At 63.6% G+C, this 55597-nt stretch carries 55 protein-coding genes (2 of these 55 only partly in view); 27 read left to right on the top strand and 28 right to left on the bottom strand.

Going from position 1 to position 55597, the window contains the following annotated elements:
- Positions 1 to 112: the 5' portion of a precorrin-6A/cobalt-precorrin-6A reductase gene (locus ACXIQ9_RS02040; protein ID WP_459015299.1), read on the bottom strand. Its footprint begins 731 nt before the window's first position; the window shows 112 of its 843 coding nt (coding positions 1-112); its start codon is at positions 110 to 112; its stop codon lies off the left edge, out of view.
- Between the two features lie 11 nt (positions 113 to 123).
- On the opposite strand from ACXIQ9_RS02040, the gene ACXIQ9_RS02035 reads away from it, so the two are divergent.
- On the top strand, positions 124 to 606 hold the full coding sequence (locus ACXIQ9_RS02035; RefSeq protein WP_459015297.1) for a single-stranded DNA-binding protein: 483 nt from the start codon (positions 124 to 126) through the stop codon (positions 604 to 606).
- Between the two features lie 4 nt (positions 607 to 610).
- On the opposite strand, the gene ACXIQ9_RS02030 is transcribed toward ACXIQ9_RS02035, so the two are convergent.
- Positions 611 to 832, bottom strand: coding sequence for a hypothetical protein (locus ACXIQ9_RS02030; protein WP_247477948.1), 222 nt, complete (start codon positions 830 to 832; stop codon positions 611 to 613).
- Here ACXIQ9_RS02030 and ACXIQ9_RS02025 point away from each other — a divergent pair.
- From ACXIQ9_RS02025 to ACXIQ9_RS02015, 3 genes are read left to right on the top strand one after another with little or no spacing between them, the layout of a single operon-like run.
- A complete protein-coding gene (locus tag ACXIQ9_RS02025) occupies positions 831 to 1373 on the top strand; it encodes a DUF2854 domain-containing protein (protein WP_459015295.1) in 543 nt (180 codons plus the stop codon). The genes ACXIQ9_RS02030 and ACXIQ9_RS02025 overlap by 2 nt on opposite strands.
- A 44-nt stretch (positions 1374 to 1417) precedes the next feature.
- Complete coding sequence (argB, locus tag ACXIQ9_RS02020; protein WP_459015293.1) at positions 1418 to 2302, top strand: acetylglutamate kinase; 885 nt, start codon at positions 1418 to 1420, stop codon at positions 2300 to 2302.
- 6 nt (positions 2303 to 2308) lie between these two features.
- Positions 2309 to 3454 (top strand): DUF3153 domain-containing protein, encoded by a 1146-nt coding sequence (locus ACXIQ9_RS02015; protein ID WP_459015291.1) that lies wholly within the window; start codon positions 2309 to 2311, stop codon positions 3452 to 3454.
- Here ACXIQ9_RS02015 and priA read toward each other — a convergent pair.
- Positions 3451 to 5706, bottom strand: a complete 2256-nt coding sequence (gene priA / locus ACXIQ9_RS02010; RefSeq protein WP_459015289.1) for a replication restart helicase PriA — start codon at positions 5704 to 5706, stop codon at positions 3451 to 3453. The two genes, ACXIQ9_RS02015 and priA, sit on opposite strands and share 4 nt — an antisense overlap.
- Before the next feature lie 408 nt (positions 5707 to 6114).
- On the opposite strand from priA, the gene rpoD reads away from it, so the two are divergent.
- From rpoD to ACXIQ9_RS01975, 7 genes are all read left to right on the top strand, one after another.
- Positions 6115 to 7527, top strand: a complete 1413-nt coding sequence (gene rpoD, locus ACXIQ9_RS02005) for an RNA polymerase sigma factor RpoD (RefSeq protein ID WP_459015287.1) — start codon at positions 6115 to 6117, stop codon at positions 7525 to 7527.
- An 80-nt stretch (positions 7528 to 7607) separates the two neighbouring features.
- Positions 7608 to 8708, top strand: a complete 1101-nt coding sequence (locus ACXIQ9_RS02000) for a glycosyltransferase family 2 protein (RefSeq protein ID WP_459015285.1) — start codon at positions 7608 to 7610, stop codon at positions 8706 to 8708.
- A 2-nt stretch (positions 8709 to 8710) separates the two neighbouring features.
- Positions 8711 to 10477 carry an ArnT family glycosyltransferase gene (locus tag ACXIQ9_RS01995; protein ID WP_459015283.1) on the top strand — a complete coding sequence of 589 codons (1767 nt, stop codon included), beginning with the start codon at positions 8711 to 8713 and terminating at the stop codon, positions 10475 to 10477.
- A 5-nt stretch (positions 10478 to 10482) separates the two neighbouring features.
- Positions 10483 to 11151, top strand: a complete 669-nt coding sequence (locus ACXIQ9_RS01990; RefSeq protein ID WP_296420969.1) for a phosphatase PAP2 family protein — start codon at positions 10483 to 10485, stop codon at positions 11149 to 11151.
- Positions 11144 to 11557 carry a DUF1824 family protein gene (locus tag ACXIQ9_RS01985; protein WP_459015281.1) on the top strand — a complete coding sequence of 138 codons (414 nt, stop codon included), beginning with the start codon at positions 11144 to 11146 and terminating at the stop codon, positions 11555 to 11557. Before ACXIQ9_RS01990 ends, ACXIQ9_RS01985 begins: the two co-directional genes overlap by 8 nt.
- Before the next feature lie 80 nt (positions 11558 to 11637).
- Positions 11638 to 12591 (top strand): hydroxymethylbilane synthase, encoded by a 954-nt coding sequence (gene hemC, locus ACXIQ9_RS01980; protein WP_296415939.1) that lies wholly within the window; start codon positions 11638 to 11640, stop codon positions 12589 to 12591.
- Positions 12592 to 12658: 67 nt separating this feature from the next.
- Positions 12659 to 14557, top strand: coding sequence for a chloride channel protein (locus ACXIQ9_RS01975; RefSeq protein ID WP_459015278.1), 1899 nt, complete (start codon positions 12659 to 12661; stop codon positions 14555 to 14557).
- A gap of 31 nt (positions 14558 to 14588) precedes the next feature.
- Here the strand turns inward: ACXIQ9_RS01975 and ACXIQ9_RS01970 are convergent, their stop codons facing one another.
- From ACXIQ9_RS01970 to ACXIQ9_RS01955, 4 genes are all read right to left on the bottom strand, one after another.
- On the bottom strand, positions 14589 to 15176 hold the full coding sequence (locus ACXIQ9_RS01970; protein WP_459015276.1) for an inorganic diphosphatase: 588 nt from the start codon (positions 15174 to 15176) through the stop codon (positions 14589 to 14591).
- Positions 15177 to 15237: 61 nt separating this feature from the next.
- The gene (locus ACXIQ9_RS01965; protein WP_459015274.1) at positions 15238 to 16251 is read right to left on the bottom strand and encodes an LOG family protein; all 1014 of its coding nucleotides are present in this window, start codon (positions 16249 to 16251) and stop codon (positions 15238 to 15240) included.
- 43 nt (positions 16252 to 16294) lie between these two features.
- Positions 16295 to 17821, bottom strand: coding sequence for a carboxypeptidase M32 (locus ACXIQ9_RS01960; RefSeq protein ID WP_459015272.1), 1527 nt, complete (start codon positions 17819 to 17821; stop codon positions 16295 to 16297).
- Between the two features lie 39 nt (positions 17822 to 17860).
- A complete protein-coding gene (locus ACXIQ9_RS01955) occupies positions 17861 to 18262 on the bottom strand; it encodes an OsmC family protein (protein ID WP_459015270.1) in 402 nt (133 codons plus the stop codon).
- A gap of 76 nt (positions 18263 to 18338) precedes the next feature.
- Between ACXIQ9_RS01955 and ACXIQ9_RS01950 the strand changes: the two genes are divergently transcribed.
- Entirely contained in the window at positions 18339 to 18755 is a 417-nt protein-coding gene (locus tag ACXIQ9_RS01950) for a DUF2721 domain-containing protein (protein WP_459015268.1), read from the top strand.
- Here the strand turns inward: ACXIQ9_RS01950 and ACXIQ9_RS01945 are convergent.
- Positions 18726 to 19136, bottom strand: coding sequence for a thiol-disulfide oxidoreductase DCC family protein (locus tag ACXIQ9_RS01945; protein ID WP_459015266.1), 411 nt, complete (start codon positions 19134 to 19136; stop codon positions 18726 to 18728). The two genes, ACXIQ9_RS01950 and ACXIQ9_RS01945, sit on opposite strands and share 30 nt — an antisense overlap.
- 76 nt (positions 19137 to 19212) lie before the next feature.
- Between ACXIQ9_RS01945 and ACXIQ9_RS01940 the strand changes: the two genes are divergently transcribed.
- The 5 genes from ACXIQ9_RS01940 to asnB are packed head-to-tail and all read left to right on the top strand — an operon-like array spanning position 19213 to position 22366.
- The gene (locus tag ACXIQ9_RS01940) at positions 19213 to 19668 is read left to right on the top strand and encodes a secondary thiamine-phosphate synthase enzyme YjbQ (RefSeq protein WP_363155230.1); all 456 of its coding nucleotides are present in this window, start codon (positions 19213 to 19215) and stop codon (positions 19666 to 19668) included.
- A 3-nt stretch (positions 19669 to 19671) separates the two neighbouring features.
- Complete coding sequence (locus ACXIQ9_RS01935) at positions 19672 to 19941, top strand: hypothetical protein (RefSeq protein ID WP_459015264.1); 270 nt, start codon at positions 19672 to 19674, stop codon at positions 19939 to 19941.
- Complete coding sequence (locus tag ACXIQ9_RS01930) at positions 19941 to 20219, top strand: cupin domain-containing protein (RefSeq protein ID WP_459015262.1); 279 nt, start codon at positions 19941 to 19943, stop codon at positions 20217 to 20219. The genes ACXIQ9_RS01935 and ACXIQ9_RS01930 overlap by 1 nt, the downstream gene beginning before the upstream one ends.
- Positions 20220 to 20255: 36 nt before the next feature.
- On the top strand, positions 20256 to 20540 hold the full coding sequence (locus tag ACXIQ9_RS01925; protein WP_459015260.1) for a 4a-hydroxytetrahydrobiopterin dehydratase: 285 nt from the start codon (positions 20256 to 20258) through the stop codon (positions 20538 to 20540).
- Between the two features lie 32 nt (positions 20541 to 20572).
- Complete coding sequence (gene asnB, locus ACXIQ9_RS01920) at positions 20573 to 22366, top strand: asparagine synthase (glutamine-hydrolyzing) (protein ID WP_459015258.1); 1794 nt, start codon at positions 20573 to 20575, stop codon at positions 22364 to 22366.
- A gap of 10 nt (positions 22367 to 22376) precedes the next feature.
- Here the strand turns inward: asnB and clpB are convergent, their stop codons facing one another.
- The 3 genes from clpB to ACXIQ9_RS01905 all read right to left on the bottom strand — a co-directional run bounded on the left by clpB (position 22377) and on the right by ACXIQ9_RS01905 (position 25899).
- Positions 22377 to 24995, bottom strand: coding sequence for an ATP-dependent chaperone ClpB (gene clpB / locus ACXIQ9_RS01915; RefSeq protein WP_459015256.1), 2619 nt, complete (start codon positions 24993 to 24995; stop codon positions 22377 to 22379).
- Positions 24996 to 25131: 136 nt separating this feature from the next.
- On the bottom strand, positions 25132 to 25494 hold the full coding sequence (locus ACXIQ9_RS01910) for a hypothetical protein (RefSeq protein ID WP_459015254.1): 363 nt from the start codon (positions 25492 to 25494) through the stop codon (positions 25132 to 25134).
- A gap of 51 nt (positions 25495 to 25545) precedes the next feature.
- A complete protein-coding gene (locus tag ACXIQ9_RS01905) occupies positions 25546 to 25899 on the bottom strand; it encodes a hypothetical protein (RefSeq protein ID WP_459015252.1) in 354 nt (117 codons plus the stop codon).
- 44 nt (positions 25900 to 25943) lie between these two features.
- On the opposite strand from ACXIQ9_RS01905, the gene ACXIQ9_RS01900 reads away from it, so the two are divergent.
- Positions 25944 to 26174 carry a hypothetical protein gene (locus ACXIQ9_RS01900; protein WP_459015251.1) on the top strand — a complete coding sequence of 77 codons (231 nt, stop codon included), beginning with the start codon at positions 25944 to 25946 and terminating at the stop codon, positions 26172 to 26174.
- 284 nt (positions 26175 to 26458) lie between these two features.
- On the opposite strand, the gene petJ is transcribed toward ACXIQ9_RS01900, so the two are convergent.
- From petJ to ACXIQ9_RS01855, 9 genes are all read right to left on the bottom strand, one after another.
- Positions 26459 to 26800, bottom strand: coding sequence for a cytochrome c6 PetJ (gene petJ, locus ACXIQ9_RS01895; protein WP_010316724.1), 342 nt, complete (start codon positions 26798 to 26800; stop codon positions 26459 to 26461).
- 94 nt (positions 26801 to 26894) lie between these two features.
- Positions 26895 to 27893: an NAD-dependent epimerase/dehydratase family protein gene (locus ACXIQ9_RS01890; protein ID WP_459015248.1), complete on the bottom strand. Its 999-nt coding sequence runs from the start codon at positions 27891 to 27893 to the stop codon at positions 26895 to 26897.
- A complete protein-coding gene (hemE, locus tag ACXIQ9_RS01885; RefSeq protein ID WP_459015247.1) occupies positions 27890 to 28948 on the bottom strand; it encodes a uroporphyrinogen decarboxylase in 1059 nt (352 codons plus the stop codon). The genes ACXIQ9_RS01890 and hemE overlap by 4 nt, the downstream gene beginning before the upstream one ends.
- 26 nt (positions 28949 to 28974) lie before the next feature.
- The gene (gene glgB / locus ACXIQ9_RS01880) at positions 28975 to 31308 is read right to left on the bottom strand and encodes a 1,4-alpha-glucan branching protein GlgB (protein ID WP_459015245.1); all 2334 of its coding nucleotides are present in this window, start codon (positions 31306 to 31308) and stop codon (positions 28975 to 28977) included.
- Between the two features lie 67 nt (positions 31309 to 31375).
- On the bottom strand, positions 31376 to 32140 hold the full coding sequence (locus ACXIQ9_RS01875) for a DUF3887 domain-containing protein (RefSeq protein ID WP_459015243.1): 765 nt from the start codon (positions 32138 to 32140) through the stop codon (positions 31376 to 31378).
- Positions 32141 to 32161: 21 nt separating this feature from the next.
- Positions 32162 to 33724 carry a CocE/NonD family hydrolase gene (locus ACXIQ9_RS01870; protein ID WP_459015241.1) on the bottom strand — a complete coding sequence of 521 codons (1563 nt, stop codon included), beginning with the start codon at positions 33722 to 33724 and terminating at the stop codon, positions 32162 to 32164.
- Entirely contained in the window at positions 33706 to 33990 is a 285-nt protein-coding gene (locus ACXIQ9_RS01865) for a hypothetical protein (RefSeq protein ID WP_459015239.1), read from the bottom strand. Before ACXIQ9_RS01865 ends, ACXIQ9_RS01870 begins: the two co-directional genes overlap by 19 nt.
- 61 nt (positions 33991 to 34051) lie before the next feature.
- Entirely contained in the window at positions 34052 to 34456 is a 405-nt protein-coding gene (locus tag ACXIQ9_RS01860; protein ID WP_296420810.1) for a DUF4332 domain-containing protein, read from the bottom strand.
- A complete protein-coding gene (locus ACXIQ9_RS01855) occupies positions 34453 to 34926 on the bottom strand; it encodes a DUF2518 family protein (protein WP_459015236.1) in 474 nt (157 codons plus the stop codon). Before ACXIQ9_RS01855 ends, ACXIQ9_RS01860 begins: the two co-directional genes overlap by 4 nt.
- A gap of 891 nt (positions 34927 to 35817) precedes the next feature.
- Here ACXIQ9_RS01855 and ACXIQ9_RS01850 point away from each other — a divergent pair.
- The 8 genes from ACXIQ9_RS01850 to ACXIQ9_RS01815 all read left to right on the top strand — a co-directional run bounded on the left by ACXIQ9_RS01850 (position 35818) and on the right by ACXIQ9_RS01815 (position 45033).
- Positions 35818 to 39375 (top strand): translocation/assembly module TamB domain-containing protein, encoded by a 3558-nt coding sequence (locus ACXIQ9_RS01850; protein ID WP_459015785.1) that lies wholly within the window; start codon positions 35818 to 35820, stop codon positions 39373 to 39375.
- Positions 39376 to 39386: 11 nt separating this feature from the next.
- A complete protein-coding gene (locus tag ACXIQ9_RS01845; protein WP_459015234.1) occupies positions 39387 to 40274 on the top strand; it encodes an ROK family protein in 888 nt (295 codons plus the stop codon).
- Between the two features lie 69 nt (positions 40275 to 40343).
- The gene (locus tag ACXIQ9_RS01840; protein WP_459015232.1) at positions 40344 to 41618 is read left to right on the top strand and encodes a glutamate-5-semialdehyde dehydrogenase; all 1275 of its coding nucleotides are present in this window, start codon (positions 40344 to 40346) and stop codon (positions 41616 to 41618) included.
- A complete protein-coding gene (folB, locus tag ACXIQ9_RS01835; RefSeq protein WP_459015230.1) occupies positions 41615 to 41986 on the top strand; it encodes a dihydroneopterin aldolase in 372 nt (123 codons plus the stop codon). Before ACXIQ9_RS01840 ends, folB begins: the two co-directional genes overlap by 4 nt.
- A 3-nt stretch (positions 41987 to 41989) precedes the next feature.
- On the top strand, positions 41990 to 42589 hold the full coding sequence (locus ACXIQ9_RS01830; RefSeq protein ID WP_459015228.1) for an esterase/lipase family protein: 600 nt from the start codon (positions 41990 to 41992) through the stop codon (positions 42587 to 42589).
- Positions 42590 to 42665: 76 nt separating this feature from the next.
- On the top strand, positions 42666 to 43370 hold the full coding sequence (locus ACXIQ9_RS01825; RefSeq protein ID WP_296416429.1) for a DUF6629 family protein: 705 nt from the start codon (positions 42666 to 42668) through the stop codon (positions 43368 to 43370).
- 19 nt (positions 43371 to 43389) lie between these two features.
- Positions 43390 to 43935: a hypothetical protein gene (locus tag ACXIQ9_RS01820; RefSeq protein WP_296416430.1), complete on the top strand. Its 546-nt coding sequence runs from the start codon at positions 43390 to 43392 to the stop codon at positions 43933 to 43935.
- A 3-nt stretch (positions 43936 to 43938) separates the two neighbouring features.
- Entirely contained in the window at positions 43939 to 45033 is a 1095-nt protein-coding gene (locus ACXIQ9_RS01815) for an alpha/beta hydrolase family protein (RefSeq protein ID WP_296416431.1), read from the top strand.
- Here ACXIQ9_RS01815 and ACXIQ9_RS01810 read toward each other — a convergent pair.
- The 6 genes from ACXIQ9_RS01810 to thrS all read right to left on the bottom strand — a co-directional run bounded on the left by ACXIQ9_RS01810 (position 45022) and on the right by thrS (position 54114).
- Complete coding sequence (locus ACXIQ9_RS01810) at positions 45022 to 46410, bottom strand: hypothetical protein (RefSeq protein WP_459015225.1); 1389 nt, start codon at positions 46408 to 46410, stop codon at positions 45022 to 45024. The genes ACXIQ9_RS01815 and ACXIQ9_RS01810 overlap by 12 nt on opposite strands.
- 38 nt (positions 46411 to 46448) lie before the next feature.
- Positions 46449 to 48569 carry a M3 family metallopeptidase gene (locus tag ACXIQ9_RS01805; RefSeq protein WP_459015223.1) on the bottom strand — a complete coding sequence of 707 codons (2121 nt, stop codon included), beginning with the start codon at positions 48567 to 48569 and terminating at the stop codon, positions 46449 to 46451.
- Between the two features lie 62 nt (positions 48570 to 48631).
- Positions 48632 to 50254, bottom strand: coding sequence for an NAD(P)H-quinone oxidoreductase subunit 4 (locus tag ACXIQ9_RS01800; RefSeq protein ID WP_010316748.1), 1623 nt, complete (start codon positions 50252 to 50254; stop codon positions 48632 to 48634).
- A 154-nt stretch (positions 50255 to 50408) separates the two neighbouring features.
- Entirely contained in the window at positions 50409 to 51353 is a 945-nt protein-coding gene (thrB, locus tag ACXIQ9_RS01795) for a homoserine kinase (RefSeq protein ID WP_247478072.1), read from the bottom strand.
- 31 nt (positions 51354 to 51384) lie between these two features.
- Positions 51385 to 52389 (bottom strand): glucokinase, encoded by a 1005-nt coding sequence (gene glk / locus ACXIQ9_RS01790; protein WP_459015220.1) that lies wholly within the window; start codon positions 52387 to 52389, stop codon positions 51385 to 51387.
- 6 nt (positions 52390 to 52395) lie between these two features.
- The gene (thrS, locus tag ACXIQ9_RS01785; RefSeq protein WP_459015783.1) at positions 52396 to 54114 is read right to left on the bottom strand and encodes a threonine--tRNA ligase; all 1719 of its coding nucleotides are present in this window, start codon (positions 54112 to 54114) and stop codon (positions 52396 to 52398) included.
- Positions 54115 to 54266: 152 nt separating this feature from the next.
- Here thrS and ACXIQ9_RS01780 point away from each other — a divergent pair, with 152 nt between their 5' ends.
- Positions 54267 to 54629, top strand: coding sequence for a DUF2605 family protein (locus ACXIQ9_RS01780; protein ID WP_459015218.1), 363 nt, complete (start codon positions 54267 to 54269; stop codon positions 54627 to 54629).
- On the opposite strand, the gene ACXIQ9_RS01775 is transcribed toward ACXIQ9_RS01780, so the two are convergent.
- Complete coding sequence (locus tag ACXIQ9_RS01775; protein ID WP_296420797.1) at positions 54620 to 55282, bottom strand: glycoside hydrolase family 24 protein; 663 nt, start codon at positions 55280 to 55282, stop codon at positions 54620 to 54622. The genes ACXIQ9_RS01780 and ACXIQ9_RS01775 overlap by 10 nt on opposite strands.
- A 210-nt stretch (positions 55283 to 55492) precedes the next feature.
- Positions 55493 to 55597, bottom strand: partial view of a tryptophan--tRNA ligase gene (gene trpS / locus ACXIQ9_RS01770; protein ID WP_459015215.1) — the 3' portion only. It continues 924 nt past the right edge of the window; the window shows 105 of its 1029 coding nt (coding positions 925-1029); the start codon falls outside the window, past its right edge; the stop codon is at positions 55493 to 55495.

Below are 55597 nucleotides of genomic sequence, written 5' to 3'. Positions count from 1 at the left end.
GCGGACCATCCCCGGTGCCTGAGACCAACCAGATCGTCTCGGCAGGGGCCGAGGTCGAGGAATCCCCCTGGTGAAATTCCAGGCCTTGCATCAGGATGTGGCCCCGTGCCATTGACCGGTCCTGTGAACCATTGCTTGCTGGAGGTGGAGGTGCTTGAGGCGCCTCAGGTTCGATACACCCAGGACAACCAAACTCCAGTGGCGGAGATGGCCGTTCAGTTCGATGGGCTGCGTCCTGATGATCCGGCGGGTCAGCTCAAGGTTGTCGGCTGGGGAAGTCTTGCTCAGGACCTGCAGAACCGTGTGCAGGTTGGCCAGCGGCTGATGGTCGAGGGTCGTCTGCGGATGAACACCGTGAGCCGCCAGGACGGGACCAAGGAAAAGCGCGCTGAATTCACGCTCTCCCGCCTGCATCCCCTCGGTGGCAGTGGCAGTGGCGGTGGCAGTGCCGCCCCTCGTCCCGCCGCTGCTGCACCGGCTGCTGCACCGGCTTCGGCTCCTGCCCCTGTCCGCAGTGCCGCCCCCGCACAGCAGCAGCCTCCCACCTGGAACACCGCACCCCTGGTTCCTGACCTTCCCGAGGGCGAGGACGAGATTCCGTTCTGATCGCTTAGCTGCTGGGGCTGAGTCGTTCTTGGGCCTGCTCCAGCAGCTGACCCAGCTCACGCTCCAGGGCGGCCAGGTCTAAGCGCAGTTCTGGCCAACGTCCCTGGTCCAGCTGCTGCAGCAACCAGAGCCGGTCCCGTTGCAGCTGTTCAACCAGCTCCGCTGTGCTGGGGGCATCCTGCGCGGGGTTGGGCTCCTGCCCCCCGTTGACCGAAGATGCCTGCATGCTCGCAATCGCTTCCCCCGGCAGCCTAGTCACCTTGGCTGGTGCGGCCCTCTCGGTCATTGGCTGGATTGGTTACGCCACCTCCAATCCGAACCTCAGCCTGCCGACGATTTTTTACGGCATCCCGATCCTCTTGGGTGGGTTGGCTCTCAAGTCCTCCGAACTGCCTCCTGCAGAGCTCCTGGAGGCAGAGCCAGATGCGGTTGCCCTGCGTGAGCAGGCCGCCAGTAAGACCCTCCGCAAGCTGGTGAAAGACGTCACCCGTTGGCGCTATGGCCAGAAGGCTCACCTCGAGAGCTCTCTGGAGGCCCTCAAGCTCTGGGATGAGGATGAGCCCCCTCAGTTGATCAGCGTGCTTGAGCGCGCCGTCGACGGGCGCTATGCCGTTGCGATGCGGTTTCGCTGTGAAGCGGTTCCCTTCGAGCGTTGGCAGGCGAAACAGGACCGACTGGGACGATTCTTCGATCGCGGCCTGCGGGCAGAGCTGAGTGAGCCCTCCAAAGGTGAGGTGCTCCTTGAGTTGTTGCCTGCTGCTGGCTAAACCTGAGCACATCTAGGCCCCTCTTCTCGAGACAAGTCCCTCCCTTGAGCGAACGTCCTGCTGATCGCACTGACGCCCTGCGGGTGTCGGTGCTGAGTGAAGCCCTCCCCTACATCCAACGTTTTTCTGGCCGCCGCGTCGTCGTGAAATACGGCGGTGCGGCCATGGTTCGCGAAGACCTGCGCGATGCGGTCTATCGCGACTTGGTGCTGCTTGCATCGGTCGGCGTGAAGCCGGTGGTCGTGCACGGCGGCGGGCCCGAGATCAATGAGTGGTTGGGGCGCCTGAACATCGAGCCCCAATTCCGCAATGGCCTGCGGGTGACCTGCCCGGACACCATGGATGTGGTGGAGATGGTCCTGGTGGGCCGGGTCAACAAGCAGATCGTCAACGGCTTGAATCGTCTGGGCGCCAGGGCCGTGGGCCTCTCCGGTAGCGATGGCCCGCTGGTGCGGGCTCGCACCTATGGCGATGGGACCAATGGCCTGGTGGGGGATGTGGCTGCGGTGGACCCGTCTGTTCTCTTCCCCTTGCTGGATGCCGGCTACATCCCCGTCATCTCCTCGGTGGCAGCCGACGCTGAGGGCCAAGCCCACAACATCAATGCCGACACCGTCGCTGGGGAGTTGGCTGCATCCTTGGAAGCGGAGAAATTGATTCTCCTGACCGATACCCCGGGGATCCTGCGGGACCGGGAAGACCCCAGTTCGTTGATTCGCTCCGTGAGTCTCTCCGGCGCCCGCGAGCTAATCAGCAGCGGTGTCGTGGCCGGTGGGATGACGCCGAAAACCGAATGCTGCATTCGCGCCTTGGCCCAGGGGGTCGCCGCCGCCCACATCGTCGATGGCCGAACGCCCCATGCGCTCTTGCTGGAGGTGTTCACCGACGCGGGCATCGGCACGATGGTCACCGGCCGATCCCACCTCTAGGTGCCGGTGGAGGAGTCCAACCCGGCCCAGCCCTCGGAGCCGTTTGATCCAGCGACGCTTCTCCCGGCACGATCAGCCCTGGAGAGGGGCGACTACGGCACCTGTGAACGCTTGCTGGAGCCGCTGCTGCAAGCCCACGGTGCGATGACCCGGGCTGGGGGAGAGGTCCGGCTTCTGCTGGCCACGGCCCAGTTGGGGCGTGGGGATCACAAGGCCGCGGCGGCGACCTGCCGCAGCCTTCGGGCCTGCCGCGACACCACCCTGCGCGCCCAGGCCAAGGACCTGCAGGAGATCCTTGACGCGCCGGCCTTGGTGAGGCCCAGGGAGTGGTCGATGACCCTTCCGAGCCTGGGGGAGATGAAGCTCCTGGAGGGCGAGCTCAAGGCGATGGCCCGTCAACGCCGCCGCCGCCGCGGACCCCCAGAGCAACCACCACCGCCCACTGGACCCACCCAGGCTCCCTTGGGTTTCGCTGTCGTGGCGATCGTTCTTTTACTGCTGACCGCTTTGCTCGGTGGGTGCGTCGACCTCGAGACCCAGTTGCGCTTCCCCGGCCCTGGACGCCTGCAGTTTGAGCAGCGCAGTCAATCCCAGACGGATCAGCCCCTTCCTTGGCAGAGCCAATGGCGGCAAGGGCTGCGCGGCCGCTCCCTGCGCGTGGACCAAGACCATGGCCGCCTGACGCTCGCCTCGCCGGTGCTGCCTGCTTCTCAGGCTTTGAAGCTGCTGCAGGACAGTCTTGAGCAGGGTGCTGCATTGGCCAACCTGGATCTACCCGCCCCTGAACTGGACTTCCAGGAGCGCAACTGGTTGATCGGCGTGCGTCAGCGGCTGGCCATCCAGCTTGATCTGGAGACGCTCCAGCCCCTGCCTGGATTGCAGTTGAGCGTTGCCCTCGAACCACTACCGCTGCGTGCGATTCAGGCCTCTGGGCCCATCCCCGCTCGGGCCATGCGCCGGGGCAAGGGCGAGCCTGAGGTTGTCCGTTGGCGCCTTGAGCCTGGGGCGGTGAATACGCTCCAGCTCTCCTGCTGGCGCTGGAGCAAGCTTGGCCTGGGCACCTTGGCTATCAGCCTGCTTCTGCTACTTGTGGCACTGCTTCAGCGGCTGCGCATTGCCGCTGGTTTTGGCTTGCCCCAGCTGCCGGCCTAGAGCTCGAGCGGATCTGGGTCGATCGCCAGACTGACGTCATGGGGGAGCAGGGCCCGCAGCTCTGTCTCCATGGGCAGTGGAAGCTCAGAGCCGGCTGGTCCGTGCAGCAGGAGCTGCCAGCGGCTGTTCCCCGCCACCCTGGCCACCGGCGCTGGAGCTGGTCCGATCAGCAGCCAGCCCTGCTGCATCAGCGCCGCACGCAGGTGTTCCGCCAGGCTGGAGGCGGCCGTCGCGGTTCGACTGGCGGATGGTCCCGCGAGGCGCAGCAGGCATGCCCGGCTAAAGGGAACGAGGGATGCGGCCTGCCGTTGTTGGAGTTCCTCCTTCAAAAAGGCTTCATAGCGGCCATCCACCAGATGGCGAATCACGGGATGTTCGGGGCTGTAGGTCTGCACCAGGACCTCCCCAGGACGGTCCCCTCTCCCCGCACGGCCAGCCAATTGCAGCAGCAGCTGCAGGCTTTCCTCTGCGGCCCGCAGATCGGGTCGATGCAGGAGCCCATCGGCGGCCAGCACGGCAGCCAGGGTCACCCGCGGCAGATCCATCCCCTTGGCGAGCATCTGGGTTCCGATCAAGACATCGGCTTCCCCGCGGGCAAACCGCTCAAGGAGTTGTCGATGGCCATCGCGCCCGCGGGTGGTGTCCCTGTCGAAGCGCAGCAGTCGCAGCTCCTCCAGTTCGCCCGAGAGGTGCTCCAGCACCTGTTGCGTTCCGGCCCCAAAGGGCTTGAAGGCCGAGGAGCCGCAATGGCCGCAGCGGCGCTCCACCTCTGCCCGGTGGTCGCACCAGTGGCAGCGCAGCCAGGAGCGCTCCCGTTGCCGGTGCACCGTGAGGGCCACGTCGCAGTGGGGACACTGCACCACTTCGCCGCAGCTGCGGCAACTCAAGAAACTGCTGTAGCCCCGCCTGGGCACCAGCACGACCGCCTGCTCCCCCCGTTCTTTGAGGTTCTGGAGCCGGTCCATCAGCGGCCGACTCACCAGACGCCGGTGGCCCTCCGCCAGTTCCTGCCGCATGTCCACCACCAGGACCGGTGGCAGGACACTGCTGCCAATCCGCTTGGGGAGTCGCACCAACTGGCACTGCGCCTGGGGGCCTTGGCAGGCGCGCCAGGTCTCCAGGCTTGGGGTGGCACTGCCGAGGATCAACTTGGCCCCGCTGGCTTGAACCCGCAGTTGGGCCACGTCTCGGGCGTGATAACAGGGCATCGGGCTGTCCTGTTTGTAGGAGCGATCGTGCTCCTCATCGAGCACCACCAAGCCCAGCTGCTTGAGCGGTAGAAAGATCGCCGAACGGGTGCCCACCACCAGCAGCGGAGAGGGGCTATCGAGGCAGTGGCGCCAGGTTCGAATGCGCGCGCCGTCACTGCAACCCGAGTGGTATTCCGCCACCGCCGCACCAAAGCGGGCTCGGCTGCGATCCAGCAGCTGGGGAATGAGTCCAATCTCTGGGGTCAGCAGCAACACGGACCGTCCCGCTTGAAGCTCGCGCGCGGCGGCCTGGAGATAGACCTCCGTCTTGCCTGCCCCCGTCACCCCCCAGAGCAGGAGCTGGCTTCCTGGTGGAGCTCCCTCAATGGCGTCTAGCGCTTGGGCTTGATCCTCAGTGAGCTGCTTGGGGATGCTGCCGTCGCCCCCTGGGCGCATCACCTCCTCGGCCTGAAAGGGGCGCCGCTCTCGCCGAAGGATTCCCCGGCGCTGCAGGGTGTCACTGACCGAGCGGCTGACCTGAGCGGCCTCGAGGGCCTGGGTTTGCCAGCACTGGCCGCCGTGGGCCTCCAGCACCTGGAGCAGACGGCTTTGGGCGTCGCTCAAGCTGCTCCGCTCCGTTTCCGTGGGGGGCTGAATTAGCTCGAGCCAGAGCTGCTCCCGCGGCCGCTGAGCCGCTGCGGCCGGGCGCTGCCCAAGCCAGCCAGGGGGTAGGACCGCTTTGAGCGTTCGGAAGGAGGTGGTTCGGCACTGTTGCGCAACAGTCTCAATCAGGCTTTGCCAGTCGGGCTCAACAGCGGCCTGTTGATGGACGGTTTCGATCGGTTGCAGGGCTTTGCCGGCTAAGGCCGCGGGCCGTTCATCCAGCAGCTCCAGCACCAGCCCGATGTGGCGCCGTCCACGGAGTCGAATTTGCACCAGATCCCCTCTGGCGCAGGGGACTTGCTTGGGGTTGCTGTAGGTGAACACCTGCCCCTCACGGCCCGCCTCAAGCCAGACCTGGACCCAGGAACCCTGGCTATCTGCTGGGGTGGGGCCGGTCACTCTTGCAAAGCTCTTGGGAGTTTCTTAAGATGAGTCTGTTGAGCAGTCCATAGGGCTGCAGTCGGAACCCGGCAAAGTTCCGTCCAGCGGGAAGATCTTGAGGAAAGCCAGCACTGCTGCGCGCCCGATCTGCGACCACCCCTGACAGCCTTGCTGGGCTTCTGGCCCCGTTCCCATTCCTTTCTATTCCCCTCAGCACGCCGCCAAGTCCCTTGGCATGTCTGCTGGGTTCGTTGACGCCCCACCAATTCATCGTTCCCATGGGTCATTGAGCCTTGACCGGCTCTGTCGCCCGATCGATGCGGCCCTTTGCCGACTCCGGTCGATCGATGATTGGCACCTCGCCCTTGGCTTGGTCGGGTCTGCGTCTGACGTGTCAACCGCCTCAACATCATCTAGCCGAACGCGATGAGTCCTGCTGCTGCGACAAAGAAGTCAGCGACCACCAAGACCACCACGAAGGCAGCTGCGACGGCCAAAAAGCCCGCTGCTGAAATCCTCGCCGTGGCCAATTCTTCGGGTGAGACCGTCAAGGTGACGAAGGCCAAGGCCGCCAGCAAGACCAAGAAGGACGCCGAGGCCGCGAACAAGGTCAGCCCAACCAAGGCCAAGGCCACGAAGGCTGCATCGACGAAAGCGGCCTCCACCAAAGCCGCCAGTAGCAAAAAGCCTGCATCGACCAAGGCTGCTTCCACAAAGGCTGCGGCATCGAAAGCCACCAGCAAGAAGGCCGCGGCCGCCGACCTGGACAAGGCGTCTGATCAGCTGCTTGCAGCGGCGGGTAAGGCTCCAGCTGCCGATGCCAAGGCCACGGAGAAGGATGCAGCGAAAACCGCTAAAGCCCTGGCGAGCATCAAGATCGGGCCGAAGGGTGTCTACACCGAAGACTCCATCCGGGTTTATCTCCAAGAGATCGGCCGGATTCGACTGCTGCGTCCTGACGAGGAGATTGAGCTGGCCCGCAAAATTGCGGACCTGCTGCAGCTCGAGGAGCTAGCGAACCAGTTCGAGGCAGACAACGGCCACTACCCCGACACCAAGGAGTGGGCGGCTCTCGTCGAGATGCCCCTGGTCAAGTTCCGCCGGCGCCTGATGTTGGGTCGCCGCGCCAAGGAAAAGATGGTCCAGTCGAACCTCCGTTTGGTGGTGTCGATTGCCAAGAAGTACATGAACCGGGGCCTGAGCTTCCAGGACTTGATTCAGGAGGGCTCCCTCGGACTGATTCGCGCCGCCGAGAAGTTCGACCACGAGAAGGGCTACAAGTTCTCGACCTACGCCACCTGGTGGATTCGTCAGGCGATCACCCGCGCGATTGCGGATCAGTCCCGCACGATCCGTCTGCCGGTCCACCTGTACGAGACCATTTCTCGGATCAAGAAGACCACCAAGACCCTCTCTCAAGAGTTCGGCCGCAAGCCCACTGAAGAGGAGATTGCTGAATCGATGGAGATGACCATCGAGAAGCTCCGCTTCATTGCCAAGAGTGCTCAGCTGCCGATTTCGCTGGAGACACCGATTGGCAAGGAGGAAGACTCCCGCCTGGGTGACTTCATTGAGGCTGATATCGAGAATCCTGAGCAGGACGTCGCCAAGAACCTGCTGAGGGAAGATCTCGAAGGCGTTCTAGCGACCCTGAGCCCCCGTGAGCGCGATGTGCTGCGCCTGCGCTACGGCTTGGACGATGGTCGGATGAAGACCCTCGAGGAGATCGGGCAGATCTTTGATGTGACCCGCGAGCGCATCCGCCAGATCGAGGCCAAGGCCCTGCGCAAACTGCGGCACCCCAACCGCAATGGCGTGCTCAAGGAGTACATCAAGTAACCAACTCTTTGACTCCGCTCCAAGCGGTTTAAGGTTCATCCGCCGGCGGGATTTCCCGCCGGCTTTGTCTTGAGGATTCGATGGGCTTGCGGGTCTCGATTGTTCTGCCCACCTACAACGAGCGGGGCAACATCGAGCCGCTTCTGGCCCAGCTGCTTCCCCTGGGTGAGCAGTGGGATTTGGAAATCCTGGTGGTGGATGACGACTCGGCGGATGGGACAGCAGAGCTGGTTCGTCAGCTCGCCCATGACGAACCGCGGCTCCGTCTGATCCGCCGGGTCGGGCGCTCCGGTTTGGCCAGCGCCATCAAAGAAGGTCTGCTGGATGCCACGGGGGACTTTGTCCTGGTGATGGACAGTGATGGCCAGCATGAGCCTGGCTCTGTCCGTCGCGCGATTGAGACCCTGGAAGCCGGTGGTGCGGACCTGGTCATCGGCAGCCGCTTCCATCCCGAGGCCCAGATCCTGGGGCTGAGCGATCGGCGCGAAACCGGATCGACGTGGGCCAATGCCAGTGCCCGCTTCAGCTTGCCCAAGCGCTATGCCCATCTCACGGACTACATGAGTGGCTTCTTTGCTTTGCGCCTGGAGCCGCTGCTTCCCTTGATCCGTGGCGTGGATGTCAACGGGTTCAAGTTCCTCTACGAATTGCTGGCGGTGAGTCGTGGGCGCTTGAGCACCGCCGAGGTGCCCCTGACCTTCCAGCCCCGCACCTATGGCAGCTCCAAGCTGGATCTGGCCATCTTCTGGGATTTCCTGATCTCAATCCTCCACACCCTGAGCTTCCGCCTGCTGCCCAGGCGAGCCATCAGTTTTGGTTTGGTCGGTCTCAGTGGCGTTGCGGTGCAGCTGCTGATCACGCAGCTGTTCATGGCTCTCTGGGGCCTTGACTTTGAGCAGGCGCTCCCGATCGGTGTGATCTCGGCAGCCAGCTCGAACTACCTGATCAACAACGCCCTGACCTTCCGTTTCGCTCGCTTGAAGGGCATCCTGCTGCTGCGCGGACTGTTCAAGTTCCTGTTGGTGGCCTCCCTACCGGTGATGGCCAATGTGGGCCTGGCTTCGGCCTACTACAGCCTGATCGCACCGAATGTCTTCTGGGCCCAGTTGGCCGGGATCATTGTGGTGTTCGTCTGGAACTACGCCGCCAGCAGCCGTTTCGTCTGGAACACCCCCAACTAGTAATGCAGAGGCTCAAAACCTGGCTGGATGCCAATCCCACCCGGGCGCTCATCACGGCGAACGCAGCCCTGTTGGGCCTCTGTGTTCTGGCTTTCTTTAACCAGTTGGGAAGCCTGGGCCTACTGGATAAAACCGAGGGGTTGTTCGTTGAGGTCCCCCGCCAGATGCTTCTCAGCGGTGACTGGGTCACCCCCCGCTGGAACGGTGAAACCTTTTTCGATTACCCCGTTTGGGGGTACTGGATGGTGGGCCTCAGCTTCCAGCTATTCGGTGTCAGTGAATGGGCGGCCCGCTTCCCTGCGGCCCTCGCCGCCAGCGTGGTTGTCTTCGCCGTTTTTGGTCTGCTTCTAGCCCTGGCGCCATCGACGGAGTCCGTCAGTCAACGGCTGGGGCGCGCGACCCTCTCCAGCGGGCTGTTGGCCTTGAGTCCTGGCTGGGTGGGCTGGGGCCGCTCCTCTGTCACCGACATGTTTCTAGCCAGTGGCATCAGCCTGGCCCTGTTGGGCTTTGCCCTGGCCTACTGGCGCAGGGATCAACAGGTCCTCAGGCGCTTGGGCCATGTGGCGTTGGCGCTCTTCTGCGGGATTGCGGTGCTGGCGAAAGGCCCCGTTGGCCTGCTCTTACCCGGCCTGGTGATCATTGGTTTTCTGCTGCTGCGGCGTGATCTCTGGCCGGAGGTTCGTCAGACCCCATGGCTGGCGCTGCTGTCCCTGTTTTTGGGTGTGACCCTGCCTTGGTATGTGGCAGCGACCCAGGCGAACGGGTTTACCTTCCTCGCGCGCTTCATCGGCTTCAGCAACCTGGAGCGCTTCACCTCGGTGATCTACGCCCACCCAGGTCCCCCTTGGTTTTATTTGCCATGGTTGCTGCTACTGGCACTGCCCTGGTCGCTCTATCTCCCGGCGGCAATCCTCAAGCTGCAGGTCTGGGCTCCCCAGCGCTGGCATCGCAGTGATGCGGGCGAGGCCCTCGCCCAATTCGGCTTGATTTGGCTTGTGGTGGTGGTGGCTTTCTTCTCCGCCGCGGCGACCAAATTGCCCGGCTACATCCTTCCGGCGGTTCCGGGTGCAGTCCTTCTGGTGGGCCTCTTGTTTGCGCCCCTTTCCCCGGGCACGGGCCATCCCCCTTGGCTGGATCGTCTGCAGCGGGGCAGCGGTTGGTTTAATGCCGTGCTCTTGGGGCTGATGGCCTTGGCCGCCGTCCTTGCCCCTCGCTTGATTGAGGTGGATCCGGCCTACCCCGGTTTCGCGGATGCAATCTCCCAGTCCGGCTTGCCCTGGCTCGTGGCGCTCCCTTTGGCAGGTGCCTGCGGCGCGTTGATCTGGTTGCTTCGTGCGCGGGATGGCGTCGTCCTGCGTTGGCTTTGGCTCCCCAATGCCGCTGGGTTTGCGGCGGTTTTGGCCGTGGTGATTCCCGTCTTGGCGCCCCTGATGGATCGTGAGCGCCTGCTGCCGATCCGGGTGTTGGCCCGTCAGGCTGCGGCCTCAGCTGCGCAGGGTGAACCGCTGCTGGTGGCGGGCTACAAGCGCTACAGCGTGGTCTTCTACAGCGGTCGTCCGGTGCTCTTCGTTCACGACGCCCGTTCGGCCATCGATCAGCTTGAGGCCCAAGCCCTGCCCGTTGACTCGGTGTTGGTCCTGGGGTCTGATCGTGAATTGCTGGACCTTGGAGTGGGACCCGGTGATGCGGAGCTGCTGGGCCGCCTGGATGCCCACCGCCTGATCAGACTGGACCGCACCACCCTCGATCAGTTGAGCCAGAGACGGTGATCGCCATGCCTCCTCTTCTGCGTGAGTGGTTGAACGCCCTTGGACGGCGCCGATTGCTGTTGACCCTGGCCATTGCGGTTGTCTTGCTGGTGGTGAGTCCAACCCTCAAGGCCAATGCCCCGGACTCCTTCGATCGCGTCCTGCTCGATGGGCTGCACCAGCGCATCCCCGCCTGGCTTGGACAGCTCCTGCTGGTTGTTTATCAAGCCAGTGGCATTCATGTGACTGCGGTGTTGGTCCTGGCTGTTCTGGGTTTCCTGGCCTTCAAGCGCTTCTGGCCCGATTTGGTCTGCGTCGTGGCCGGAACTGGCGGCATTTTGGTGATCGTTGATCGCTTGCTGAAGCCCTGGTTTGATCGACCCCGCCCTGACGCCAGCCTGCTGGAGCTGAGTGGCCGCAGTTTTCCCAGCGGCCATGCAGCGGGTTCGGTGGTCTTCTATTTCATGAGCTGCACCCTGCTGGCGGCCCACTACCCCAGGCTGCGCCGGCCGTTGTTTCTCCTCTCGAGTCTTTGGGTCGCCTTGGTTTGGCTGAGCACCCTCTATTGCCGCGCCCATTGGCCAACGGACATCCTGGCTGGGGCGGCCGTCGGTTATGTGTGGCTCAGCTTCTGCCTGGCCGGTTTCACCGTCTGGGAACGGCACCACCCCACTTCTTCCTCCATCCATGGCTGACGGGCCCTCGCTGCTGGCATCACTGAAGGGACTGCGCACGGCGCCTGAGCTCTCCTCAGCTGAGCAGGGGCAACTGCTGGAGGCATTGACCCAGGCCATGGCGACCTGCGACTGGTTCACCGTGGGTGTGATGGCCCCCTCCGCAGCCCTTGCGGTCTCGACCCTGCGGGCGCTTGAGCAGCGCTTCTCCTGGGAAACCCTGGAGCTGGATCCAGCCGGTGAGGAGCTGGCGACGATCGAGGGCCCCGTCTTCCTGAAGGCGAATCAGAACAACGGTCGTTTTTTGGTGCGCCGTGAGAGCGGCCTGGGCCAAGGTCTGTTGATCACTGGACACAACCCCGTGGATCCCAGCACCGAGGACACCTGGGGGCCCCTTCCCCTGGCCCTCTTCGCAAACGACGACTGATCAAGACTTTGCGGCCTTTGGCCGCGATGGGCACACCAGTCCCTAGTCTTGGCGGCTGTTTGCTGCCTTGATGCATTCCGATGGCTGGTTCCCAACTGCGCATTGCCTCTCGCCGCAGCCAGCTGGCCATGGTCCAGACCCATTGGGTGCGTGATGAGCTAGCCAAGGCCCATGACGGTCTCGAGATCACCATCGAGGCGATGGCCACCCAGGGCGACAAGATCCTCGATGTGGCCCTGGCCAAGATTGGGGACAAGGGTCTGTTCACCAAGGAGCTCGAGGCTCAGATGCTGGTGGACCGTGCCGACATCGCCGTCCACAGCCTGAAGGACCTGCCCACCAACCTGCCTGAGGGGCTGATGTTGGGTTGCATCACTGAGCGGGAGGATCCCGCCGATGCCTTGGTGGTGCATGAGAAGCACAAGGACAAGACCCTCGCGACCCTTCCTGACGGGGCCGTGGTGGGCACCAGCTCCCTGCGTCGTCTGGCCCAGCTGCGTCACCACTACCCGCACCTCACCTTTAAGGATGTGCGCGGCAACGTCATCACCCGCCTGGAGAAGCTCGATTCCGGCGAATTCGATTGCTTGATCCTGGCCGCCGCCGGTCTCGGTCGTCTGGGCCTAGGCGATCGCATCCACGAGCTGATCGATCCCTCCATCTCCCTCCATGCCGTGGGTCAAGGGGCTCTGGGGATTGAGTGCCGCGATGGCGACGCCAAGGTGCTGGAGCAGATCAAAGTGCTGGAGCACGTTCCCACCGCCCGTCGCTGCCTGGCTGAGCGCGCCTTCCTGCGCGAACTGGAGGGCGGCTGTCAGGTCCCCATCGGTGTGAACACCCGTTTTGAAGGGGACGAGCTCGTGCTCACCGGCATGGTCGCCAGCCTGGATGGCAAGCGTCTGATCCGCGATCAGGTGCAGGGGGATCAAACCAACCCTGAAGCCCTGGGGATTGACTTGGCCCACAAACTGAAGGCCCAGGGAGCAGGAGAGATCCTGGAGGAGATCTTTGCAACCGTTCGGCCCGAGGCCTGACACCCTTCCGGACGGGGCCCCGCCTGAGCTCGATGAGGCTCGGCCCCTTCCGTTTCAATGGAGCCTGTTGGCCTGGGCGGCCCTCGTTGGCGGTCTGACCGGATTGGCCGTGGTCGGCTTCCACGAGCTGCTCGGCCTGATCAATAACGGTCTGTTTGGCCCGGCCGTGTCCTGGGCCCTGGCCTTGGTGGGACAGACCCAGCCCGAGCCGCCCGTTCTGCCGGTGGATCCCTTGCCGGTCGACAGCGGCACACCGCTGCGGGCCTTGCTGCAGATCGGTCTGGGGGGCGTGGGCTTTTTGCCGGATCCCACGCCGCTTCCTCCCGATCCCACACCATCGATCACGGGCGGTCTTCCCCTGTGGTTGGCCTCCTGGCCTGTGGTGCTGATGCCCGTGATCGGGGGATTGGGGGTCGGTCTGCTGCGGCTGTGGTCCAGGGACCTGGGTCCAGGACTGCCCAGCTTGATGGCCATGGCTGACGGCGCGGTTCAGGCCAAGCCCAAGCTGCCCTTTCAGCGTTTGCTGGGCGCTTCGCTGAGCCTGGGCAGCGGCGCGTCCCTTGGCCCTGAGGGGCCCAGCGTGGAGAGCGGCGGCAACATTGGCCTGTGGCTTGGGATGCGCGGCGGACTGCCCCCCGAGTCCCAGAAGGCCTTGGTGGCGGCAGGTGTTGCTGCTGGACTGGCGGCCGGTTTTAAGGCCCCGATCGCCGGTGTCTTTTTTGCCTTTGAGGGCAGCTACAGCACCATCCCCGGCCGTCCCAGTATCCGCGCAGTGCTGGTGGCTGCGGTGGCCTCCGCCCTTGTCACGCAGCTCTGTTTGGGCAGTGACCCGATCTTTCGCCTGCCGGCCTACGAGGTGCGCTCGCCCCTGGAATTGCCCCTTTATCTGGGCTTGGGGCTCTTGGCGAGCGGAGTGTCCTTGGCGCTCCTGCGCCTGCTGGCGGCTGGCAGGAGTCCACGGGTCCAGCGCCTGCTGGGACGCCTGCCATCTTGGTCCCTGCCCGCACTGGGGGGCTTGGCCATTGGCTTGATGGCCCTGGGCTTTCCTCAGGTCCTTGGGGTGGGCTACGACACGATCGAGGCGCTGCTCGGCAGTGGAGGCGGCATCGCCCTATTCACCCTGGTGGGTCTGCTGCTGGTGAAGTTGCTGGCTACGGCCTTGAGCAGCGCCACAGGTTTTGTGGGTGGTGGTTTTGCGCCGTCGTTGTTTGCCGGCGCGGTCCTGGGCAATGTCTATGGCCAACTGCTGGGGGATAGCGGTTTTGGCCTGCCGGTCGCGGAACCCCCCGCCTACGCCATGGTCGGGATGGCTGCGGTTCTGGCCGGCAGTGCCCGCGCCCCTTTAACGGCCCTCTTGCTGCTGTTTGAGCTCACGCGTGACATCCGCATCGTCCTGCCGCTGATGGCGGCCGCGGGTCTGAGTGCAGCCTTGGTGGAGCGCTGGCAAGGCCTGGCTGACCCCGGTCTGCTGGGGCCTGATCTGATTGAGGACCAGCGCCGTCATGCCTTGGCATCCCTGCCCGTGCTCGATGCCTTTGAGCCCGAGGCACCGCTGGTGCTCAACGCTGGGGAGTCGGCCCAGTCAGCGCTGCAACAACTGCTCTCGGCCCATGGTCACTGCCTGATGGTCGAGCAGGAGAACTGGGTGGTGGGCCTGGTCACCCTGGCTGACCTGCAGCGGGCTCTAACCGGCTTGGGGCCGGCGGTCACCCTGGCGGAGTGCCGGCGCTCGGAGCTGCTCTGGCTACCGGCTTCTGCGAACCTCGCCCAGTTGGAAGATCAGTTGCGTCCTAACGGACTGCGTCAGCTGCCTGTCTTTGATCTCGCCCTGCCGGACCTGCCCCATCTCCCTAGCGCCCTCCCTGCCACGGGCCTTCCGGTGAAGGCCCTGCAGGGATTGGCCAGCCGCGACGGCATGGCGAGGGCCGTAGCTCGAGCCCAAACGTCCGCGGACTCCAAGCCATGAAAAAAGCCCCCGGTTGGGGGCTTGGCTGCGATCAGTTGACCAGCTTGGGAGCGATGACGTCCATGTAGCGGGCCTCGCACTCCTTGACGATCTTGACGGCTTCGGCGGAGTCGAAGAAGCCATTGACGCGGCAGGTGCCGGGCTTCTTGAGGTCCTTGTAGTGCTCCCAGTAGTACTGGGTTTCCTTCAGCCAATGCTCACCGAGTTGGGTGTAGCTGGTGATGTGGTCCATGCGCTTGTCATCGGCCAGCACGGCAATGACCTTGTCGTCGACTTCGCCGCCGTCGTCGAATTTCATGATGCCGATGATCCGGGCTTCCACCAGGGAGCCGGGCACCAGGGGCTCGGTCACACCGACGATTTCGATGTCGAGCGGGTCGCCGTCCTCATCCCAGGTGCGGGGGATGGTGCCGTAGGCGAAGGGGTAGGCCAGGGAGGAGTAGCCGACGCGATCGAGCTTGAGGTGACCGGTTTCGGTGATCAGCTCGTACTTGTTGATCGTGTTGCTGTTCAGCTCAACGATGGTGTTCAGCCGCAGTTCCGCTTCATCGGCAAAGGCCGGCAGCACGTGCAGCAGGTTGAGCATCGTGCGGCTTGGGGCGTGGTCGATGTTCGCCATCAGGGCAGCGGGCCTTAAGGATGGGCGGCATCCTACGGAGTTCCCGGAACCGGCCTTTGGCCTAGGCCGCGAGCGCCTCGGAGCTCAGATCTTCGTGATCCTGCTGGGCTTGGCAGGCCTGGATCCAGGACCAGGCTTCTTGCGCTGAGTCGGTGAACCTGACGAGCTCCAGGTGCTCCTCGCGGATCAGCCCGCAGTCCGCCAGGTAGTCGAAATCAATCAGCCGTTGCCAAAACTCCGTTCCAAAGAGGATGACGGGCATCTGACCCTTGATCGCGGTCTGGCGGAGTGTCAGGACTTCAAACAGCTCATCAAGGGTGCCGAAGCCGCCGGGGAAGAGGACTGCAGCGGCCGAGCGTTTGACGAAGTGGAACTTGCGTAGGGCGAAGTAATTGAACTGAAAGCAGAGCTCGGGGCTGATGTAGGGGTTGGGCTCTGGTTCCCCCGGGAGCTTGATGCTCAGACCGATCGAGCGTCCACCGGCATCGAAGGCACCGCGGTTGGCCGCTTCCATGATTCCGGGGCCGCCACCGGTGACGATCACATGGTTGTGATGACCGGCCTGTTGGTCCGCCGAGACCAGCCGGCTGAACTCACGGGCCGCGTCGTAGTACCGCGAGAACTCCAACTGGGTCTGGCTGCGTCTCAACTGCCGTTGCAGTGGGCCGCTGTTGGGGTTACGGGCGAGTTCGGCTTCTGCGGCGGCCAGTCGCCCCTCGGCAGCGGAGCGCTCAATGATGTTCACCCCACCAAAAATGATGATGGTGGACTCAACGCCCTCGGCTTCAAGGATTTGCTGTGGCTTGGTGATTTCCAGCAACATGCGGACGCCGCGCATCTCCGCGCTGGAGAGCAGTCCCTCATCGGCGTGGGCCAGCTGATAGCTGGAGGACTGCAAGATCCGGCTTAGGTTTTCATTGACCAAGCGCTCGTCTTCACTGCGCCTGGTTGCTTCCGCACCGGCAGAGTTGGTGGCTTGGCTGTTAACGCTCTGCCCATGCTGCTGGGGCGAGAGATCGAAACTGGCCCTGCGGGGGAATTGATTTGCCATCTCTTTCCTGTCGCGCAGGCCCATCAGAGCGCAACGGTCAGCGTTTGCACACCTTTGTTCCGTTTCTTTATGCGGCGAGTCGTTCGAGCTTCTGCTGCAGGTAGCGGAGGAAGGGGTGATGGCTTAAGGGGGAGCCTGAAACCTGCTCCACCAGCTGCATGGCGTTGACACTGCGCCCCAGGGGATACACCTGCTGTTTGAGCCAGAGGCCCAGCGCTGCGTCATCGCCCGCTTCTAGTAGCGATTCGATCGGACCGAGCTGCCCTTCGATCGTCTCGCTGATCTGGGCGCTGATCAGGTGTCCCAGGGCATAGGAGGGGAAGTAGCCAAAGAGTCCTTCACTCCAGTGCACGTCCTGCAGGCAGCCCTCTCGGTCGTTGCTCGGCTCGATGCCGAGGAGCTCCTTCATGGCCCGGTTCCAGGCACTGGGCAACTCCTCAACGGACATCCCCCCCTCCAGTAGTGCGAGCTCGAGCTCGTAGCGCAGCAGTACGTGCAGGCCGTAGCTGACCTCATCGGCCTCCACCCGGGTCAATCCCGGAGCGATCGGATTGAGATCGCGCCAGAACCCCTGGCTGCTCCCCCAGACATCCTGGCCAAGGGCCTGGGCGAAACGCGGATGCCAGCGGCAGGCCATGGCCTGGCTGCGGGCCAGTCGGTTTTCGTAGAAGAGGCTCTGGCTTTCGTGAACGGCCATGGAGGTGGCTTCCCCCAGGGGCCAGGGGAACCAGTGATCCCCCGTGCGCGGCAGTCCCTGTTCATAGAGGCTGTGCCCCCATTCATGGGCGGTGGCCAGGAAGGCTGAGAAGGGTTGTCCCTCGACGACGCGGGTGGTGATCCGGAAGTCATCCGGCCCCAGGGTGCTGGAGAACGGGTGGGGTGAGCGGGCCCGGCAGCAGCGCTGAGGGTTGTACCCCCACTCCTGCAGCAGTTGATCGCAGAGGCTCTCCTGGGATTGGTCGCTGAGATCCCAGCGCTCAGTGCTGCCCTTGGGGAGCGCCTGGGCTCGCTCAAGCAGCGGCGGCAGCTCGTTGCGCAGGGGAAGCAGCCAGCGGCTGAGCGCCTCTTTGCTGACGTCCGGTTCAAAGGGTTGGGCCAGGATTTCCCAGGGGCTTCGCTCCTGGCCCGAGGCATCCCGTTCGGCCGGAGCCAGTTGGCGTGCCTGCTCGAGCCGCAGATCAATCAGGGATTGGAGGGCCGGGGCAAAGCGGGCGAAGGCGTTGTCGCGCTTCGCCTCTTGCCAGAAGGCGTAGCCCTGGGCCTGGGCCTGGGCCAGTTGCCCCACCAGGGCAGGATCCAGGCGGGACTGCCGCTCCCATTGCTGGCGCAACAGTTGGAGGTTGCGCTGCTGCTCGTGACTGGCCTGGGCTCCTGCTTCGGCCTCGGCATTGGCCAGCAGATCGGCGTATTCCGTTGAGGTCTGCCGCTCGTGCAGCTGCAGCGCCAGCAGGGCCAGCTGCTCGCCGCGCCAGTGGGCCGAACCCGGCGGCATGGCGGTGTTTTGGTCGAAGTAGAGCGTGCTCTGAATCCCTCCGAGCAGTTGGGTGGTGTGCAGGTGATCGCGAAGCTGTGCGTATGCCTGTCCTGCGCTCAAGGGAATGCCCGGCTCTGGGCGCGACCCTAGGCACTGTCCTCAGCTCCAGTGGAGCTGCATCGCCACAGCTCCTTCAAGGCTCAATTTGACCGGGCAGTTTTCAGCGGCTTTGCGCAGGACCTTTCGGGCCTTCTCATCGAGGTGGGCCGGTAGTTCGATCCAGACCTCGAGCTGGGCGATCTTGCGCGGGGCCTCGCTGGTCATGACCTTCTCCACCCGGGCGGTGCATCCCTTGAGATCCCAGTCGTGACGTTCGGCGACGATGCCCATGATCGTCAGGATGCAGGTGCTCAGAGCTGTCGCCACCAGGTCGGTTGGTGAGAAGCGCTCGCCCTTGCCTTGGTTGTCGGTTGGGGCATCGGTTTCCAGGGCGGAGCCCGATGGAGCGTGCAGCGAGGCACAACGCAGGTCCCCGCTGTAGCTGCTGTTGATTTGGGTCACGGGGCGGTGAGTGGTTGCCGCCAGGTTGGCAGTTTTGTCTCGCCTCGCTTAGGTGGACCTGTCGATGTGGCTGACGATGGATCCCGGAGCTGGCTCACCGATGCTCGGCTTGGCCAAGGCGATTCAGCTCTCAGTGGCCCCAGTGTTTCTGCTGACGGCCATCGCGGGCCTGTTGAGTGTGATCAGTAACCGCCTGGCCCGTGTGCTGGACCGGGCCCAGCGGTTGCAGAGCATCCGCGACGAAGCCATGGATCTGGCGTTGTTGAAGCGGCGGATGACCCTGCTGACCCGAGCCAGCGAAGCGGTCACCACAACAGGCGTGCTGGTGGCAGCCGTGGTGGCGGTCACCTTCGTCAGTGCGATCGCCGTGATTGACCTCACGGCGATCGTTGTGCCGCTGTTCGTTGTGGCGATGCTCTCGCTGATGGTGGGGCTCTTGACCCTGCTGTTGGATACCCGCGTCTCAGCGCGTCTGATCCGCCGTCGCTTCTAGGCGGCAGTTGCAGAGTTGATCCAGGTTCGGGCGTCCCGTGAGGGCAAGGCGCCAGTGGGCCCAGAGTCCATAGGCCCAGTCCGCCAACGGTCCGACGATGGGCCAGGCCGTCGGGGCGTACAACCAGCCCAGGCCGATCAGCCGATAGGCCTCGCGAAAGACCGCGACGTCCCGCAGAACTGTTCCATTGCCCTGGATGGCATGGATGCGCCCCATGGCCTGCCGGTAGCTGATGCCCTGGTGCTGCTCCGGGCTGTAGTCGCTGGCGTTGATGTCGACAAATGCCAGATGGGAGTGCTGATCCCTCTTTCGCAGGAAATTCACCTCCCGCAGGCAGAGCGGGCAGCCACCGTCGTAGAGGAGTGTGAGCTCTGTCGTCATCGGCCCAGCCTGAACGATGGCCCCGGCTCTCCGTGGCTGATCGCTTTGACTGGAGCCGGGTTGCGCTGGATCAGTGATGGGCTTGCAGCAGGCGCTCGAGCAATTCGAGTTCAACAGCAGCGGCAAGGGGTTTTTGCGCATCGACCCTGAGCTGAACCGCTGGATTCGCTCCACGGGCCTGCGACAGGGCGTCCTGCATCTGAGTGCTCTCCACACCAGCTGCAGCCTGACCATTAATGAGAATGCCGATCCGCGGGTTCTCGATGACCTAGCGGCCTGGATGGAGGCGGTTGTTCCTCAGGTCGCCCATGGCGCCTTGGATGGCTCGGATTCCCTGCGCCGTTATCGCCATGACGACGAGGGGCCTGACGACATGCCCGCCCACATCCGCTCGGCGCTGACCAGCCAAACCCTCTCCCTGAGTGTTGTGGATGGGGAGTTGCTGCTTGGCATCTGGCAGGCGGTCTACCTCTGGGAGCACCGTTCGAGGCCCCAGTGCAGGCGGGTCGCAGCCCATCTGGTTGGGGAGTGAGTGATGACGCTTTCTCTTGAGGAACTGACCCTCGCGCTGACGCGCCTGCAACAGCGGGTGGAGACGCTGGAGGCGGAACTGGCATCCCTGCGTGGCCGGGACCTCTCGCCTTCAACCCAGTTGGCGCGGCGCAATGCCGAGCGACTGGCGGAGGAGGTGCGGCGCCGCAGGGAGACCACACCGGAGCCTGAGGAGGACACGGATATTGATCTGCTGATCGATCGCTTGCACGATCTGGCCCTTGAGAATGGCCCCAGTTCTGGCAGCAGTTGATGGCCTCATTAATCAGCGTCGTCCATGGGCCTGAACGCGCCCAGCTCGAGGCTTTGGGGGTGGAGCAGTGGCCGATCTGGAGCTGCGAGATCAGCTCCTTCCCTTGGACCTACGACGAGCAGGAAATCTGTCTGCTACTGGAGGGGGATGTCACGGTGACCCCCGAGGGCGGTGAACCGGTGCGCTTTGGTGCCGGTGATCTGGTCACCTTTGCGGCCGGTCTCTCCTGCCACTGGGATGTGCATCAGCCTGTACGCAAGCACTACCGCTTCGGTTGAGCCGCGCCAGGCTGAGGGCTGTTGGATGGGTTGCTGATGGCTGCTGTTCCGCTGACTCCGGCTGAGATTGATCAGCTGCCGCAGCAGTTGCCCGGCTGGAGCCTGGTGGATGGAAAGCTGCACCGAGAGTTGGTCTTTGCAGATTTCAACGAGGCCTTTGGCTTCATGAGCCGGGTGGCCCTGTTCGCCGAAGCGATGGGCCATCACCCGGAGTGGCGCAATGTCTGGAACCGGGTTGTCGTCGATCTCACCACCCATGACACCGGTGGGCTCTCCAACCTCGATCGGCAGTTGGCGCAGCGGATCAGCGCGTTGCTTTGACCGTAGATTCACTCCACTGAGGGGCGCCTCGCATGTGCGGATTGGCAGGCGAACTCACGCGTGGATCGGCCGAGACCATGCCTCGCGCCCAAGCCGAGCGCATCGCTGAACTCTTGGTCCATCGCGGTCCCGACGACGCCGGGATTTGGCAGAGCCCGACCTGCACCCTGATCCACCGCAGGCTCTCGATTCAGGACCTCTCCCCGGCGGGGCACCAGCCGATGCAGTCCCCCTGCGGGCGCTATCGGCTGGTTTTTAACGGTGAGATCTACAACTACAAAACCCTGCGCGCCGAGCTGGAGGCCGAGGGTGAGACCTTTGTCTCCACGGGTGACACCGAGGTGCTCCTGCGGCTGCTGATCCGTGAGGGGGCGTCAGTCTTGCCCCGATTGCGCGGGATGTTTGCCTTCTGCCTGTTCGACCAGGAGCGCCAGAGCGCCCTACTGGGCAGGGATCCCTTTGGGATCAAACCGCTCTATCTCTACCGATCGTCAGACCAACGCCTGCTGTTCTCATCGGAGGTGCGGGCGCTGCTGCGGAGCGGATCAATTCCTCGTGAACTCAATGGGGAGGCGCTGCAGCACTACCTGATGTTCGGCTGCGTTCCCCAGCTCGGGACCTTGGTCGAAGGATTAAACGCCCTGCCCCCCGGCCATCTGGCCCATTGGTCCAACGGCGCGTTGACGATTGAACGCTTTTGGCAACCCCGCTTTGGTGAGGAGAAGGGCGACACCTATGGCGCCTTGGTGGAGCGAACACGCAGGGCCGTTAAGGAGAGCGTCGAAGCGCACATGGTCTCGGATGTGCCCGTGGGTCTGTTCCTCTCTGGCGGCCTGGATTCATCGGCGATCTTGGCGGCTTCTGACCAACGGCTGACGACCCTCTCGATCGGTTTTGAAGAGGAGGCTTTCGATGAAAGTGCCCTCGCCGAGCAGGTGGCCCAACGCTTTGGTTCCGACCATCGCCGTCTGTTGTTGCGACGCGACAAGGCCTGGTCCCATCTGCCGGCTTTCTTCGATGCCCTGGATCAACCCAGCACCGATGGCTTCAACACCTACTGCGTCTCAGCTGAGGCGGCCGATGCCGGATTGAAGGTGGTGATGAGTGGCTTGGGGGGCGATGAACTCTTCGGCGGCTACCCGCTGTTCCAAACCGTTCCGAAGTTATTGGCGCTGCGTCAACGGCTCGGACCGGCCGCCTGGGCTGCTTCCCAGCTCATTCGGCCCATCAAGCGTGCCAAGCTCCAGCGCTTCTCGGACTACCTGGCCAGTCCGCCCGGTGTGCCCGCGGCCCACCGCTGCATGCGCACGATTTTTTCAGCCCGCGAGGCCTCCCGTTTAATTCAGCTTTGGGATCTCCCCGCTCCATCAACGCCTCCCCTGCATGAGGGGTTGGAGGCGACTAGTCTCGCTGATCAGATCGCCTGGCTCGAGACGTCGAGCTACATGGGAGCGATGCTGCTGCGCGATAGCGATGCCCTCTCGATGGCGAGTTCGCTGGAGCTTCGGGTGCCGCTGGTCGACGTCGCTCTCTTTGAGGCTCTCGCGCCCATCGCCGCCTCAGAGCGCTTGGCCCAGGGGAAGCAACTGCTCCGGGACTCCTTCCCGGAGGTGACGGCGGTTCTGCAGGACGCCCCCAAGCGTGGGTTTGTGATTCCCTTTGACGAATGGTTGCGCTCGCCATCGGCTAGTAGCGGTCTCCCTGAACTGGATCTCAAGGCGGCCTCGCGGCGGGTCGACCTCAGGCCCTGGGCGCGCCAGTGGGGACTGCTGGTTCTGGCCGATTGGTTGGAGCGCAACATGGGGATTGCGCTCCAACCCGGCTAGTTCGAGGGACTTAGACCAACAGCGGCAGCTTGCTGGGGTCCACCTGCTGGAAGCGCAATGTCTCGCCTTCTACGTCGACGGCCACGTCGTGCCCGGCGCTGAATTGCCCCGCGAGGATCCCCTTGGCAATCGGGGTCTCCAGCTCCTTCTGGATCGCGCGTTTCAGCGGGCGGGCGCCGTAGACGGGGTCATAGCCAACTCCGGCGAGCCAGTCGAGGGCATCGGCATTGACCTGCAGCCCGAGCTTCTTGTCCTCTAGGCGCTTGGCCAGCCGCTGGATCTGCAGCTCCACGATCTGCCGCAGTTCCTCCTGCTTGAGGCTGTGGAAGATGATCGACTCATCGAGTCGGTTGAGGAACTCGGGGCGGAAGTGTCCGCGCAGGGCCTCATTGACTCGTGCTTCCATCTCGCTGTGGCGAGCGGGATCACCGGCGAGATCAAGAATCGACTGGCTGCCGATGTTGCTGGTCAGGATCAGGACGGTATTGGTGAAATCCACCGTGCGCCCCTGGCCATCGGTGACGCGACCGTCATCGAGGATCTGCAGCATCACGTTGAAGACGTCGGGGTGCGCCTTCTCCACCTCGTCAAAGAGGATCACGGCGTAGGGCCGGCGGCGAACGGCTTCAGTGAGTTGTCCGCCTTCCTCGTAGCCGACGTAGCCCGGAGGCGCTCCGATCAGACGGCTGACGGTGTGCTTCTCCATGTACTCGGACATGTCGATGCGCACCATCGCCTCTTCGCTGTCGAACAGCTGGGAGGCCAGGGCCTTGGAGAGCTCGGTCTTGCCCACACCGGTGGGGCCGAGGAAGAGGAAGCTGGCGATCGGGCGGTTGGGATCGCTTAAACCAGCGCGGGAGCGTTGGATGGCGTCAGCCACGGCGGTCACGGCCTGCTCCTGGCCGATCACTCGGGTGTGCAGTTCATCCTCGAGCTGCAGCAACTTCTGCATCTCGCTTTGCACCAACTTGGCCACAGGAATCCCGGTCCACTTGGCGATCACCTCGGCGATGTCGTCTTCAGTGACCTCCTCACGCAGGAGCGACTTGTCATCGCCCTCGCCCGTGAGTTCCTGTTCTTTGGCGGCCAGCTTCTTGTGCAGACCCGTCAGGGTGCCGTACTCCAGCTCGGCGGCCTTGTTGAGGTCGTAGCTGCGTTTGGCCTGCTCGATTTGCAGCTGCACTTGCTCGATCTCCTCTTTGATTGAGCTGAGCTCATCGATGGAGCCTTTCTCTTTTTGCCACTGGGCATTCAGGGCGCTTTGCTGCTCACTGAGGTCCGCGAGTTCCTTTTCCAGCCGCTCCAGCCGGTCCTTGCTGGCGGCATCGGATTCACGTCCGAGCGAGAGCTTCTCCATCTCCAGCTGCAGGATGCGGCGATCGAGTTCGTCGATCTGCTCCGGCTTGGAGGTGATCTCCATCTTCAGGCGCGCGGCGGATTCATCCACCAGGTCGATGGCCTTATCCGGCAGGAAGCGATCAGCGATGTAACGGCTACTGAGGACAGCAGCAGCCACCAGGGCATTGTCAGCAATGCGCACGCCGTGGTGCACCTCGTAGCGCTCCTTCAGGCCGCGCAGGATCGAGATGGTGTCCTCAACTGTGGGTTGATCGACAAAGACCTGCTGGAAGCGGCGCTCCAGGGCCGGGTCCTTCTCGATGTGCTGACGGTGCTCATCAAGGGTGGTGGCCCCGATGCAGCGAAGCTCACCGCGGGCGAGCATCGGCTTCAGCAGGTTGCTGGCATCCATGGCGCCACCGCTGGCACCGGCGCCCACCACGGTGTGGATTTCGTCGATGAACAGCACGATCTGTCCCTCGGAGGCCGTGACCTCCTTGAGCACAGCCTTGAGCCGCTCCTCGAATTCACCGCGGTACTTGGCCCCGGCGATCAGGGCCCCCATGTCCAGGGCAATCAGTTGACGGTTCTGCAGGGCCTGGGGGACGTCTCCATTGACGATCCGTTGGGCGAGCCCTTCGACGATTGCCGTTTTGCCAACGCCGGGTTCACCGATCAGGACGGGATTGTTCTTGGTGCGGCGGCTGAGGATCTGAATCGTGCGGCGAATCTCCTCGTCGCGACCGATCACCGGATCGAGTTTTCCATCGCGGGCCGCCTGGGTGAGATCGCGGCCGTATTTCTCCAGGGATTCGTAGGTGCCTTCGGGGTTCTGGTCTGTCACTTTCTGGGATCCGCGAATCGCCTGAACGGCCTCTTTGAGCTGGGCAGCATCGCTGCCGGCTTGCTTGAGCAGTTGTTTGCCGCAGCGATCATCACCCGCCAGGGCGAGTAGTAAATGCTCAATGGCGATGTAGCTATCGCCGTAGGACTCCTTGAGGCCATTGGCTTGATCCAGGACGCTGTTGAGTCCTTTGCCGAGATAGACGTTCTCAGGCGCAGAGCTCAGGGATGGCTGCCCTTCGATGTAGGCCTCGATGGTCTGGCTGAGGGTTCCCACATCCACCCCGGCCTTCTCGAGCACCCGATTGGCCAGACCCTGTTGAGCCAGGAGCGCGGCGAAGAGATGCTCGCTTTCCATCTGCTGCTGCCGGCGCTGCTGCGCGAGCTGCTGCGCTGCAACAACTGAGGCCCAGGCTTTCTCGGTAAACAGTTCGGCGGTGGGATGCATGGCGGTCCTCCCTCAACTGGGTGGTAACCAAACCGTATGGCGATTGTTTGGCTTTGAAGGAGAGGAGGACCGAAGTTCAAGCTTCGGTCCTCCACCCCTCAGGGATGCAGGCCGTCCGCTCCGGACGGTTTTCCGATCAGCGGGGCGAGCCGTTGTAGATGACGTTGCTGACCGTGCGGCCATCGCTTGAGATCTGGATCTCGGTTTCCGTGGTGGCGGGAGTGCCCTGCTGCTGCCAGCCGGGTGCACCGCCGAGGAATTTGAAGCGGAAGCCCTGGTTGTTGTTCTGCGTCAGGCAGCTGCCGCCGCCATCACCGGTGTTGAACATGCAGGCGGCGGGGCGATAGACGCTCAGACCACCGTTGTTATCCACAGCCCAGTTGCGGGCGGAATTGAGGGCCCGGACGTTGGCGGCGCTCACCTGGGCGAGGGCAGGAAGGCTGCTGAGTACAGCGGTCGTTGCGACCAGCACAGAGGTCTTCACCAGCGACTTGAACATGACCGTTGCTGCGGAATGAGAGGAGTCCTCCTCAGTGTGTCCAGTGTTTCTCTATTGGTCAGCGGGCAGGGTCAAGACACCACTGGTCTGGCTGCAGAGCCTGGTCGGGCAGCCGTCGGCCCCGTAGATCGCATCCGCAGGGGACAGACAGCCCAGCCGGTTTTTCGCCGCAACGGCACTCGGTGCGATCCGTAGGGGTTGGAGTGCTGGCAGCTCGGGGTTGACCACCAGTCGGCAGCGCTTGGCCTCAAGGACGCGCAGCGCATTCGGCCCAATCGCCGCCGCTGTTCCCCCTCCTTGAATCAGTTCGAGTGGGGCGAAATTAGTGCTGGACTGGGCTTTGACCGTCGTCCCCAGCAGCGTCAGGCTCAGCAGCAGTAGCGGCCAGGCTCTCTCTCTCGCCATCATGGCTGGGTCCAGTGACTCCAGTCTGGTCAAGACACGCCGAGATGCCCGTCGATTCAGCAGAGCAAGAACCCTCCCGGTCTGAATTGGTGCAGCGGTTAGCCCAGGAGTCCTTCAGCTTCGACGGCACAGCCCGCGACCCTGAGCGCAATTGCTGGCTTGTGGTGCATCGCCATCAGCACGGTTGCCTGCCGAGTGAATACGACATCCGCGAGGTGGATGAGGCGCTCTATCTCGAGGTGCTTGACGCCCGGCGTGCTCTGGCTCAGTCCTGAATCAAGTGCCGCTCAGCTGTTTGTTGAGCGCTGCCCGTACCACCGTCAGCTGCATTTCTGAGCGGTGGAATCGCGGAGAGTTTCGAGCGCTTGAGAAAGTCCACGACCGATTGCTCTTGAGTCGTTCTGCTCCTGTCGTGGCCTGTGCGGTTGCCCATGGCGTTGGCTGTTGCGCATCGTTCACCCTCGCGCGCTCAGCCTTGTATGGCAACGGCTCTCGCCTTTAGGAGGCATAAAAAAAAACCGCCCCCGGAGGGGCGGTTTGGTCTGTGGGGTCTGAGAGATCAGGCCCAGCCGTTCTGGCTCTGGGACTCGACGTAGGCAGCGACGTCAGCGATGTCACCTTCGCTCAGCTTGCCGCCGAAGGCGGGCATGGCGTTCTTGCCATTGGTGACCTGGTACTGGATGGCCTCTTCGTGACCAGCGCTGTAGTTAGCGAGGTAGGACTCGAGGGCCTCTTTCTTGAGGGTGCGCTCGGCGTTCACCACGTTGCCGCCGCCCATGTGGCAAGCAGCGCAGTTCGCGGAGAAGATTTGAGCGCCGTGGTCGGCATCAGCGGCGAAGCTGGGGGAAGCACCCAGCACCAGCGCCAGGCAAAGGGCAATCAGGGAGAGGAGACGGCGCATCTGAGCTCGTGCAACCTGGCCAAATTAAGAGGCCGAAGTGGCCCTCGTCGCGTTTGCTGCAGAGGTTCGCAACATTTGAAACCTCCTGTTGTGATTAGCCCCGGTGTTTCAGCCCGGCGTCCTCGAAGACCGCCTCGAGCGTGGGCGCATGGCTCACCAAGCCAAAGCGCTCCGGAGGGCTGATCGGGTCGTGGACAAAGTGCCGCTGGCGGATCGAGAAACGATCCCAAGCATTCACTTCGATCCGCAGCAGCTTGATCAGGCCTTCAATCAGCCAACCCTGGAGATCCAGGCCAAATGGTGGGTACCAGGCGCGGCGCCAGCGGCAGAGGCGTCTGACAGTTTCATCCACCGTCACCATCGGCTGTCCCAGCACCAAGCGTCGGACGGCACCCTGGCCGACCTCTGGATTGGGCTGATGGGGATGGGTCGCCAGGTGCACGCAAACCCGGGCGATGTCGGCCGCATGGATGAAGTGGAAGCTGGCCTCGGCCCGCAGCCACTTGGCCAGCCAGAGCCAGCGGGACCCTTCCTTCAGTCCGGCCGTCAGGTAGCTGGTGGGGAATTTGCCGCCGCCGTCCACCCGTCCGCCAAACACAAGTGTCGGGAACACCGCCACGATGCGCTGGGCCAAGGGATGCTGCTCCAGCTGCTCCAGGCACTGGGCTTTGGTTTGGATGTATTCGGTGCCGTAGGGCATCGCCTCCGGCAGCAGCTTCAGGTCCTTGTTGAGGATGCTCGCGGTGGAGAAATAGACCACCTGCTCCAGCACCTCTGGATTGGTGGCCGCCAGGATCTGCTTCACCGCCACCACGTTCACCTGTTGGGCCCGTTCGGGATCGCCCCAAGCGGTGGCGGTATGGATGATGCGGGTGGCCGAGGCGATCTGGGCGCGGTGGGGTTCCACATCGCGTAGGTCGCCCACCAACAGGGTGATGCGCGGATCGTTGGCCGGGACGGCGGTCAGCTTGCTGGGATCGCGAAGCCAGAGCAACAGCTCGGCGTCGCTCTCGCGGTAGAGCAGATCAGCGATGTGCTGGCCAACGCAGCCGCTGGCCCCAGTAATCAGGATCCGTGCGGGGGCCGAACTCAAACCGCAGCTCCGAGGCGGTCCATCACGGACTTGCCGGCTTCGAAGAAGAACTGACCGTTCTCTTCAGGGGTTCCAGGAAGGATGCCGTGACCCAGGTTCAGGATGTGCTTCCGGCCGCGGGCCTTACGCACGCAATCGTCGATGCGATCGCGGATCGCGTCTTGGCTGCCGAAGAGCAGGCCGGGGTCCACGTTGCCCTGAACACCGATGTGCTCGGGCATGCGGGCCAGGCCTTCAGCCATATCCACGGTCCAGTCCAGGGAGACGATGTCCACACCGGTCTTGGCCATCCGCTCAATCACGCCAGCGCTGCCGGAGATGTAGAGGATGAAGGGGGTGTCGGGGTGGGTCTGCTTGACCAGGTCCACCACCTTCTTTTGATAGGGCGCGGCGAAGGTGTCGTAGTCAGCTGGGCTCAGCTGACCGGCCCAGGAGTCGAACATCTGCACCACCTGTGCACCGGAATCGATCTGGAAGCGCAGGTAGTTGGCGATCGACTCGGCGAAGTGATCCAGCAACTTGTGCAGGATCTGGGGTTCGCGGAAGGCCATGGCCTTGATCACCGCGTAGTTCTTGCTGCTCTTGCCCTCAACGACGTAGGCCGCCAGGGTCCACGGGGCACCGACAAAGCCGAGGACGGCAGCCTCGTTGCCCACGCTTTGGCGCAGGCGGCCAAGCACCTCACCCACAAAAGGCATGGTCTCAGCCGGGTTCAGGGGAGTCAGGGCCTCCACCTGGGCCATCGAGCGGATGGGGTCCTGGATTTGGGGGCCCTTGCTCTCGATGATGTCGAAGTCAATGCCCATGCCGGGCAGGGGCGTGAGGATGTCGGAGAAGAGGATGACGCCGTCGGGCTTGAAGGCGTTGAACGGCTGCATCGAGATCTCGTAGGAGAGATCCGGGTTCTCCGAGCGCTCGCGGAAGCTGGGGTATTTGTCGCGCAGGTCGCGGTAGATCTTCATGTACCGGCCGGCCTGGCGCATCATCCAGACCGGAGGACGCTCCACCTGCTCACCACGGGCGGCGCGCAGCAGCAGAGGGGCGTTGGAAGACATGAGGACCAGCGAAGGGGCCTTGGAACCTACCCGAGCAGACCCCCGATTGAGGCCTTCCAGGCGCCGGGTTCCGCCGCATCGTCATGAACTTCAGTCTCGCCGGCAGCCTGGCCCTCCTGGCTGCGCTTCTCATCCCGCATGAAGACCAGCACCGACAGGGGGGGCAGGCAGAGATCGAGGGAGTTCTCGTAGCTGTGAATGCCCCACTCGTCGGTGAACTTGCCGCCGAGGTTGCCCAGGTTGCTGCCGCCATAACGGGCGGCATCAGTGTTCAACACCTCGGTGTAGAAGCCGCTCAGCGGCACGCCCACCCGGTAGTGCGAGTGGCTTTGCGGGGTGAAGTTCGCCACCACGACCAACCATTGGCCGGTCGTGCTCTCCCGGCGCATGAAGCTGATGACTGAATGACGGTTGTCATTGCAGTCGATCCATTGGAAGCCGTACTCCTCAAAGTCATCCCGCCAGAGAGCTGGTTGTGACTTGTAGAAGACGTTCAGGTCATCCACCAAGCACTGCAGGCCTTGATGGGGCTCGTACTGCAGCAGATCCCACTGCAGGTCACCCCAGACATTCCATTCGGCCCTTTGACCGAATTCCATCCCCATGAAGATGGTCTTCTTGCCGGGATGGGTCCACATGTAGGCCAGCAGTGCCCGGGTGTTGGCGAACTTCTGCCAGTCGTCCCCAGGCATCTTGTGGAGCAGGTTGCTCTTGCCGTGCACCACCTCGTCGTGGCTCAGGGCGAGCATGAAGTTCTCGGTGTAGGCGTACCAGATCGAGAAGGTGACGTTGTTCTGGTGGAACTGGCGGAACCAGGGGTCGAGCTCGAAGTAATCGAGCATGTCGTGCATCCAGCCCATGTTCCATTTGAGGTTGAACCCCAAACCGCCCATGTCCGTGGGCTTGGTCACCATCGGCCAGGTGGTCGATTCCTCGGCAATCGAGAGGGCCCCAGGGAAGTGCTGGAAGAGCACGTGGTTGGCCTGCTGGAGGAACTGAACCGCCTCGGTGTTCTCCCGCCCGCCGTGCTCATTGGCAATCCACTCGCCATCGGGACGCAGGTAGTCCCGGTAGAGCATCGAGGCCACTGCATCGACGCGGATGCCATCGATGTGGAACTGCTCAAACCAATAGATCAGGTTGGCGACAAGGAAGTTGCGGACTTCGTTGCGGCTGTAGTTGAAGATCAGCGTTCCCCATTCCTTGTGCTCACCGATGCGGGGATCAGCGTGCTCATAGAGGTGGGCGCCATCAAAGAAGGCCAGGCCATGGGCATCCTTCGGGAAGTGCCCAGGAACCCAATCGAGAATCACGCCAATGCCTTCGGCGTGGCAGCGATCCACAAAGGCCCGGAATTCATCGGGCCGGCCAAAGCGGCTGGTGGGCGCATACCAACCCGTGACCTGGTAGCCCCAGGATCCATCGAAGGGATGCTCCGAGATCGGCATCAATTCGATGTGGGTGAAGCCCCGTTCCTTCACATAGGGGATCACCCGATCGGCTAGCTCGGGGTAGGTCAGGAGGCGCGCGCCGGGCTTGAGGTCGGCGGCGGGCACGGGCAGGCGTGCTGTGCCATCGGCCTCGATGTAGGGCTGATCGGCGCTGGCATGCATCCAGCTGCCCAGGTGCATCTCATAGACAGAGATCGGCTGGTCGAGGGGATTGCGGTTATCCCGCTCCTGCATCCAGGTGCTGTCCCCCCAGTTGTAACCCTCCAGGGCTTCGACCACGGAGCCGTTATCGGGCCTGACCTCGTGGCGGAAGCCGTAGGGATCAGCTTTTTGGTAGCAGTGCCCCTGCTGGCTGCGGATTTCGTACTTGTAGATCTCGCCGGGCTTGAGCCCCGGGATGAACAGTTCCCAGCAGCCGCCCAGGCGCGACTGCATGGGGTGATGGCGACCATCCCAGCCGTTGAAGTTGCCCAGCACGGAGACGCTGCGGGCGTTCGGAGCCCAGAGGCAGAACATCACCCCGGCGACCCCGTCACGGCTCACCACATGGGCGCCCATCCGCTGCCAGATGTGGTGATGGTTGCCTTCGGCAAAGAGATGGCGATCGAGATCCCCCATCCACTCGTCGCGGAAGGCCCAGGGGTCATGGGCGACGTGTTCGATGCCGCCGCGCTGAACCCGGACTTGGTAGCCGCTGCCGGGGTTGCTGGGCAGCTCCGCTTCAAACACCCAGGGGTGGTGGGGTGTTCCCATCGGCTGGGGGGCGCCTGCGCCAATCAGTTCAACCCGATCGGCCTCAGGCATCCAGACCCGGACCACCCATTGGCCGTTGTCTAGGGGCTGTGGTCCCAGGACAGCATGGGGATGGTCATGGCGGCATTCCGCAAGGCGCTGACCGTCTTCAACCATCCACTCGAGCTGAGCCAGCACAGAACCTCAAGGCAAAGCGTGGCTGGGAGCTTAAGCGGGTTTTTGCCTAAGAAGCTGCAGCGGGTGCAGCAGGTTGCTCGGGGAAGTCGACGCCCGTGATTTGGTTCTCGTTGTTGAGGATCACGTAGAGGTTGTCGCTGAGTCGGTTGAAGTGCACATTCACTAAAACCAGGCGCATCTCGGGGGTCGATTCCGCCTCAACGACGCGGTTGATGTTGACGAAGTTGCCAGTGATCCGCTGCAGCCCGAGCCACTTGCGCTGAAGGGCATCAGGGGTGATTTCTTCCTGGAAGGAGGGGCTGAGGAAGCTCTGGGCCGTGATGAAGTTCCCCGTGCTCACGGCTTCGATGAAGCTCTTGGCCACCAGGCTGGTGGCATCGTCGGCCCGGTCGACGTAGTAGCGCGAGAGCTTGCCGTCGCCATTGAGGACCATGAAGACCACACGCTTGCCGGCGCTGGTGTTCAGTTCCGCCTCCACGGTGCTCTTGCCCATGCCGCTGCGAACACTCAGCAGGGTGTAGCCCAGCACTTTGGGCTGGGTGCGCATGGTGGCCGCGATCATCGAGGGGCTGGTGATCGCTTGCCGCTCAGCCGAAAACTGGGCGTAACGGGAGTTGGCATCTCCGTCTTTGACGGCCTTCAAGATGCGGAGTGCAGCAGCCCGGGCCTGGTCCACGCTCAACGCAGTGCCTTGGGCAATGGCCTTGGGCTGTGGATTGGACAACGCCTCCCCAGACGCGGGGGTTGCCATCAGGCCAGACGTCGCCATGGCCAGGAGACCGGCGGAGAGCAGGCGCAGGTGGCGCGGCATTTCAGAGGCTCAAAGTGGGCCTCAGTTTGCCCCAACCATCGGAAGAATGCTGAGGGCTGAGCTGTCCAGCTGGAGGGACACCGTGATCACGCGATGGTTGGGTCCTACGCCGGAGCGGGGCTGCGAGCCATCGCCCGGATTCACGGCGATCTGAGGCCAAGCCGCCAGGGCGATCGAGAGTCTGAGGGCACAGTCTGCTTCGACGTTCACCAGCAGCGGTTGCAGTGAGACAGTGCGCCGCTGAGACACCTGGGCTGATGCCCCAAGCACGCGGGAGAACCCCGTTGAGAGCTGCTCAATTCGGCCATCGCTATGGCACAGCGAGAGGGCGACACACAGATCAAAACCCGGTTGATCGGAGGCTGCCTCGAGCTCCAATTGGGGTTGTCCGAAGAGTTCGGTCGGGCGATCAAAGCGGGCGGTGGTGAAACAGGCCACGTCGGTGCGTCCATCCAGATCGCGTCGATCGACCGGGCCCGCATCCAGTCCGAGGTGCCCCCCTCGGCCGCCCATGGCGCGCCATGGGTCATGCACGATCACCACCTCTGAAGTGGAGCTGGCTCCAAGGCAGAGTCGCCCTTCAGCTGCGAGGCCGTTGCTGGCGAGGGACCAGCGTTGGCCGCTGCACTCCCGTGGTGAGCGCTGCTGCCATGCACCGGAGCCCACCTCCATCAGCTCGGTCTCAGGCAACGGCTCGGCTGGGCCACGTCCACAGAGATGCTCCTGGAAAAATTCCAGCTGCAGCTGATCCAGTCCCCCCTGCCAGTTGAGGTGACTCCAGGCGCCAATGCGCAGCAGGCTGGATCCGCCGGCAGCCGTGGAACGTCTCCAAAGATCCAGCACACCCCTCAGGTGGGGGTCATGCCACCCGCCAATCAAGAGCATCGGCCGCTGCCAGAGCTCCTCGGGCGGCTCGTATCGAATCCATCCTTCTGGCCGTTCTGGGTCGCTGTTCAGCCAGCGCAGCCCCATGCCCATCGGGTCGAAGCGCTCCAGCAAGGCCAGGCCGTCATGCAGAAAGGAGCCGTTCTCGAGGCTGCGGCGGATCTCGATCCACCCTTGCCCATCCCCCTGACGCTGGCAGCGTTGGGCGGCGAGCTGCAGCGCCCAGCCCAAACCCAGGGCCCACCAATGACAGCCCCCCTCGCTGGCCCAATGCAGCCGTTCATCCAGGCCGCACATGGCCGGTGCCAGGGCATCCGGCAGATGCTCCGAACCCGAGACCAGCAGCTGGCTGAGTCCTTGGTAGGAGAAGCCGTAGGTCCCTACCTTTCCGTTGCACCAGGGCTGTTGGCGGATCCAGCGCAGGGTTGCGGTGCTGTCACTGGCCTCCTGCTGGAAGCCGAGGAACTCCCCCTCCGAATCGCCGCGGCCGCGGACGTCTTGGACGACAACGGCGAAGCCCCCCTTGGCGTACCAACTGGGGTGGGCGTAGGTGACGGTTGACGCGATCGCCTGCCCATAGGGCTGACGCATCAACAGGCAGGGCCAGGGACCTTGGCCCTCTGGCTTCCATAGGGTCGACTTCAGGGCAGTGCCGTCAGAGCAGCGCAGCTGCTCTTGGATCACCGGACTTTCGGGCAATACAGGCCCACCACATAGGTGGAGAGGATTTCGGCATCGGTGGTGTTCAGACCCTGCTGCTTAGCAACCAGGGCTATCGCTTCAGGGGAGTTGTAGGAGATGCCCTTGGCGTTGAGACCCTGCAGTTCTGCGCAGAGGGCCTTGGCTTTCTGGGGGTTCTGCTTGACCGACTCCAGCAGCGCAGAGTCCGCCAGCGCCGGAGCGGCCTGGATGAAACAGAGGGTTGCAGCGACCAGGGACAGGCCGCTAAGGCGGAGGCGTGTCACTGAAAGGACTCCTGATGGGTCTATTTGAGGTCGCCTGTGCTACAGCGCTGCGCGCTAGGGGTCACTTCGTCGAGCGACTGGCCTCCTGCGCCCGTTTGATCCAAGTTCGAATCAGTGCGGGTGTGATGCGTGCCGGGGCCATCCCGGTCAGCGAGCGCTCGAGGCGGCCCAGCTGGGTCAAGAGCTGCTGGGGCGATGCCGCCGCTAGGCCCTGACGACTGGCTATTCCCGCGTAGAGCAGGAGGGCCGCTTGGTAGGGCTCAAGATCGAGCTCCACCACCAGCTGGGCCTGACCGCGCAGTTTGCGCAGCTGGCGTTCCAGCGCCCCACCCCGTCTGGAGAGCTGATCGAGCTCCCGATCGGAGAGGGCTGCAATCGCTGGCCAGCTTTGGATGCCGGCTTCGATCAGGACAGCCTGCTCCCTGGCGAAATGGGAGGGAAGCGGATAGGGGCTGCCTTCGCTCACCGCTTGGCGTTGACGCTCACTGTCACGTCGCCCGTGCCCCAATCGCGAACGGCGGTGGCCAGCACCACGGGGCGATCAACGCCATCGCCTTGGGGTTCGACCCGGCGGAGGCGGACTTCAACGGTGGGGTCCTTGCGGCCGCTGCCGCGCAGGTTGCGGGCGACCTGTTCCACGCTGGGTCCAAAGGTCTCGGCAGCGAGGTCCGCTGGTGCGGCCGCCACGACGAGATCAGAGCCGTTGTCGAAGACCACGGGAACACTGACGGCACCCTCCACCACCAGCCTTGGGGCGTAGCTCACGGCAAAGGCCAGGCAGGACAGCGAGAGGAGGACGGTGAAGCTCGTGACGCCCACCAAGCGGAAGCGGAAGCCCCAGCGCGCCAGAAAGGCCACCACGGTGATCAGCAGCAGTCCACCAGCGGCAATCCCCAGCCATTCGCCAGCCGTGAGCAAGAGGGGATCGGCGCGCATGGGGAATGTTCTGGATCAAGAAACACTCTTATATTGCGGCCTTCTCAGCCCCAGAGACCCACGGGCCCAGCGCGCCGCCGAAGGAATCCCAGAACGCGCGGCCCCGCGGCCTCTTCCCTGCCTGCCCTGCTGGCGGCCGCGGGGATCGCGCTGACTTGGTTTGGCCTCGATCGAGTCGCGGCCTGGCAGTACGGCCTGCGAAAGCCCTGGCTCGAGTTCCTCGCCAGTCGCTCCATGGGTCATCCCCTGGAGCTCGGTCCCTATCGCGGATTGCGGCCCCTCGGTCTGGCGGCCGGCGCCAGTCGCTTCAAGCCGGGGCTCGACAACCCATCCACGATCGAGGCCCAGGCGGTTTCGGTCTCCCTGGACCCCCTGCGCAGCCTGCTGACCCGCAGCTGGGTGTTGCAGTTTCAAATTGATCGTGCCCGCGTTGACCTGCGGCGCAACAGCCAAGGTTTCTTCTGGCAACTGGGGCGTGTGCCTGCGGGGGGACAACCGCCCCCACTGACACTGCGTTATGGCTTGAGCGGCGGCCCCGCCCAGGTGCGTATTCACGGGGCGAAGGGTGAGCCGACGTCCCTGGCGCTGGAGGGATCCCTGTCGGTTGATTTGCGCCGGCGTCGTCTGGATACCAACACTCAGCTGCGCAGCCGTGAGGGGGGGCAGCTGAGTGTTGAGGTCCGCAATGACTGGCAACGCCAACGGCTGCAGTTGCAGCTCCAGCCCCAGGCGCTGAAGCTCGCCTCCCTCTTGCCGTTCCTTCCGGGTGAGGTCAAAGCCGATGTCAGGGGCGGGCTCAATGGCCGGCTGCGCCTGGAGCGCACCGCCTCAAAGAATCGCTGTCAGGGACAGCTGGATCTGACCGATCTGCGCTGGGCGCCAGGGGGGGCAATGGAGCCCTTGACCTCCGCTCGCTTGGACCTGCGCTGTAGTCCTCAAGGGCTGCGCCTGGCCTCTTCCCCTCTGCGCTGGAGTGGTTGGCGCGGCCAGCTGCAGGGCGAGTTTCCCCTGGTGGGGGCACGGTCCAACCAGCTTCAGCTTCAACTCCAGGCCCGTGAGCCCAAGGCGGGCCACCGCTTCAGCGCCGCGCTCGCTGGGCCGCTGGCTGAGCTCCAGCTCCAACTCGATGGTCAGCTGGCCGGTGTGGCCCTAGCCAAGCAACCCCCTCAGCCCTTGGTGTTGAAGGCCCAGGCCCTCCTGCGCAACCAAGCAGGCCTAACCGCTGAGCTGAAACGGTTGCTACTTCGCCAGGGTGGCGGTGAGCTGGTGGCGAGCGGTCAGCTTTGGCCCAACCTCCAGCTCCGCAGTCAGACACTCAGCCTGGGACCGCGTCAGCAGAAGGCCTGGGGCCCTGTCCTTGGCTCGCGTCCGGACCTGCAGCTTGCGCTCAAGCAACTGGGCCCCTGGAGCAAGCCCCAACTGAGCCTCGAGCTTGAGCAACAGCGCAACCCGCTGCTGGGTTCGGTTCGCTCCCAGCTGATCTGGCGCCCCTCGGCCCTGCGGTTGGAGCGCTTCGAGTCGCCCTATCTAACGGCCCAGGGGCCGCTGCCGCTTGGGCGCACGCCGATGGGCCTGGAGATTGACCTTCGGCGCTTTCCCCTTGAGCGCCTCTCTGCGTTGCTGGGGACAGAGCTGCGGGGAAAACTCAGTGCCTCAGGGGCACTCCGCGGTTCCCTGCAAAGCCTTAGACCCGACCTCACTCTTCAAGCGGAGGCGCCTGGGCTCGGTCCGCTTGGTCTTGATGAGAACTGGGTTGGGACCTTCCAGGGCTTATCCCTGCGGCTGCAAGTCGAAAACAGCTCCGTTCCTGGAGTGTTGCAGGCGCGGCTGACCCCTGACTGGCAGCTCAGCTCCCTCAGCCTCAACAGGGCGGGAGGGGCGTTCGCCCTGACGGCGGGCAACCAGCGCTACCGCTGGAGTGCCGAGGGTTTACCCCTCTCTGGCTTTGACCTGGCCCTTTGGCCAGCGGCCGCCCCCCAACCGTTGTCCGGTTATTTGAGCGGGCAAGGGGCCCTCGCCATGAAGCCCCTGTCCCTCGACGGTCAGCTCCGGGTTGATCAACCGCAGCTGCTTGGACTGTTCGGTCGCTCCTTGCAAGCCAAGGCTGCGCTTCGCCAGGGTCGCTTCAGCCTGGACGGCCAATGGACGGCCCTTGGCTACGGAACGGTTGGCATTCAGCTCAAAGGCCAACAGGCCGGCCCCCTCTGGCTGCGGTTGGAGGCTCGCCAACTCCAATCGCAAACCCTGCAGGAGCTGCTGGCCGCTGTCCCCCATTGGGGTGGACTCCCTCCGACGCCAAGTGGTCGTGCCTTTGAGTTGGGCGCGCTGGTGTTCAACACCCAGGGCCAGTCCCTGGCGGATCAGCTCACGGCCCTGGCCCAAGCCCAGCGTCAGCGCCAGCGGGCCCAATCGCCGCAAACCAAAGCCGCACTGCAGGACCTGCGGGGGGTGTTGGATGCCGACTTCACCTTGAGGGGGCCATCCGCTGACCGTTTATTTGTCGACCTCGCGGCCCAAGGACACCTGTGGCTTCAGGGGACGGATCGCGATCTAGCGCTTACGGATCAGCCGACGGTTGTGCGCCTCCATGGTCCCCTCAACCAAGGGGGGGAGTTTGAGCTGGCCCATCTGCCACTGGCACTGCTGGCATTGGTCGCGCCGGTTCCAGAGGGTCTCCGGGGATCGCTCTCCAGTCGCGGTTCCTATCGCCTCGGAGGCCCCAAGCAGCGTCCAGCATTTGAACTGAATTTGGCCCTTCAGAACGCTTATTTGGCTGACCAGCGTCTCGATCTGCAGCGAGGAGAGATTCAGCTCGCAGAAAGTGTTCTCAAGCTGGACTGCCAACTGAGAGGAGGGGGTTCTAGGGACTCGGTAGAGATTCGTGGACAGATCCCTCTGTCTTCAGAGTCGGATCAGCTGGAAGTGCGGATCGGGACACGTGGTGATGGTCTGCGCTTTCTCACGGCCCTCTCGGGTTCGGCGGTGCAGTGGAAGCAGGGCAGCGCCGACCTGGAGCTCCTGGTGCGCGGCTCTTTGCTCCAGCCTGTGGCGAACGGCTTTTTGCGCTTCAGCAATGGGGTGATGGAGCTGGCTGATCAGACGGTTCGCGATCTCGATGCGGTCCTGCTGTTCGACTTCAGTTCCCTGGAGATGCAAAGCCTGAGCGCTCGCGTCGGCGAGAAGGGGCAGCTCAGCGGTAGCGGAGATCTCAACCTCTTTGCCTCGGGTGAGGGTGCGCCAGCACGCCGTCTGAATCTCACTGTTAAGCAAGCCCCGTTCAAGCTGGCGCGGATGGCCGCCGTCGCCGACGGAACCGTCGAGATCGGCGGCAGCCTGCTGCGCCCCGTTCTGGGCGGTGAGCTCGCCCTGAGCCGCGGGGCGATCAACGTTCAGCCCGGTGAGCTCGCCACGGAAGACGCCCCCAGTAAGCCCACCAACGTTCCTGCCCTGCTGGAGTCCAAGTGGGAGTTCAACAAACCCCTGCTCGTCATGGGGCGTCAGTTGGAGAGCTCCAGCAGCCAAGACCTGCGGGCCGCCCTGCCAAACTTGGGCTCCGTCAGCTTTGAGCGCTTCGGCTTGCGCTTTGGCCGCGATCTGCGGGTGGAAGTCCCCAACGTCCTGAACTTCGGTGTGGGTGGTTTCTTGACCCTCAATGGCCCCCTGGACCCCAAGATTCAGATCAGTGGCGTCGTACGGCTGCTGCGGGGTCGCCTGGGCTTGTTCACCACCACCTTCAGCCTCGATCCCGATGCCCCCAACGTGGCGGTCTTCACCCCCAGCCTGGGCCTGATTCCCTACGTGGACATCGTCTTGCGCACGCGGGTGTCCGACACCCTCTCGGCCTTTGGCGATGGCAGCAATCGCTCCACCATCTACGACTGGAGCACCAATGGCTCCTTCAACAACGCATCCTTGACCCCCAACAGCTTTGATCAGCTGCAACTGGTGCGGGTGCGGCTCGAAGTCACGGGGCCTGCGGACCAGTTGGTCGACAACATTCGCCTGTCCAGTACCCCGCCATTGCCTGAGGATCGGTTGCTGGCCTTGATTGGCGGCAATTCCCTGGTGGGTCTGGTCGGTGGCAACGCTGGAGCTGCTGTCGCCACCGTGGTTGGACAGTCCTTGCTCTCCCCTTTGGTGGGCAGCCTGACGGAATTGCTGGGCCAGCGGCTCACCTTCGCGATCTATCCGGCCTACGTCTTACCGACGAACTACGACGCCGAATCCAACCGCTCAGGTCAGGTGCCATCGCAGCTGGTTCCCGTCACCGACATCGGCTTGGATGTGAGTGATCGTTTCAACGCCTCTGTGCTGGCTGCTCCCAACCGCAGCGACATCCCGCCCCAGGTCACCCTCGGCTACCAGGCCAAGTCCTGGTTGGGACTACAGACCTCCATCGATGCGGAGGCCCGTTGGCAGACCCAGATGCAGGTCTTCTTCCGTTTCTAGCGGCCATCCCAATGAGCGAACTGATCGGAGTGGATGTGGGAGGGACGGCCATCAAGTTGGGCCGCTTCTCCACCGGCGGTGAGCTCCTGGCCGAGTTGGAATGCCCCACGCCGCAGCCGGCCATGCCCGGCGGAGTAGTGACTGCAATCGTCGATGCGGTTGCTGCCCTTGATCCCGATCGACGGGCCTCGAGGGTGGGCATTGGTTTGCCTGGACCGATGGATGCGGAGGCCCGGGTGGCTCGGGTCTGCATCAACCTGCCGGGTTGGCAGCAGGTGCCCTTGGCGGAATGGCTCGAGCCGCAACTCGGCCGGCGGGTGACCCTCGCCAACGATGGGAACTGCGCCCTGATGGGTGAGGCCTGGCGGGGGGCTGCGGTCGGCTACCGCGATGTCTTGCTGCTCACCTTGGGGACCGGCGTGGGTGGAGGAGTGCTGCTCAATGGTCAGCTCTTCACGGGTCAAGGCGGAGCCGCCGCTGAACCGGGACTGATCAGCGTCAACCCCGATGGCCCCGCCTGCAACAGTGGCAACCGTGGCTCCCTGGAGCAGTACTGCAGCATTGCCGGCCTGCGCCGGCTGTTGGATCAAGACCCCCAAACCTTGGATCAGCTGGCCCGTGCGGGCGACCTGCAGGCCTTGGAGGCCTGGCGGGAGTACGGCCGTTGGCTTGGGGTCGGCTTGAGTTCCTTGATCTATGTCCTGACGCCCCAGTTGGTGCTGATCGGAGGTGGTTTGAGTGCCGCCAGCGCCCATTTTTTGCCCTATGCCCTGGTGGAGGTGGAGCAGCGGGTCCAGGCCGAAAGCCGCCTGGGCCTGGAGATCCGCTGTGCTGCCCTTGGCAATGGGGCCGGTCGACTGGGGGCCGCTCGCTTGGCTCTGGAACGGCTGAATGATTGAGCCCGGCTGGGATGATGCTCACTCGAGCCCCAGAAGTGTGTGAACGTTCCCGATCCATCGCCTGAACTGTTGCAGCGCGCTGGTGGCGTTCGAACCGCTGCGATGGCCCTGGGGCGTTGCAGTGATCAAGAGCGACGGCAGGCCGTCCTGGCGATGGCCGATGCCCTCGAGGCTGAGGCCAGCACGATCGTCGCGGCCAATGCCGCTGATCTCGAGGCCGCGGCAGCCGCGGACCTGGCGCCCTCCCTGGTGGCCAGGCTGAAGCTGGATGCGAACAAGCTGGCCGGCGCGATCGAAGGGGTGCGTCAGGTGGCCCAGCTGCCGGATCCGGTGGGCGTGTGCCAGATGCACCGGGAGCTCGATTCCGACTTGGTGCTCGAGCGCCTCAGTGTTCCCTTGGGGGTCCTGGGGGTGATCTTTGAAGCCCGCCCCGATGCGGTGATGCAGATCGCCTCGTTGGCCATTCGCTCCGGCAATGGCGCCATCCTCAAGGGCGGCAGGGAAGCCAACCGCAGTTGCACGGCGATCCTCTCCGCCCTTCGCAGCGGATTGGCGGCCTCGGCGGTCTCCCCTCAGGCCCTGGAGCTGCTGACGTCCCGTGAGGAAAGCTTGGCCTTGCTCAAGCTCGATGGCCTGGTGGATCTGATCATTCCCCGGGGTTCCAACGAACTGGTGCGCTTCATTCAGGACAACACCCGCATCCCTGTCCTGGGCCACGCCGATGGGGTCTGTCACTTGTATGTCGACCAGGAGGTTGATGTTCCCCAGGCGATTCGTATTGCCCTGGACGCCAAAACCCAGTACCCGGCTGCCTGCAATGCGATCGAGACCCTGCTGATTCACCGCAGCAGCGCCGCGACGTTCCTCGAGCAGGCGCTGCCGGCCTTTGCCGAGGCTGGTGTGGAGTTGCGCGGAGATGCCGCCAGCCAGGCTTTGGGGGTTTCAACAGCAGCCGAGGAGTCGGACTGGCGGACGGAGTACTCCGACTTGATCCTCTCGGTCCGCGTCGTGGATGACCTGCAGCAGGCCCTCGATCACATCGCCCGCCACGGCTCAAGGCACACCGAGTGCATTTGCACCACTAATGGCGCAACGGCGGAGACGTTCCTGCGCAGTGTCGATAGCGCTGGGGTCTATCACAATTGCTCCACGCGCTTTGCCGATGGCTTCCGCTATGGCTTTGGCGCCGAGGTCGGCATCAGTACCCAAACCCTGCCGCCCCGTGGCCCCGTTGGCTTGGAGGGGCTGGTGACCTACCGCTACCTGTTGCGTGGTGACGGGCACATCGCCGCTGACTACGCCTCCGGCGCCCGCAGTTTCAGCCATCGCGATTGCCCCCTGTGAGCGGTAGCGATCGGATCGTGGTGCGGGACCTGCGCCTTTGGGCCCATGTGGGCGTGCTGCCCCATGAGCGGGAATTCGGTCAGTGGTTTGAACTCGACATCGAGCTCCGTTGGGACCTCAGTGATGCCGCCGCCCGTGACGATGTGACCGTGACCCTGGATTACAGCCGTGCCATTCAGGCCCTGCAGCGCCAGGCCAGGCAGCTGCGTTGTCAGACCTTGGAGCATTGGAGCGGCCTGATCCTGGATCTGCTCGAGGACCTCTACGGCCCGGTGCCGATGGCGATCGAACTGCGCAAATGCCAGGCACCTGTCCCTGGATTTGGTGGCACGGTTGGCGTGCAGCGCAGCCGGCACCAGTCCGCCTGATCGATGACCAAGCGTCCTCTGGTGCTGCTGCATGGGTTGTGGGACACCCCCCGTTTGTTTCGCCGGCTCGAGCAGGCGCTGCTCGAGCGTCAGCCAGACCTGGAGCTCTTTGCACCCCACTTGCCCCATCGCCTGGGCGCCACGCCCATTCGTCAGCTCGCCGCGCAATTGGATCGCTTGATTCAAGGGCGCTTTGGTGCTGAGAGAGAGCTCGATCTCTTCGGGTTCTCGATGGGTGGTGTGATTGCGCGCACCTGGCTGCAGGAGTGGGACGGGGTTCGGCGAACGCGCCGTCTGGTCTGTTTAGGCAGTCCACAGCAGGGAACATTGACGGCGCAGTTGGTTCCTCGCTGGCCCTTTGCAGGCATTGCTGACATGAAGATCGGCAGCGCACTCCTGCGGGATCTCGATGCGGGGAAGCATCATTTGGATGGCTTGCAGTGCGTCAGTTTGTACAGCCGCACGGACATCACGGTGTTTCCTGGTTGGCGGGCGGTTCTGCCCCAGGGGCCGCGGCAGGCCCTGCCCGTTTGGACCCACCGGCAACTCATCGTGAATCCACGGGCGATCGCAACATTGGCTGAGGAATTGCTGGCGCCTTAGCCACAACATTTCCCATCACGGCCGTTGTCGCTCGAGGGAAGCGTGTCTATGGGTAGGCAAAGTTTGAAGGCCCCCTATGTGCTTTTCAGCCTCCGCCAGTTTCACGGCATCGGCGGTTTTGATGCCGTTGGGGCTCTACAGCACCCACGTCGCACAGAAGACAGGAAAACGGGATTACATCCCACTGGCGCTGGTGCCCTTTTTCTTTGGGGTCCAACAGTTTGTTGAGGGTCTGGAGTGGACCGCGATTGACCAAGGCGGAGTGGAGCCGTTGAGCACCCTGGCGGGGCTGGGCTTCCTCTTTTTCGCCTACTGCTTCTGGATGATCTGGATTCCCTGGAGCGCCTGGTCCATCAGTCGATCGACGGATTCAAAGGGGCTGCAACAACGGCTGCGCTGGGTCGCGATTGTGGCAACGGTCTTGGGCATTGCCTTCTACTTGCCCGTGTTGTTTAACCCTCCCGCTCTGCAGCCTGCGGTCCACAGCAACGGTCGTCTGCTCTATGACGTCTCCAATCTGCACAGCATTATCCATAACTTCGTCAACACGGAGCCCGTGGGTGAGCTGGCGTATTGGGGCTTCATTGTTCTCCCCTTGATTGCCCTCTCTGATAAGGCCGTCAAATTGTTTGGGGTCCTGATCTTTGTCTCGATCTTCCTGACCTGGTTGACCTATAGCGCCACGTTTAATTCGGTCTGGTGCTTCTATTGCGCTGTTCTTTCCATCTACGTCATCTGGATTGTGAACCGGCCGGCCTTGCGTGCTGCATCCGGCCGCTAGTTGACGGGGGAGTTGAAGCATGGGAGTCCAAGCAGTACTCGACGCTCTCGGTACTTGGCTCGTTCAAACCGATGTTGGCCTTGGTTTGTTGCTCGTGGTGGGACTGTCGATGTCCCTCTCCCATGTCTTTTCTCTCCTGGCCAATCGCCTCAACCGCCGCCAAATCATCATCCATCTGATTCTTGATGGCCTGATGCTTTCGGTGGCTTTTCTCTTGAGCAGCACCATTGACATGGTTCTGCTGGCCACAAGAGCCAGTGTTCCAGTCCACCCCAGTGCCTTTATTGATGGGGTGGCTGTGTGTTTGCTGCCGGCGGTCTTTTATTTGCTGGTCGCCGCGCCCTATGTCGGTGAAACCATCGGCTTTGCGATTTGGGTGCTGATGCACCTCAACGTGGTGTCGTTGTTGCATGTGCGCTTCGCTCTGCCCTACGGCGAGGCCTTGCTGCTGGCGACTCCTGGTTATGCCGTTGCCGTGTTGCTTGTCTGGTTGTTGTTCCGCCAGAGCTGGCAGGCGGGATACAGCACCCTGGCCTCCCAACTGTCCGATGCCCATGGGGCTTGAGTGATGAACCGGTCATCCCCCGCTCAGCAGGCGGCGATCCAAGCCCAGCAACACAGCACTCGCTCGAGGCTCGCTTTCATTGTGCTGGTGCTGGCCTTGGGGCTGGGGGTGAGTTGGTTTGGTGTGGGCCATGTGCTTTTGGCCCTGCGCTCGGTCTTTGATTGGGCCGACATCAACCTGCTCTTGCGTTGGTCTGGCTTGCTGCTGTTGGTCTTGATTCCGACGGCTGGCATCTATTCCCTGGTCACGCAATTTGCCTTTTGGGAGGGCTGGTTGGAGGGGCTCCCGGATCCCACCGCCCTGTTCCCCACGTCCCCTGCGGCGGCTGAGCATCGCTGTTTTGTGGTGTATCTCGATGGGATTCACCAACTGGAGCGCGATCATCCGCCGCGGGTCTCGGCCTTTCTGCAATTGCTGGATCAGCAGCTCAACCACTCCACCCGGTTGGTGAAGGGCTTAGAGGCCTACACCGTTCTGCCCGTGGCCCTGGCTCAAGACCTCGGCAGTGCCTGGTTTTGGCGTCGCTTGTTTGCCCTGCAAGAGGAGCATCCCAACGGTTGGATCCAGCTGCTGGCTGCCGTTTTGGTTCAAGCCAACAACGTGATCAAGGTGGGGATTTCCTCGGACCACCGCTACGGCCCGATCATGAATTACGAGCTGTCCCTCAAGATCGCGTTGCGGTTGGGGGAGGTCGGGTTTCGGCCTGATCAGGGCCAGCGCATCGTTTTGGTGGGATACAGCGGTGGTGCGGAGATGGCGATGGGCGTCGCGGAATACCTCCGGCGCATTTGCCGTGCTCCCGTGAGCATCGTCAGCTTCTGCGGCGTGTTCAGCGGCAATCAACTGCTGAGCCAGCTCTCCAAAATCACGATGATCATTGGGAGCCGTGACCCGGTGGCGGCCTTTGGCCGCATTGCCTATCCGGGGCGATCACCGTTGCTCCCCCTGTCGAATTGGAATCGAGCCCTAAAGCACTCCCGCATCGAACGGCGGGAGATTGAGGGCATGAACCACAACGGTTTGAGCGGCCCGTTTGCTGAATTGCACCGCGAGGCAGTCGTTGAGCAGATCGTCCAGGCGATTGAGTCAGAGGACTAGGGCCTGCTGGGTCAACCGGAATGGGCTGCTTTGGGGTTGTGAGGCTTTGAGGCGTCGTTTGGCATCGCGGCTGCCCTCCGCAAAGCAAAAGCCATCGTGGGGCAGCTCTGTGAGGGCGCGGCAATAGCGCTCACGGGCCCTGTGCTGTGACTCGTGCTGTAGCTGCAGTCCACGGGCTCGCTGCAGGAGTCGTTCTCGCCAGATGGCCCCGAGCAGGCAGGGGAAGAGGTCGCAGCGTCCGTCCATGGCCTGTTGCAACACCGCAGAGCTATCGATGCAAAATCCCAAGGCCCCATATCCCCCAAGCCAGAGCGCATCGGCATCGCTCTGCTGGTTGTGTATCAAGGCCATGATGTCGCAGAGATCCATCACCTCGAGGAGACGTTCAGCGCAGAACGGCTCCCCCAAGTAGCGGATCGTTCCATTCTCTCGGTCGTTCTGCCAGGGACGATGGAGATCGTTGAGGGCTTCCCAACCGCAGAGCCCCTCGGTGCCCTGGTAGTACTGCAGGCGGATGAGATCGTTGCCCCGCCGCCATTCCAGCTCCAGACAGCTGTGGGGAAGCAAGCTCTGGATGTCCTGCTCCCCCGCTCCAAGCAGTCCAGTGCGGATGGGGAGGGCCAAGGGCACCTGGCTGCACCCCTCTGGATTGGGCAGGCTTGCCCCAAGTCCAAAGCTGGCCACACTGGCGCGCAGCTGGGCCTGAAGGCTCCAGCCCTCTTGCTGCAACTGGCTGAACCAGGCCCTGCAGCTGTTGGCTCCATCGATTTGCCACTGATCCTGCTCCAGCGCGTTGGCTGCGAGGCGATTGAGCACGCGGGCGGCCAGTGCGTTGCGCTCTCGCTCGCTGGCGGACTGTTCATGGTGCAGTCCGGCGTTACGCCAGATGAGCCCGCCGCTGAGGCGCTCGGCCTCTGTGTTGCCTACTTGAGGGTCTGTTGGATCCGTGCTTGATGGATTGAGCCGAAGGAGCTGCTCCAAGCTGCTGGGCAGGTCGGCGTCCTGTTGTCCGCGCCAACGGCCCATGGCAGCGGCGTGTTCCCCATTGAGGAAGTGGGGCAGCGCATCGGCCACCGCCCCAAGCAGGGCCGGAGTGAGCAGTTCGCGCTCTACGAGTCCGCCCAGGGTCTGCAAGCGCTGGGGCAAATCCGCCGGAGCCAATTTCCAGCCCTTGGGCAATAGCCAGAGCAGCGGCAGCAACTTTGGCTTGTGGAGCTGGTGGGCGAGGCGTTTAAGCCAATCCGATCGGGTTAAGCCTGAGCGAAAGACGCTCTGATCGAGGGCGTCTTCAAAGGCGAGCAGCGGAACGCCGCAGGACCAGTCCGGATCCAGCTGCAGGGGATCGGCAATGGAGGCGAGGGGGGAGCCTGAAGCCATGGGGCGGCCCATCTCCCCCCATCCTGTAGGCCCTGGACTTAGACGGCTACCAGGCCGGAGTGGCGAATCAGAGCATCGCTACTGGGTTGACGCCCCCGGAAGGCCTCAAACACCTGCTTGGGGTCCAGGCTGCCGCCAAGGCTCAGGACCGTGTTGCGGAAGCGGCGACCGGTCTCGCGAATTTGGTCTTCGTTCTCCAGGCCGACGTCCTCAAAGGCTGCGAAGGCATCGGCACTGAGCACCTCGGCCCACTTGTAGGAGTAGTACCCCGCCGCATAGCCGCCGGCGAAGATGTGTCCGAAGGAGCAGAGGAAGGCGTCCTCGTCGATGGGGGCCAGCACTGAGGTGGTGGTAGCGATCTCCCTTCGGAGGGCCTCCGGTGTCACACCGGACTCCGGCGTCCACTGGCTGTGCAGACGCAGGTCCACCAGGGCGAAGTGCACCTGACGCAGGGTCGCTGAACCGCCCATGAAGGTCCGTGCGGCCAGCAGTTTGGAGAATTCGCTCTCGGGTAGGGCCTCACCCGTTTGCCAGTGACGGGCCATCCCCATCAGGGTGGCGCGGTCGTAGCACCAGTTCTCCATGAACTGGCTGGGCAGTTCAACGGCATCCCACTCGACGCCATTGATGCCGGCCGCCTGGGGGTGCTCCACGCTCGTGAGCATGTGCTGCAGACCATGGCCGAACTCATGGAAGAGGGTCTCGACCTCGTCAAAGGTCATCAGGCTCGGCGTCTCTCCGACCGGCGCACTCTGGTTGCAGATCAAGTAGGCCACCGGCAGGACCACGCTGCCGTCAGTGCCCTTGGAGCGCACCAGGCATTCATCCATCCAGGCGCCACCTCGCTTGCTGCCCGGACGGCTGTAGGGATCGAGGTAGAAGCCAGCCACGGGTTGGCCTTGCTCGAGGATGCGGAAGAAACGCACATCCGGATGCCAGATCGGCGCCTCCCCATCGGCCGCCTCGATCCGGATTCCAAACAGTCGCTCGCTCAGGGCAAACAGCCCATCGAGCACCTGCGGGAGGGGGAACCAGGGCCTTAGGGCTTCGCTGTCGAGTTCAAAACTCTTTTGGCGAAGGATCTCAGCCCAGTAGCTGATGTCCCAGGGCTGCAACTCAGTCGCTTCTGGGGCGCCGTGGGCTTGGGCGCAGTTAGCAAGCGCCTGCAGTTCCTGCTGGGCAATCGGGTAGGCGGCGCCTCGCAGGTCCTCCAGCAGCGACTCCACGGCCTGCTCGGAGTCGGCCATCTTCGAGGCAATGCTCAACTCCGCCCAGTTGGCAAACCCCAGCCGCTCCGCCTGTTGTCTGCGCAGCGTCAGGATCTCTTCGATCAGCGGCCAGTTGTTGAGGTCACTGCCGTCTTGACCTGAGGCACGGCTGACGTGGGCCTTGTAGACCTTCTCGCGCAGATCACGCCTGCGGCTGTACTTCATGAAGGGGACGTAGCGGGGCATGTCCAGCCCCATCAGCCACGGCCCTTGCTCAGCACTGGCGTCCTCGTCGCCGGCCTGGCGTGCCGCTTGGGCCAACTGCCCCAGCAGGCTTGCCGGTAGACCTTCGACCTCGGCGGCGTCCGTCAGTCGCAGGGTCCAGTTGTTTGTGGCATCGAGCACATGGTTGCCGAAGCGGGTCGAGAGTTCCGCCAAGCTCTGACTGGCACTGTTGAAGGCCTCTTTGCTGGCGCCACTGAGGCCGACCCCGCGCAGCTTCATGTCCCGAAGTTCGGCATCGAGAATCCGTTGTTGGGTGCCATCCAGGCCAGAGCGACCCGCCTCGAGTTGCTGCAGGGCGCGATAGATCACCTGGCTCTGGCCAGCACGGTTGCCGAATTGGATAACCGAGGCCTGTTGGCTGGCATGGGCATCCCGCAGCTCTGTGCTGTTGCAGACCCCGTTGAGGTGACTGACTACACCCCAGCTCCAGCGCAGCCGCTCACCCAGCCGCTGCAGTGGAGCCATCACATCGTTCCAGCTCAGTGTCTGGTTTTGCTCGAGTCTCTGGCCTAAAGACTGCTCGAGGTCCCCCAGTTCGCTCTCCAGGGCCTGCATCAACGCCGGGATGTGCTCGCTGACGGCCTCGGGGGTGATCGCCTCAAAGTTCGGCAGGCCTTCGCCCCGCAGGATCTCCGGTTGAGCGTTGGCAGCGCTGCTGACAGTCATCGGGGCTGAGGCAAAGGGCCTTGTTCGGCCCATTCCAGCTCAGGGACTGACGCTGCGGTGAATTAGCCGAGGGCGGGTAGCCGAAGGGCCACGACGGCGTGCTGCGCCAGGTCGTTGGCAAGGGCCGTGGTGGTCGCCTCATAGAGATCAATCGCCACTCGAGGCCAGAAGCCAATCACGAGGGTTGGGACGAGCAGGGTGAGTCCAATGACCAGTTCCCTAGGCTTCATGTCGCCGAGAACCGCCAGCGCCGGGATCCGGGGTCCAAAGAACACCCGTCGGCAGAGGCTCAACAGGTAGATCGGGGTCAACACCACACCGATGGCCGCCAGGACAACGGCGATCACCCGGAAGCCCACGGTGAAGCCGTCATTGCTCGTCACGCCAAGGAACACGGTGATTTCACTGACGAATCCACTCATGCCAGGCAGGGCCAGGGAGGCCAGGGAGCTGGCGACAAAAAAGGCGAAGGTGATCGGCAGAACCTTCGCCAATCCCCCCATGTTGGGGATCGAGAGGGTTTTGGTCCGCTCGTAGAACACGCCGGTCACGAAGAACATCGCGGCGGCGATCAGTCCGTGGCTGATCATCTGCAGCATTGCTCCGCTCATCCCCAGGCTGTCGATGGCACCGATGCCGAGCAGCACGAAGCCCATGTGGCTGACGGAGCTACAGGCGATACGCCGTTTGACGTTGTCCTGGGCCAGGGCGTTGAGGGCGCCGTAGACGATGTTGACGATGCCCAGAACGATCAGTGCGGGCGCCAGCTGCAGGTGGGCTTCCGGCAACATCTGCACGTTGAAGCGCAGCAGGGCGTAGCCCCCCATCTTCAGCAGCACCCCAGCCAGCAGCATCGAGACCGGTGCATTGGCTTCTCCGTGGGCATCGGGAAGCCAGGTGTGGAGCGGGAACATCGGCAGTTTCACGCCGAATCCCACCAGGAATCCCAGGTAACAGAGCAGGCCGAAAAGGCCGCCTGGAGAGCGGGCAATCAGTTCGCTCAGGTTCAGGGTGAAGGGACCGTTGAGGGCAAGGGCCAGGCCGCTCAACAGGATCAACAGCGAGGCCGTCGCCGTGTAGAGGATGAACTTGGTGGCCGCGTATTGACGCTGCTGGCCGCCCCAGATGGCGATCAGCAGATACACAGGAACCAATTCGAGCTCCCAGGCCAGGAAGAAGAGCAGGAAGTCCTGGGAAAGGAAGACCAAGGCCTGGGCAGAGGCCTGCACCAGGAGCAAAGCGAAGTAGAGCCGGGTTTTGGTCTTGATGTTCCAGCTGGCGGCCACCGACAGCAGGGTGACCAAGCCAGAGAGCACCACCAGCGGGGCTGAGAGTCCATCGGTGGCGAGGGACCACTCCAGGCCGATGGCGGGAACCCAGGCGAAACGCTCAACCAGTTGCAGGCCCGCGATCGAGCCGTCGTAGTGCTGGCTGTAGACGTAGAGCATCAGCCCTAGGTCAGCCAACAGGGTCGTCAGGGCAACTGTTCGCGGGAGCTTGGGGTCCGTGCCATCACCGGGCAGGAGCATCACCAGCGGTGCGATCGCGATCGGAAGCAGAGCGATCAGGCTGAGCCAGGGAAAGGTTGTTGGCGCCGCCAGCATTCCCTGGGCGAGGGCGGAGTCTCCAAACGCGGAGCCGGGAATCGCAGCGGACGCGGCCATCAGGGGCAGGTTGGCGTCCATCGCGTGCACGGCTTTTGGGTATCGAGGGCGATGTCCCGTATCTGGGTTCAGCCCTCAAGGGACTCAACCCTCCTCCTACGGGAGGTGCCTATCAAGGAAGAAATCTACCAGTGAGACCGATCTGGTCTAGGCATTTCTACTCAGGTTGAGTGGCCTAGGAGGGCAGGTGCTCCCAGCGGCTTCCGGCCTGGTGGAGCTGCAGCACCTGGGAGCGGGAGGCCACCCCAGCACCCTCCCAGGCCCGAACCATGGTTTTGCTGACGGCCACCGCCGAGTCTTCCGGGCAGAGGGCCAGGATGCTCGGCCCGGCGCCGCTGATGACGCAGCCCCAGGCCCCCGCGGCCATGGCGGCCTCGCGCACCTCCTGGCCCCCTTGGATCAAGCCCCAGCGATAGGGCTCGTGGATGCGGTCGTGCATCCCATCGGCGATCAGGTCGCCATTCCCGGTGCGTAGTCCCTGCAGCAGCAAGGTCAGGCATCCGAGGTTGGTCACGGCATCGGGAATGGAGATGGCCTTCGGCATGACCCGTCTGGCTTCGCTCGTGGACAGACGAATGGCCGGGATGGCCACCACCACCATCACCTTCGGGTCCCATTCGCAACGCACCACGCGCCAGCGATGGGAGGCGGCTCGAGCGGTCAGGCAGAGGCCACCGAGCAGTGAAGGAACCACGTTGTCCGGGTGCCCCTCAATGTCGATCGCCAGCTCGAGCAGCTTCTCGCGACTGAGCTTCTCGCCGATCAGCGCGTTGGCCCCCATCAGGCCGGCCACGATGGCTGTGGCGCTGCTTCCCAGTCCCCGTGCTGGTGGAACCGCCAGGCGGACCCGCGCTTCGACAGCAATCGGCTCTTCCCCTGCTTCTTTCCAGACCCGCTGGGCGGCGCGGTAGACGAGGTTGTCCGGGCCGCCCCGCAGGTGCGATCCCTCGCTGCCTTCGATCACCAGTTCAAACCGCTCGCCACTGCCTTCGATGCAGCGCATCTCGAAGCGGTTGTTCAGATCCAGGGCCGCTCCGAGGCAATCAAAGCCGGGACCCAAGTTGGCTGTTGTGGCGGGGACATCCACCACAACCCCCTGTCCAATGCGGGGGCGGGCCATGCGCTCTGTTCTGCTGGGGTCAGTGTCCCACTCAGGCGTTCAACAGCCGAGCCCGGCAAGCGGCACTGAAGAGTCCAGTCTCGCTGTCGATCAAGGCGTGGACAGGGATTTGTTCCACAACGGCGTTGAGCCGTCCTTTGTTCAAGAAGGCCCCAAGGAAGCGCTCTGAGCGCAACTCATCGAGAAGCTTGCCCGCTGTGCCACCTCCCAGCCAAAGCCCGCCATAGCAAAGGCTTTGCAGGGCAAGATCCCCTGCGCAGCTTCCGTAGGCCTCCAGCCAGAGATCCAGGGCTTTGCGGGCGAGGGGATCGCCAGCCGCTGCGGCCGCAGCGGTCGCAGCAGGCAACTCGGTGTCGGCCGTCTTCATCAGGGCATGGTTGCGTCCGTCGGGATGGGTGGCCAGGCGCCAGCGCATCACGTCGCCCAGTCCCGTGCCGCTCACCACCCGTTCAATCGAGAGGCGCGGCAGACCGAACTCGGCCATCAACCAGGTCTTCAGTTGCCACTGCTCCTCGTTGCAGGGGGCGAATTCGCCATGGGAGGCCTCGCTGGCCATGGCCTGCAAGCCCCCTGCCGTGGGCACTCCGATCGCTACCCCCAGACCGGTCCCGGCCCCAAGAATCGCGATCGGCGCCTTGGGGTCGCCGCCGCCCGCAGCCGGCTGCCGCAGGGTCGTCTGTTGCTCTGGCTGCAGGTGAGGCAGCCCATAGATCAGAACGGCAAAGTCGTTGACCAGCTCGAGCACCTCGAGCTGGCAGGCGCGGGCCAGTTCCACCTCATCCAGCAGCCACGGGAGGTTCGTGAGTTTCACCCGGCCCTGGCGCACCGGACCCGCAATCGCGAAACAGGCCTGGCGAGGTCGCTCCAAGCAGGACGCCTCCCCGTCGAGGAAGTGATTGACCAGGGCCGAGAAATCAGCCCAATCGGCCGAGACGAAACGCTGACTGGCCTTTTGAATCAGTGCCGTTCCTTCGACGCTGTATAGGCCCAGCAGGGTCTTCGTGCCGCCAATATCACCGGCTAGAAGCGTGGTCATCGGAGATCAGCGGGGGCTGATCTTGAGCCCCGCTTCCCGATCTTGATTCGCTTCCTTGGCAGCGGCCACAACGGTCTCCAGCTCGATGCTGCCCAGGTCGCCCTCCCGGCGGCTGCGCAGGCTGATGGTCCCGCCTTCGGCCTCCTTGGCGCCGATCACCCCCAGAACGGGGATCTTCATCTGTTCGCCATTGCGAATCAGCTTGCCCAGGCGGTCACCGGAGTGATCCACGCTGGCGCGTACGCCGGCCGCCTTCAGGGCCGCTGCGACGGATTCGGCGTAGCCGGCGACCTCATCGGTCACTGGCAGCAGGCGGATCTGCTCGGGTGCCAACCAGAAGGGAAAGTCACCGGCGTAGTTCTCGGTCATGATCCCGAAGAACCGCTCCAGTGAGCCAAAAATGGCGCGGTGGATCATGATCGGCCGCTGCCTGGATCCGTCCGCTGCCACGTACTCCAGGTCGAAGCGTTCAGGCAGGTTGAAGTCCAGCTGGATCGTGGAGCATTGCCACATCCGGCCGATGGCGTCCTCGATCTTGAGGTCGATCTTGGGGCCGTAGAAGGCACCACCGCCTTCGTCGATCTTGTAGGCCCATCCCTTGCGCTCCAGCGCTTCGATCAAGCCCTGGGTGGCGAGATCCCACACCGCGTCTTCGCCGATGGACTTCTCAGGCCGGGTGGAAAGGTTGATTTCGTAGTTGCGGAAATCAAAGGTCGAGAGGATCTGTTCGGTGAGATCCAGGATCGCCAGGATTTCGTCGCTGATCTGCTCCGGCAGGCAGAACACGTGGGCGTCGTCCTGGGTGAAGCCCCGCACCCGCATCAGGCCGTGCATCACACCGGGACGCTCGTAGCGATACACCGTCCCGAGCTCGGCCCAGCGGATCGGTAGCTCGCGGTAGCTGCGCAGGGTGCTGGCGTAGGTCAGCACGTGGAACGGGCAGTTCATGGGCTTGAGCTGGTACTCCCGCTCGTCCACCTGCATCGGGCCAAACATCGACTCGCTGTAGAAGTCGAGGTGGCCAGACGTCTTCCAGAGGCTGATGTCAGCCACGTGGGGGGTGTAGAGCAGCTCGTAGCCGGCGTTGAAGTGGAGCTCCCGCCAGAGGTTCTCGATCAAGAGGCGCATGCGGGCGCCGCGGGGATGCCAGAAGACCAAGCCAGCGCCGGCTTCGTCCTCAATCGAGAACAGGTCGAGGTCGGTCCCGATCCGGCGGTGGTCCCGGCGCTTGGCTTCCTCTTGCCTGCGCTTGTATTCGCTCAGCTGTTCTGGGGTTTCCCAGGCGGTGCCGTAGATCCTCTGCAGCTGGGCATTGTTCTCGTCGCCACGCCAGTAGGCGCCTGCGACGCTCTCAAGGTCAAAGGCCTTGGCATTCAGTTCCTTGGTGTTGCTGACGTGGGGGCCTGCACAGAGGTCCCACCAGTCCTCGCCGAGGGTGTAAAGGCTGATGGGTTCTTGGATCCCGGCCAGAATTTCCAGCTTGTAGGGCTCGTTCTGGGCCTGGATCCGGCTTTCGGCCTCCGCTCGGCTCACCTCCAGACGCTCCAGCGGAAGCTTCTTGTTGATGAGCTTGATCATTTCCTTCTTGATGGCCTTGAGGTCGGCCTCAGTGAAGGGATCGGGGTTATCGAAGTCGTAGTAGAAGCCGTTCTCGGTCCAAGGTCCGATGGTCACCTGGGCCTTGGGGAAGAGGCGCTGGACCGCCATGGCCATCACGTGGCTCATGGAGTGGCGGATACGCAGCAGCTGCTCGCTTTCGCTGGTTTTGGGCAGGTGCACCGTGGCTGCAGGCTCGGCAGTACGGGTCGCGGTCACGGCAACGGCATAGCAACCCCGATCCTACGCAGCGCAATTCAGACCATTACTAGGGTGTGGGGGTGAGCAACCCCCAAGAACCCCAGGCTGAGTCGGCCGAATTGCTCGACCACTTGCTCGAGTCACTCTTTGGTGACTTTCGCTATTGGTTCCAGCGCGGTTTGGTCCTTCTGGATCACGCCCCCGATCACCTGGTGCCACCGGTGGAACAGCGGGAGTTTCGTTCCGCCCTGGAGGAGGCGCTTCAGGCGATCGCTGCCGCGAAATCACTCCGGGCCGCCTGCTCGACTCCCATGGCCGTTGATATGGATGCCATGACCCCTTGGCATCGCCTGATGATGCGGGTCTGGAACCTCTCCGCGATGTTGCGGGTGGCGGGAGTGCCGCTTCCGGAGCAGGAGCGCCCCGATCCTCCTCAGGCCTGAGCCCAGCGGCTGCGCTTCAGTTGCTTGAGGTTGGATTCGTAGAAGTTGGCCAGCTCCGCAGCCTTCTTCACGGGTTGGCCGTAGGCGCTCAGTCCGTTGTGGCTAGGGAAGGAGGCCCACTCCTTGGACAGCACGGCCATCACCCCGCGGGTTAAGCCGCTGCGGTCGACTTGATCGAGTACACCGCGGCGATCCACCAGATACAGGGCCGCTTGGTCCTGGTTGTGGGGCTTGAAGCTGCGAAGGCTCAGTTTGTTTGCGGCTTCTTTCCACGTGCCGGGCAGGAATTGATAGGCACCTGCGGCCGCGCTCGTGTAGCGCTTCACCACCACCACATCAGGGTGTTTGGCAAGGCTGCTGAAACGCCCGCCGCCGTAGAGGGTGCGATAGCCCTCGGGGCCTTGTTTCCAGGTGCCCTCGGCGTAGCGAATGGTGTTGAGCAGGGCCCGGCGCTCCGGGGTGATTGCATACAGCTCTCCGTCCTCGGTCTCGCTGGCAGCTGCCACGATCTGCTCTAGTGACTGATCCACCTCGACTCCCTTGGAGGGAGCCACGAGGGGGCCAGCGGCCAGAAGCAGCAGACCCAGTGAGCAGGCCGGAGCGGCGGCACGACTGGGCTTGAGGGAATGCTGGAGCGAATGACGAATTGGCAAGCGGCACAACGTCGCAGTCCATTGAGACTGCTGGCTAGCCGAGTCTCAAGGTGAGACTTCCCGTCCGAACTGGACAAGTGCTGCCTCGATGTGCTGCAGGTTGATTTTTAGTTCTCCAGGGCGATTGGCGAGGTTTTTGGTTGGCCAATGCGCCGCGACGAATTAGCCACCTTTATCTTTCCTTCCGTTTTTGATTAGCGGCTTGGGGCCTCAGTTCGCCTTGAGGAAGCCCAGGGCCTCGCGGGTTCGCTCCAGAGTGGCCTGGGCCACAGCATTGGCGCGTTCGCTGCCGGCTTTGAGGACGCGGTCCAGTTC

The organism is Synechococcus sp. LTW-G (genome assembly GCF_054459035.1).
The sequence above is the reverse complement of the archived record's forward strand: the minus strand, read 5'-3'. Positions and strand labels throughout refer to the sequence as shown.

Coding starts and splice junctions, on each gene's coding strand:
- ACXIQ9_RS02025 (WP_459015295.1), top strand. CDS start 831: ATGCTCGCAATCGCTTCCCCCGGCAGCCTAGTCACCTTGGCTGGTGCG.
- ACXIQ9_RS02030 (WP_247477948.1), bottom strand. CDS start 832: ATGCAGGCATCTTCGGTCAACGGGGGGCAGGAGCCCAACCCCGCGCAG.
- rpoD (WP_459015287.1), top strand. CDS start 6,115: ATGAGTCCTGCTGCTGCGACAAAGAAGTCAGCGACCACCAAGACCACC.
- ACXIQ9_RS02000 (WP_459015285.1), top strand. CDS start 7,608: ATGGGCTTGCGGGTCTCGATTGTTCTGCCCACCTACAACGAGCGGGGC.
- ACXIQ9_RS01995 (WP_459015283.1), top strand. CDS start 8,711: ATGCAGAGGCTCAAAACCTGGCTGGATGCCAATCCCACCCGGGCGCTC.
- ACXIQ9_RS01990 (WP_296420969.1), top strand. CDS start 10,483: ATGCCTCCTCTTCTGCGTGAGTGGTTGAACGCCCTTGGACGGCGCCGA.
- ACXIQ9_RS01985 (WP_459015281.1), top strand. CDS start 11,144: ATGGCTGACGGGCCCTCGCTGCTGGCATCACTGAAGGGACTGCGCACG.
- hemC (WP_296415939.1), top strand. CDS start 11,638: ATGGCTGGTTCCCAACTGCGCATTGCCTCTCGCCGCAGCCAGCTGGCC.
- ACXIQ9_RS01970 (WP_459015276.1), bottom strand. CDS start 15,176: ATGGCGAACATCGACCACGCCCCAAGCCGCACGATGCTCAACCTGCTG.
- ACXIQ9_RS01965 (WP_459015274.1), bottom strand. CDS start 16,251: ATGGGCCTGCGCGACAGGAAAGAGATGGCAAATCAATTCCCCCGCAGG.
- ACXIQ9_RS01950 (WP_459015268.1), top strand. CDS start 18,339: ATGGATCCCGGAGCTGGCTCACCGATGCTCGGCTTGGCCAAGGCGATT.
- ACXIQ9_RS01945 (WP_459015266.1), bottom strand. CDS start 19,136: ATGACGACAGAGCTCACACTCCTCTACGACGGTGGCTGCCCGCTCTGC.
- ACXIQ9_RS01940 (WP_363155230.1), top strand. CDS start 19,213: ATGGGCTTGCAGCAGGCGCTCGAGCAATTCGAGTTCAACAGCAGCGGC.
- ACXIQ9_RS01935 (WP_459015264.1), top strand. CDS start 19,672: ATGACGCTTTCTCTTGAGGAACTGACCCTCGCGCTGACGCGCCTGCAA.
- ACXIQ9_RS01930 (WP_459015262.1), top strand. CDS start 19,941: ATGGCCTCATTAATCAGCGTCGTCCATGGGCCTGAACGCGCCCAGCTC.
- ACXIQ9_RS01925 (WP_459015260.1), top strand. CDS start 20,256: ATGGCTGCTGTTCCGCTGACTCCGGCTGAGATTGATCAGCTGCCGCAG.
- asnB (WP_459015258.1), top strand. CDS start 20,573: ATGTGCGGATTGGCAGGCGAACTCACGCGTGGATCGGCCGAGACCATG.
- clpB (WP_459015256.1), bottom strand. CDS start 24,995: ATGCATCCCACCGCCGAACTGTTTACCGAGAAAGCCTGGGCCTCAGTT.
- ACXIQ9_RS01910 (WP_459015254.1), bottom strand. CDS start 25,494: ATGTTCAAGTCGCTGGTGAAGACCTCTGTGCTGGTCGCAACGACCGCT.
- ACXIQ9_RS01905 (WP_459015252.1), bottom strand. CDS start 25,899: ATGGCGAGAGAGAGAGCCTGGCCGCTACTGCTGCTGAGCCTGACGCTG.
- ACXIQ9_RS01900 (WP_459015251.1), top strand. CDS start 25,944: ATGCCCGTCGATTCAGCAGAGCAAGAACCCTCCCGGTCTGAATTGGTG.
- petJ (WP_010316724.1), bottom strand. CDS start 26,800: ATGCGCCGTCTCCTCTCCCTGATTGCCCTTTGCCTGGCGCTGGTGCTG.
- hemE (WP_459015247.1), bottom strand. CDS start 28,948: ATGTCTTCCAACGCCCCTCTGCTGCTGCGCGCCGCCCGTGGTGAGCAG.
- glgB (WP_459015245.1), bottom strand. CDS start 31,308: ATGGTTGAAGACGGTCAGCGCCTTGCGGAATGCCGCCATGACCATCCC.
- ACXIQ9_RS01875 (WP_459015243.1), bottom strand. CDS start 32,140: ATGCCGCGCCACCTGCGCCTGCTCTCCGCCGGTCTCCTGGCCATGGCG.
- ACXIQ9_RS01855 (WP_459015236.1), bottom strand. CDS start 34,926: ATGCGCGCCGATCCCCTCTTGCTCACGGCTGGCGAATGGCTGGGGATT.
- ACXIQ9_RS01850 (WP_459015785.1), top strand. CDS start 35,818: ATGGAGCCCTTGACCTCCGCTCGCTTGGACCTGCGCTGTAGTCCTCAA.
- ACXIQ9_RS01845 (WP_459015234.1), top strand. CDS start 39,387: ATGAGCGAACTGATCGGAGTGGATGTGGGAGGGACGGCCATCAAGTTG.
- ACXIQ9_RS01830 (WP_459015228.1), top strand. CDS start 41,990: ATGACCAAGCGTCCTCTGGTGCTGCTGCATGGGTTGTGGGACACCCCC.
- ACXIQ9_RS01825 (WP_296416429.1), top strand. CDS start 42,666: ATGTGCTTTTCAGCCTCCGCCAGTTTCACGGCATCGGCGGTTTTGATG.
- ACXIQ9_RS01820 (WP_296416430.1), top strand. CDS start 43,390: ATGGGAGTCCAAGCAGTACTCGACGCTCTCGGTACTTGGCTCGTTCAA.
- ACXIQ9_RS01815 (WP_296416431.1), top strand. CDS start 43,939: ATGAACCGGTCATCCCCCGCTCAGCAGGCGGCGATCCAAGCCCAGCAA.
- ACXIQ9_RS01810 (WP_459015225.1), bottom strand. CDS start 46,410: ATGGCTTCAGGCTCCCCCCTCGCCTCCATTGCCGATCCCCTGCAGCTG.
- ACXIQ9_RS01805 (WP_459015223.1), bottom strand. CDS start 48,569: ATGACTGTCAGCAGCGCTGCCAACGCTCAACCGGAGATCCTGCGGGGC.
- ACXIQ9_RS01800 (WP_010316748.1), bottom strand. CDS start 50,254: ATGGACGCCAACCTGCCCCTGATGGCCGCGTCCGCTGCGATTCCCGGC.
- thrB (WP_247478072.1), bottom strand. CDS start 51,353: ATGGCCCGCCCCCGCATTGGACAGGGGGTTGTGGTGGATGTCCCCGCC.
- glk (WP_459015220.1), bottom strand. CDS start 52,389: ATGACCACGCTTCTAGCCGGTGATATTGGCGGCACGAAGACCCTGCTG.
- thrS (WP_459015783.1), bottom strand. CDS start 54,114: ATGAGCCACGTGATGGCCATGGCGGTCCAGCGCCTCTTCCCCAAGGCC.